At 69.7% G+C, this 56928-nt stretch carries 52 protein-coding genes and 1 tRNA gene (1 of these 53 only partly in view); 11 read left to right on the top strand and 42 right to left on the bottom strand.

From position 1 onward, the window contains the following. The 23 genes from nuoN to AWC30_RS10410 form a co-directional block, all read right to left on the bottom strand. Positions 1-566, bottom strand: the beginning of a protein-coding gene (gene nuoN, locus AWC30_RS10520; RefSeq protein ID WP_275993627.1) for an NADH-quinone oxidoreductase subunit NuoN. Its footprint begins 1015 nt before the window's first position; only the first 566 of its 1581 coding nucleotides appear in the window; its start codon is at positions 564-566; its stop codon lies beyond the left edge, outside the window. Then, complete coding sequence (locus AWC30_RS10515; protein WP_085110142.1) at positions 563-2107, bottom strand: NADH-quinone oxidoreductase subunit M; 1545 nt, start codon at positions 2105-2107, stop codon at positions 563-565. Before AWC30_RS10515 ends, nuoN begins: the two co-directional genes overlap by 4 nt. Further along, positions 2107-4029: an NADH-quinone oxidoreductase subunit L gene (nuoL, locus tag AWC30_RS10510; protein ID WP_085110141.1), complete on the bottom strand. Its 1923-nt coding sequence runs from the start codon at positions 4027-4029 to the stop codon at positions 2107-2109. The genes AWC30_RS10515 and nuoL overlap by 1 nt, the downstream gene beginning before the upstream one ends. Before the next feature lie 8 nt (positions 4030-4037). Continuing rightward, positions 4038-4337, bottom strand: a complete 300-nt coding sequence (gene nuoK, locus AWC30_RS10505; RefSeq protein ID WP_085110140.1) for an NADH-quinone oxidoreductase subunit NuoK — start codon at positions 4335-4337, stop codon at positions 4038-4040. Then, positions 4334-5143, bottom strand: coding sequence for an NADH-quinone oxidoreductase subunit J (locus AWC30_RS10500; protein WP_085110139.1), 810 nt, complete (start codon positions 5141-5143; stop codon positions 4334-4336). Before AWC30_RS10500 ends, nuoK begins: the two co-directional genes overlap by 4 nt. Beyond that, positions 5143-5712: an NADH-quinone oxidoreductase subunit NuoI gene (gene nuoI / locus AWC30_RS10495; RefSeq protein WP_085110138.1), complete on the bottom strand. Its 570-nt coding sequence runs from the start codon at positions 5710-5712 to the stop codon at positions 5143-5145. Before nuoI ends, AWC30_RS10500 begins: the two co-directional genes overlap by 1 nt. Then, positions 5705-6973: an NADH-quinone oxidoreductase subunit NuoH gene (gene nuoH, locus AWC30_RS10490; protein ID WP_085110137.1), complete on the bottom strand. Its 1269-nt coding sequence runs from the start codon at positions 6971-6973 to the stop codon at positions 5705-5707. Before nuoH ends, nuoI begins: the two co-directional genes overlap by 8 nt. Beyond that, positions 6970-9333, bottom strand: a complete 2364-nt coding sequence (locus AWC30_RS10485; protein WP_109562019.1) for an NADH-quinone oxidoreductase subunit G — start codon at positions 9331-9333, stop codon at positions 6970-6972. The genes nuoH and AWC30_RS10485 overlap by 4 nt, the downstream gene beginning before the upstream one ends. 41 nt (positions 9334-9374) lie before the next feature. Beyond that, positions 9375-10736 (bottom strand): NADH-quinone oxidoreductase subunit NuoF, encoded by a 1362-nt coding sequence (nuoF, locus tag AWC30_RS10480; protein WP_085110135.1) that lies wholly within the window; start codon positions 10734-10736, stop codon positions 9375-9377. After that, a complete protein-coding gene (gene nuoE / locus AWC30_RS10475; protein WP_109562018.1) occupies positions 10724-11512 on the bottom strand; it encodes an NADH-quinone oxidoreductase subunit NuoE in 789 nt (262 codons plus the stop codon). The genes nuoF and nuoE overlap by 13 nt, the downstream gene beginning before the upstream one ends. 47 nt (positions 11513-11559) lie before the next feature. Then, positions 11560-12879: an NADH dehydrogenase (quinone) subunit D gene (gene nuoD / locus AWC30_RS10470; RefSeq protein WP_085110133.1), complete on the bottom strand. Its 1320-nt coding sequence runs from the start codon at positions 12877-12879 to the stop codon at positions 11560-11562. Then, a complete protein-coding gene (locus AWC30_RS10465) occupies positions 12879-13586 on the bottom strand; it encodes an NADH-quinone oxidoreductase subunit C (RefSeq protein ID WP_085110132.1) in 708 nt (235 codons plus the stop codon). Before AWC30_RS10465 ends, nuoD begins: the two co-directional genes overlap by 1 nt. Next, positions 13583-14137, bottom strand: coding sequence for a NuoB/complex I 20 kDa subunit family protein (locus tag AWC30_RS10460; protein WP_066851898.1), 555 nt, complete (start codon positions 14135-14137; stop codon positions 13583-13585). Before AWC30_RS10460 ends, AWC30_RS10465 begins: the two co-directional genes overlap by 4 nt. An 11-nt stretch (positions 14138-14148) precedes the next feature. Next, on the bottom strand, positions 14149-14526 hold the full coding sequence (locus AWC30_RS10455) for an NADH-quinone oxidoreductase subunit A (protein WP_085110131.1): 378 nt from the start codon (positions 14524-14526) through the stop codon (positions 14149-14151). 160 nt (positions 14527-14686) lie between these two features. After that, on the bottom strand, positions 14687-15097 hold the full coding sequence (locus tag AWC30_RS10450) for an Rv3143 family two-component system response regulator (RefSeq protein ID WP_109562017.1): 411 nt from the start codon (positions 15095-15097) through the stop codon (positions 14687-14689). 62 nt (positions 15098-15159) lie between these two features. Next, positions 15160-15516 carry a DUF6285 domain-containing protein gene (locus tag AWC30_RS17820; RefSeq protein WP_085110129.1) on the bottom strand — a complete coding sequence of 119 codons (357 nt, stop codon included), beginning with the start codon at positions 15514-15516 and terminating at the stop codon, positions 15160-15162. Beyond that, complete coding sequence (locus tag AWC30_RS10440) at positions 15513-16496, bottom strand: phosphotransferase family protein (protein WP_085110128.1); 984 nt, start codon at positions 16494-16496, stop codon at positions 15513-15515. The genes AWC30_RS17820 and AWC30_RS10440 overlap by 4 nt, the downstream gene beginning before the upstream one ends. Further along, positions 16493-17749 (bottom strand): acyl-CoA dehydrogenase family protein, encoded by a 1257-nt coding sequence (locus AWC30_RS10435; protein ID WP_085110127.1) that lies wholly within the window; start codon positions 17747-17749, stop codon positions 16493-16495. The genes AWC30_RS10440 and AWC30_RS10435 overlap by 4 nt, the downstream gene beginning before the upstream one ends. Before the next feature lie 29 nt (positions 17750-17778). Beyond that, positions 17779-18390, bottom strand: a complete 612-nt coding sequence (locus AWC30_RS10430; protein WP_085110126.1) for a TetR/AcrR family transcriptional regulator — start codon at positions 18388-18390, stop codon at positions 17779-17781. Between the two features lie 5 nt (positions 18391-18395). Further along, the gene (locus tag AWC30_RS10425; RefSeq protein ID WP_085110125.1) at positions 18396-19301 is read right to left on the bottom strand and encodes a hydroxymethylglutaryl-CoA lyase; all 906 of its coding nucleotides are present in this window, start codon (positions 19299-19301) and stop codon (positions 18396-18398) included. Continuing rightward, positions 19298-20500 carry a CaiB/BaiF CoA transferase family protein gene (locus AWC30_RS10420; RefSeq protein ID WP_085110124.1) on the bottom strand — a complete coding sequence of 401 codons (1203 nt, stop codon included), beginning with the start codon at positions 20498-20500 and terminating at the stop codon, positions 19298-19300. Before AWC30_RS10420 ends, AWC30_RS10425 begins: the two co-directional genes overlap by 4 nt. Continuing rightward, positions 20497-21690 carry an alpha/beta hydrolase family protein gene (locus tag AWC30_RS10415; RefSeq protein WP_085110123.1) on the bottom strand — a complete coding sequence of 398 codons (1194 nt, stop codon included), beginning with the start codon at positions 21688-21690 and terminating at the stop codon, positions 20497-20499. Before AWC30_RS10415 ends, AWC30_RS10420 begins: the two co-directional genes overlap by 4 nt. Before the next feature lie 41 nt (positions 21691-21731). Then, complete coding sequence (locus AWC30_RS10410; protein WP_085110122.1) at positions 21732-22832, bottom strand: homogentisate 1,2-dioxygenase; 1101 nt, start codon at positions 22830-22832, stop codon at positions 21732-21734. A gap of 126 nt (positions 22833-22958) precedes the next feature. Here AWC30_RS10410 and AWC30_RS10405 point away from each other — a divergent pair, with 126 nt between their 5' ends. Then, positions 22959-23189, top strand: coding sequence for a type II toxin-antitoxin system Phd/YefM family antitoxin (locus AWC30_RS10405; RefSeq protein WP_085110121.1), 231 nt, complete (start codon positions 22959-22961; stop codon positions 23187-23189). Continuing rightward, positions 23186-23569 carry a type II toxin-antitoxin system VapC family toxin gene (locus AWC30_RS10400; protein WP_085110120.1) on the top strand — a complete coding sequence of 128 codons (384 nt, stop codon included), beginning with the start codon at positions 23186-23188 and terminating at the stop codon, positions 23567-23569. The genes AWC30_RS10405 and AWC30_RS10400 overlap by 4 nt, the downstream gene beginning before the upstream one ends. A 37-nt stretch (positions 23570-23606) precedes the next feature. Here AWC30_RS10400 and AWC30_RS10395 read toward each other — a convergent pair whose 3' ends face one another. The 3 genes from AWC30_RS10395 to hisN form a co-directional block, all read right to left on the bottom strand. Then, entirely contained in the window at positions 23607-24815 is a 1209-nt protein-coding gene (locus tag AWC30_RS10395) for an acyl-CoA dehydrogenase family protein (protein ID WP_085110119.1), read from the bottom strand. Between the two features lie 43 nt (positions 24816-24858). Next, positions 24859-26259 carry an acyl-CoA dehydrogenase family protein gene (locus AWC30_RS10390; protein ID WP_085110149.1) on the bottom strand — a complete coding sequence of 467 codons (1401 nt, stop codon included), beginning with the start codon at positions 26257-26259 and terminating at the stop codon, positions 24859-24861. A 135-nt stretch (positions 26260-26394) separates the two neighbouring features. Next, on the bottom strand, positions 26395-27183 hold the full coding sequence (gene hisN, locus AWC30_RS10385; RefSeq protein ID WP_085110118.1) for a histidinol-phosphatase: 789 nt from the start codon (positions 27181-27183) through the stop codon (positions 26395-26397). A 43-nt stretch (positions 27184-27226) separates the two neighbouring features. Here hisN and AWC30_RS10380 point away from each other — a divergent pair, with 43 nt between their 5' ends. Beyond that, entirely contained in the window at positions 27227-27553 is a 327-nt protein-coding gene (locus AWC30_RS10380) for a hypothetical protein (RefSeq protein WP_085110117.1), read from the top strand. 106 nt (positions 27554-27659) lie between these two features. Beyond that, entirely contained in the window at positions 27660-28694 is a 1035-nt protein-coding gene (locus AWC30_RS10375; protein ID WP_133053681.1) for a hypothetical protein, read from the top strand. A 31-nt stretch (positions 28695-28725) separates the two neighbouring features. Here the strand turns inward: AWC30_RS10375 and narI are convergent, their stop codons facing one another. Genes narI through AWC30_RS10355 form a run of 4 tightly spaced genes read right to left on the bottom strand, consistent with a single transcriptional unit; the run spans position 28726 to position 35459 of the window. Beyond that, on the bottom strand, positions 28726-29475 hold the full coding sequence (narI, locus tag AWC30_RS10370) for a respiratory nitrate reductase subunit gamma (protein ID WP_234808034.1): 750 nt from the start codon (positions 29473-29475) through the stop codon (positions 28726-28728). After that, on the bottom strand, positions 29463-30113 hold the full coding sequence (gene narJ, locus AWC30_RS10365) for a nitrate reductase molybdenum cofactor assembly chaperone (protein ID WP_085110115.1): 651 nt from the start codon (positions 30111-30113) through the stop codon (positions 29463-29465). Before narJ ends, narI begins: the two co-directional genes overlap by 13 nt. A 13-nt stretch (positions 30114-30126) precedes the next feature. Next, positions 30127-31749, bottom strand: coding sequence for a nitrate reductase subunit beta (gene narH, locus AWC30_RS10360; protein WP_085110114.1), 1623 nt, complete (start codon positions 31747-31749; stop codon positions 30127-30129). Beyond that, a complete protein-coding gene (locus AWC30_RS10355; RefSeq protein ID WP_207568428.1) occupies positions 31746-35459 on the bottom strand; it encodes a nitrate reductase subunit alpha in 3714 nt (1237 codons plus the stop codon). The genes narH and AWC30_RS10355 overlap by 4 nt, the downstream gene beginning before the upstream one ends. 183 nt (positions 35460-35642) lie before the next feature. Between AWC30_RS10355 and AWC30_RS10350 the strand changes: the two genes are divergently transcribed. After that, complete coding sequence (locus AWC30_RS10350) at positions 35643-36290, top strand: DJ-1/PfpI family protein (RefSeq protein WP_109562016.1); 648 nt, start codon at positions 35643-35645, stop codon at positions 36288-36290. Here AWC30_RS10350 and AWC30_RS10345 read toward each other — a convergent pair. The 4 genes from AWC30_RS10345 to AWC30_RS10330 form a co-directional block, all read right to left on the bottom strand. Further along, positions 36287-36742 (bottom strand): carboxymuconolactone decarboxylase family protein, encoded by a 456-nt coding sequence (locus AWC30_RS10345; RefSeq protein WP_085110112.1) that lies wholly within the window; start codon positions 36740-36742, stop codon positions 36287-36289. The genes AWC30_RS10350 and AWC30_RS10345 overlap by 4 nt on opposite strands. Before the next feature lie 51 nt (positions 36743-36793). Continuing rightward, the gene (gene selB, locus AWC30_RS10340) at positions 36794-38593 is read right to left on the bottom strand and encodes a selenocysteine-specific translation elongation factor (RefSeq protein WP_272937750.1); all 1800 of its coding nucleotides are present in this window, start codon (positions 38591-38593) and stop codon (positions 36794-36796) included. Further along, the gene (gene selA / locus AWC30_RS10335; protein ID WP_085110111.1) at positions 38590-39909 is read right to left on the bottom strand and encodes an L-seryl-tRNA(Sec) selenium transferase; all 1320 of its coding nucleotides are present in this window, start codon (positions 39907-39909) and stop codon (positions 38590-38592) included. The genes selB and selA overlap by 4 nt, the downstream gene beginning before the upstream one ends. Positions 39910-39930: 21 nt before the next feature. After that, positions 39931-40026, bottom strand: a tRNA-Sec gene (locus AWC30_RS10330). 106 nt (positions 40027-40132) lie between these two features. On the opposite strand from AWC30_RS10330, the gene AWC30_RS10325 reads away from it, so the two are divergent. Genes AWC30_RS10325 through AWC30_RS10315 form a run of 3 tightly spaced genes read left to right on the top strand, consistent with a single transcriptional unit; the run spans position 40133 to position 41582 of the window. Beyond that, positions 40133-40381: a hexameric tyrosine-coordinated heme protein gene (locus AWC30_RS10325; protein ID WP_207568427.1), complete on the top strand. Its 249-nt coding sequence runs from the start codon at positions 40133-40135 to the stop codon at positions 40379-40381. Next, the gene (gene selD, locus AWC30_RS10320) at positions 40378-41373 is read left to right on the top strand and encodes a selenide, water dikinase SelD (RefSeq protein ID WP_109562015.1); all 996 of its coding nucleotides are present in this window, start codon (positions 40378-40380) and stop codon (positions 41371-41373) included. The genes AWC30_RS10325 and selD overlap by 4 nt, the downstream gene beginning before the upstream one ends. Further along, positions 41370-41582, top strand: coding sequence for a hypervirulence associated TUDOR domain-containing protein (locus AWC30_RS10315; RefSeq protein ID WP_085110110.1), 213 nt, complete (start codon positions 41370-41372; stop codon positions 41580-41582). Before selD ends, AWC30_RS10315 begins: the two co-directional genes overlap by 4 nt. Before the next feature lie 18 nt (positions 41583-41600). On the opposite strand, the gene AWC30_RS10310 is transcribed toward AWC30_RS10315, so the two are convergent. Continuing rightward, positions 41601-42947 carry an oxygenase MpaB family protein gene (locus AWC30_RS10310; protein WP_085110109.1) on the bottom strand — a complete coding sequence of 449 codons (1347 nt, stop codon included), beginning with the start codon at positions 42945-42947 and terminating at the stop codon, positions 41601-41603. Then, positions 42944-44023: an oxygenase MpaB family protein gene (locus AWC30_RS10305; RefSeq protein WP_085110108.1), complete on the bottom strand. Its 1080-nt coding sequence runs from the start codon at positions 44021-44023 to the stop codon at positions 42944-42946. The genes AWC30_RS10310 and AWC30_RS10305 overlap by 4 nt, the downstream gene beginning before the upstream one ends. Before the next feature lie 119 nt (positions 44024-44142). Between AWC30_RS10305 and AWC30_RS10300 the strand changes: the two genes are divergently transcribed. Further along, positions 44143-44778 (top strand): TetR/AcrR family transcriptional regulator, encoded by a 636-nt coding sequence (locus AWC30_RS10300; protein WP_085110107.1) that lies wholly within the window; start codon positions 44143-44145, stop codon positions 44776-44778. An 11-nt stretch (positions 44779-44789) separates the two neighbouring features. Here AWC30_RS10300 and nrfD read toward each other — a convergent pair whose 3' ends face one another. The 6 genes from nrfD to AWC30_RS10265 form a co-directional block, all read right to left on the bottom strand. Next, positions 44790-45839, bottom strand: a complete 1050-nt coding sequence (gene nrfD / locus AWC30_RS10295) for an NrfD/PsrC family molybdoenzyme membrane anchor subunit (RefSeq protein ID WP_085110144.1) — start codon at positions 45837-45839, stop codon at positions 44790-44792. Further along, positions 45836-46810: a 4Fe-4S dicluster domain-containing protein gene (locus tag AWC30_RS10290; protein ID WP_085110106.1), complete on the bottom strand. Its 975-nt coding sequence runs from the start codon at positions 46808-46810 to the stop codon at positions 45836-45838. Before AWC30_RS10290 ends, nrfD begins: the two co-directional genes overlap by 4 nt. Continuing rightward, positions 46810-49995, bottom strand: coding sequence for a formate dehydrogenase-N subunit alpha (gene fdnG, locus AWC30_RS10285; RefSeq protein WP_234808032.1), 3186 nt, complete (start codon positions 49993-49995; stop codon positions 46810-46812). The genes AWC30_RS10290 and fdnG overlap by 1 nt, the downstream gene beginning before the upstream one ends. Before the next feature lie 113 nt (positions 49996-50108). Then, the gene (locus AWC30_RS10275) at positions 50109-50441 is read right to left on the bottom strand and encodes a carboxymuconolactone decarboxylase family protein (protein ID WP_085110103.1); all 333 of its coding nucleotides are present in this window, start codon (positions 50439-50441) and stop codon (positions 50109-50111) included. Positions 50442-50475: 34 nt separating this feature from the next. Beyond that, positions 50476-53271, bottom strand: coding sequence for an aconitate hydratase AcnA (gene acnA / locus AWC30_RS10270; protein ID WP_085110102.1), 2796 nt, complete (start codon positions 53269-53271; stop codon positions 50476-50478). A gap of 129 nt (positions 53272-53400) precedes the next feature. After that, positions 53401-54756, bottom strand: coding sequence for an FAD-dependent oxidoreductase (locus AWC30_RS10265; protein ID WP_085110101.1), 1356 nt, complete (start codon positions 54754-54756; stop codon positions 53401-53403). Positions 54757-54893: 137 nt separating this feature from the next. Here AWC30_RS10265 and prfB point away from each other — a divergent pair, with 137 nt between their 5' ends. Continuing rightward, positions 54894-56009, top strand: a complete 1116-nt coding sequence (prfB, locus tag AWC30_RS10260) for a peptide chain release factor 2 (RefSeq protein ID WP_085110100.1) — start codon at positions 54894-54896, stop codon at positions 56007-56009. Positions 56010-56018: 9 nt separating this feature from the next. Beyond that, positions 56019-56928 (top strand): mechanosensitive ion channel family protein (locus tag AWC30_RS10255; RefSeq protein WP_109562014.1); only part of this gene is annotated, 910 nt, incomplete at its 3' end.

The following is a 56928-nucleotide window of genomic DNA, read 5'->3' as shown; positions in this document are numbered from 1 at the left end:
CCGCAGAGCAGATACAGCGGCAACGACAGCACTTCCAGGCCGATGAACATCGTCAACAGGTCGTTGGCGGCGGGGAACACCAGCATGCCGCCGACCGAGAACAGGGTCAGCGGGAAGACCTCGGTCTGCATCACGCCGGCCTGCGTCGCCACCCGTTCCCCGGGGCTGCCGGGGAACGCCGCCCCCTGCGGGGTGAACGAGTCCAGCCCCCGCGCGGACGCGCCGGCGCCGACAGCGACACGTGCATCCGCCGTCGCCGCGGTGCGCTCCGCGACGAGGACCACGGCCATGATCGCCACCACCAGCACCGTGCCCTGGATCAGCAACACCGGTCGGTCGACGGCCACCGAGCCCAGCAGCGCTGTGCGCCCGAAGGTTTCGATCCCGCCGGCGATCACGATCAGCGCAACCAGTGCGGCGACGAGCCCGCCCAGCGACAGCGCCACCTGGGCCGGGTAGCGGTAGCGTCGCGGCGCCAGCGCCTCCACCAGCAGGCCCGCCACCGCCGCGCCGAACACGATCAGCAGCGGCAGCAGCAGGGAGTACTCGATGCTCGGTGTGCTCATCGCGATCCCTCGGCGGTCAGTGGCTGCGGGTCATGGTGGCCGGTGGTGGTCATGGTGTGCGCGACGGCCGGGTTGATCAGGTCGAGCACGGGCTTGGGGTAGAACCCGAGGAACAGCAGCAGCGCGATGAGCGGAGCGACGACCACCAGCTCACGGGGCACGAGGTCGGTCAGCCGCTCGGTGCCGCGCGCCACCGGTCCGGTCATCAGCCGCTGGTAGAGCCACAGCATGTAGATGGAGGACAGCACCAGCGCCGTCGTGCCGAACACCGCCGCCAGCCAGTACCGGTTGAACGTGCCGATCAACACCAGGAATTCACTGATGAACGGCGCCAGGCCGGGTAGCGACAGCGTCGCCATCGCCGCCACCAGGAAGGTGCCCGCCAACACCGGGGCGCGTTTCTGCACGCCGCCGTAGTCGGCGATGGACCGCGACCCGCCGTGGCGGGCGATCAGGAAACCGGCGATCAGGAACACCGCGGCGGTGGAGATGCCGTGGTTGAACATGTACAGCGTGGAACCGGATTGGCCCTGCGAGGTCATCACGAAGATGCCGAGGATGATGAACCCGAAGTGGGAGATCGAGGTGTAGGCGATCAGCCGCATGATGTCGGTCTGCCCGATCGCCACCAGCGCCCCGTAGACCACCCCGATCACCGCGAGCGTGATGATCGCCGGCCGGAAATAGGTGGACGCCTCCGGGAACAGTTGCAGGCAGTAGCGCAGCATGCCGAAGGTGCCGACCTTGTCCATCACCGCCATCATCAGCACCGCCGACGCCGGAGTGGCCTCGACCGCCGCGTCGGGCAGCCAGCGGTGGAACGGCCACAGCGGCGCCTTGATCGCGAACGCGAACATGAACCCGAGGAACAGGGCCTTGAGCACTCCGGGGTCCACCGCCGTCGAGCCGGGCTCGAACGCGGCCACCGCGGTGCGGAAGTCGAAGGTGCCGGTGCCGTGCTGGGCGGTGACCACGTAGATCCCTATCACCGCGGCCAGCATGATCAACCCACCGAACAGGTTGTACAGCAGGAACTTCAGCGCGGCCTGCGAGCGTCCGGCGCCGGTGCCGAACCCGCCGATGAGGAAGTACATCGGGATGAGCATCGCCTCGAAGAACACGTAGAACAGCAAAATGTCCAACGAGACCAGGGAGATCAGCACCATCGATTCCACGGTCAGCGTCAGCGCGACGTAGGCGTGCACGCCGCGACGACGCTGCCCGCCGTCATGCCAGCCGGCCAGCAGCAGCAGTGGCACCAGCACCGTGGTCAGCAGCACCAGCACCACCGCGATACCGTCCACGCCGAGGGTGTAGCCGGCACCGAACGACGGTATCCAGGGATGGGATTCGACGAACTGGTAGGTCTGGCCCCCGGTGTCGAAACCGGCGGTGACCACCAGTGACACGGCCAGGGCCACCAGGCTCACACCCAGCCCGACGTACTTGGCCAGGCCGGCCCGGCCGGCAGGCAACACCATCACCAGCGCCGCCCCGGCGATCGGGGCGAGCCACAACAGGGAGAGCCACGGGGCGGTCATCACAGCTGCACCGCCAAAATCACGGCGGTCAGCAGGACCGCGCCGGCCAGCATCGTCAACGCGTAGCTGCGCGCGTAGCCGGTCTGCAGGCCGCGTAGCCACGACGACATCCGTCGCACCAGCGCGGCCAGCGCGTTGACCGACCCGTCCACCGCGACGTCGTCGGCGGTGGCCAGCCCACGCGCGATGCCGTCACCGGGGCGCATGAGCAGGGCCTCGTTGACCGCGTCGCCGTAGAGGTCACGACGGGCGGCGGTGGTCAGCACCGACACGTCGGCGGGTGCGGTCGCCGGGACCGGGCGGGCGCCGTACATCCGGTAGGCCACCGCGGCCCCGGCCAGCACCACCGCGAAGGTGACCGCTCCGCTGACCCAGGCCGGCACGACGTGGTGGACCTCCACCGGCCCCAGCGGCGAAACCACCGGCTCCAGCCAGCGGGACAGGGTGTCGCCGCCGGCGAGCAACAACCCGGAGAACGCCGCCCCGATCGCCAGCACGATCATCGGCCAGGTCATCACCCGCGGCGCCTCGTGCGGATGCTGCAGGGCCTTCTCGTCGGTCACCTCGTCCGGCTCTGCGGCCCAGCGGCGCTCCCCGTGGAAGGTCATCAGCATCACCCGGGTCATGTAGAAGGCGGTGATGGCCGCACCCAGCACGGCGACTCCGCCGAGCACCGCACCGCGCACCCCGCCGGCGGCCAGCGCGGTCTCGATGATGGCGTCCTTGGACCAGAACCCGGCGAACGGCGGCACCCCGATGATCGCGAGGTAGCAGATCCCGAACGTGACGTAGGTGACCGGCAGGAAGGTGCGCAGCCCGCCGTAGCGGCGCATGTCCTGTTCGTCGTTCATCCCGTGCATCACCGCACCGGAACCCAGGAACAGGCCGGCTTTGAAAAAGCCGTGGGTGAGCAGGTGCAGAATCGCGAACGCGTAGCCGGCCGCTCCCAGCCCGGCCGCCAGCACCATGTAGCCGATCTGACTGATCGTCGAGGCCGCCAGGGCGCGTTTGATGTCGTCCTTGGCGCAGCCGATGATCGCGCCGAACAGCAGCGTGGCCGCCCCGACCACGACGACGGCGAGGCGGGCGTCGCCGGACAGGTCGAAGATCGGCCCGGACCGCACGATCAGGTACACCCCGGCGGTGACCATGGTCGCGGCGTGGATCAGCGCCGACACCGGCGTCGGACCCTCCATCGCGTCGAACAGCCAGGCCTGCACCGGGATCTGGGCGGATTTGGCGCACGCGCCGAGTAACAGCAGCAGCCCGATCGCTGCGAGCATGCCGCGCGAGGCGCCCGGTGCGGCGGTGAACACCTCGTCGTAAGACAAAGTGCCGAACGCGGCGAACATCGCGAACATCGCCAGAGCGAGGCCGAAGTCGCCGACCCGGTTGGAGACGAACGCCTTCTTGCCCGCCGTCGCCGCGGTGGGACGGACGTACCAGAACCCGATCAGGAGGTAGGAGGCCAGCCCCACCCCTTCCCAACCCAGGTAGAGCACCAGGTAGTTGTCGGCGACCACCAGCAGCAGCATCGCGGCGACGAACAGGTTGAGGTAGGCGAAGAAGCGCCGCCGGTCGGTGTCGGCGGCCATGTACCCGATCGAGTAGAGGTGGATCAGCGCACCGACCCCGGTGATCAGCAGCACGAAACAGATCGACAGCGGGTCGATCAGCAACCCGAAGTCCACCTGCAGCTCGGCGACCGGGACCCAACTGAACAGGGTGCTGTGCAGCGCCCGGTCGGCGGAGTCGCGGCCCAGCAACTCCGCCAGCAGAACCAGGCCGATCCCGAAGGAGCCGAGGACGGTGGCGCAACCCAGCAGGTGTCCCCACCGGTCGCTGCGCCGGCCGGCGAGCAACAGCAACAGCGCCCCGGCCGAGGGCAGCGCCACCAGAAGCGCACTGAGCGTGGATGTCATCGGCGCCCTCAGCCCTTGAGCAGGTTCACGTCGTCGACCGAAGCCGATCTGCGGGCACGGAAGATGGTCATGATGATCGCCAGGCCCACCACCACCTCGCAGGCGGCGACCACCATGGTGAAGAACGCCACGACCTGGCCGTCGAGTTGGCCGTGGTGGCGGGCGAAGGTGACGAACGCCAGGTTGGCCGCGTTGAGCATCAACTCGATGCACATGAACATGACCAGCGCGTTGCGCCGCAACAACACTCCGGCGGCGCCGATGGTGAACAACAGCGCCGACAGGTAGAGGTAGTTATCCGGGTTCAACGGGGTTCCTCCTCGCCGGTGGACGTCGAACCGGTGGCCGGCCTGGCGTTGCCCGAGCGGGCCACGGTGCGCTGGGCGAGCACCGAGGGCACCGACAGGTCGGAGAACGAGCCGTCGGGCAGCAGAGCCGCCACATCGACGGCGTTGTGGCGGGCGTAGACCCCCGGTGTCGGCATCGGGGTGGGGTGCCCGCCGGCCCGGAACCGCCGGATCGACAGTTCGCGCTGGGTGGGCCGCGGGACCAGCCGCTCCCGGTGTGCCAGCACCATCGCCGCGAGCACCGCGGTGATCAGCAGCGCACCGGTGAGTTCGAACGCCCACAGGTAGCGGCTGAAGATCAGCTCGGCCAGCCCCTCGACGTTGTTTTGCCCGGCGGTCGGGCTCGCGGCGACGGGGGCGGTCAGATGCGTGGCCGCCGCCCCGATCCCGGCGATCAGCAGCACCCCGAACCCGAGGCCGGCGGCGATCGAGGCGACCCGCTGCCCGCGCAGCGTCTCCACCAGCGATTCCGCGGAGTCCACGCCGATGAGCATCATGACGAACAGGAACAGCATCATCACCGCGCCGGTGTAGACGACGATCTGCACCACCCCGAGGAACATCGCGTCCTGCAGGAAGTAGAACACCGCCAGAATCAGCATCGTCATCGCCAGGAACAGTGCGGAGTACACCGCCTTGGCCGCGGCGACCACCCCGACCGCGCCGACCACCGCGAGCACGCCGAGCAACCAGAACGTCACGGCCTCACCGGTGCTGGTGCGGGTGATCGGTTCGGCGGCCTGCGCCATCGCGGTGGCGATCGTCATCAGGCCCGGCCCTGTCGAACCCGGTCGAGCATCGCGAACAAGTCGGGGTTGTCCTGCAATCCGTCGGCGGTGACGTTGCCCAGGTAGTAGTCCTTGTCGGTGGCGCCGGGGGGCATCGGGTGCGGCGGCGCGGTCATCCCGGTCTCCAGCGGTGCGAGCAGTTGCTCACGTTCCCAGATCATGTCGGCCCGGTTGTCCGCGGCGATCTCATAGTCGTTGGTCATCGTCAGCGCGCGGGTGGGGCAGGCCTCGACGCAGTAGCCGCAGCCGATACAGCGCAGGTAGTTGATCTGGTACACCCGCCCGTAGCGTTCGCCGGGGGAGTAGCGCTCCTCGTCGGTGTTGTCGGCGGCCTCCACGTAGATGGCGTCGGCGGGGCAGGCCCAGGCGCACAACTCGCAGCCGATGCACTTCTCCAGCCCGTCCGGGTGCCGGTTGAGGCGGTGCCTGCCGTGGAAGCGTTTGGCGGTGGGCTTCTTCTGCTCCGGGTAGCCGTCGTTGATCGGCTTCTTGAACATCGTCGACAGCGTCACGCCGAACCCGGCGAGGGCGTCGGTGAACTTAGCCATGGATCTCCTCCTTGCTCACCACGGCGTCGCGCCGAGGGGCCGGCGCGGCGGGCAGCGGCGGCACCGGGAACCCGTCGCCGGGTGCCGGTGAGCCGGAAATCGTTGTGTCGCTGCGGTCCCGGCGCGGCTCGTCGCCGCGCACCGCGCTGAACCGCCGATGCAGGAACGCGACCAAACCCAGCGCGGTGACGGCGCTGAGCGCGGCCAGCACCGGTGTCCAGTGCGGGTAGCCGTCGTTGCGCAGGCTGCGGATCACCGCGGCGGCCATCACCCACAGCAGGGCGGTGGGGATGAGGATCTTCCAGCCCAGCGCCATGAACTGGTCGTAGCGCAACCGGGGCAGGGTGGCGCGCAGCCAGATGTAGACGAACAGCAGGCCCCACACCTTCGCGGTGAACCACAGCACCGGCCACCAACCCGTGTTGGCGCCGTCGATCATGTTGACCGGCCAGGGCGCGTGCCAGCCGCCCAGGAAGATGGTGACGGCCACCGCCGAGACGGTGGTCATGTTGATGTACTCGCCGAGGAAGAACATCGCGAACTTCAACGAGGAGTACTCGGTGTGGAACCCGCCGACCAGTTCGCCCTCCGCCTCCGGCAGGTCGAACGGGGCGCGGTTGGTCTCCCCGACCATCGCGGTCAGATAGACCAGGAACGACGGCAGCAGCAGGAAGACGAACCACACCCGGTCCTGGGCCGCGACGATGCCCGAGGTGGACATGGTGCCGGCGTAGAGGAAGACCGCCGCGAACGCCAGGCCCATCGCGACTTCGTAGGAGATCACCTGCGCGGTGGAGCGGATCCCGCCCAGCAGCGGATAGGTGGAGCCCGACGACCAGCCGGCCAGGATGATCCCGTACACCCCGACCGAGGACATCGCCAGCACGAACAGCACCGCCACCGGCAGGTCGGTGACCTGCAGCGCGGTGCGGTGGCCGAACACGCTGACCTCCGGGCCGAACGGGATCACCGCGAACGCGGTGATCGCCGGGATCACCGAGATGACCGGCGCCAGGGTGTAGATCACCCGGTCGGCATCGGTGGGCATGATGCCCTCCTTGAGGGCGAGCTTGATCCCGTCGGCCAGGCTCTGCAGCCACCCGCGCGGGCCGACGCGGTTGGGGCCGGGCCGCATCTGCATGTGGCCCAGCACTTTCCGTTCGATGACGATCGCGAACAGCACGGTCAGCAACAGGTAGACGAAGACGGCCAGCGCCTTGGCGACGATCAGCCACCACACGTCGTTGCCGAATCCGGTCACCGGGCCCGCTCCTCTCCGGTGTGGATCTGCACCGTCGCACCGGCGGTCACGCCCAGCCCGCGGTGCACCGCCGAGCCGGGTGAGTTCATCGGCAGCCACACCACCCGTTCGGGCATGACGGTGACGACCAGAGGCAGGGTGATCGCACCGGCGTCGGTGGCGACCGTCACCGGGTCACCGTCGGCGGCGCCGATCTCATCGGCGGTCGCGGCGCCCAGCCGCACCACCGGGGTGCGCGCGGTGCCGGCCAGGTTGGGCTCCCCGTCCTGCATCCGGCCGGCGTCGAGCAGCATCCGCCAGCTGGCCAGCACCGCCTCCCCGCGGCCGGGGGCCGGGGCGGCGCCGGCGGCCACGGTGGGCGAGGCCGCTCGGGGGCCGGCCCAGCCGCCCAGCGCTTGCAGTTCCGCGTGGGCGTCGGCGGCGCCGCCCAGCCCGAGCGGGGTGCCCATCTCCTCGGCGATCGTGTCGAGCACCCGAAGGTCCGGCAGCGCGCCGGTGTCGGCCAGGGCGGCGCCGAAGCGCCGAGACCGGCCCTCCCAGTTGACGAACGTGCCGGCCTTCTCCACCGCAGGCGCCACCGGGAACACCACGTCGGCACGGTCGGTGACCTCGCTGTGGCGCAGTTCCAGGCTGACCAGGAACCCGACGGCGTCGAGCGCGGCCAAGGCTGCGGCCGGGTCGGCCAGATCGGCCGGCTCGACACCGCCGACCAGCAGCGCACCCAGCTCACCGGCGGCGGCTGCCGCCAGGATCGCGGTGGTGTCGCGCCCGGAGGGTGCCGGGAGTTCGCCCCAGACCGCGGCCAGCTGGGAGCGCGCGTCGGGATCGGTCATCGGCCGGCCGCCGGGCAGCAGCCCGGCCAGGGCACCGGCCTCCAGCGCCCCGCGCTCCCCGGCGCGACGCGGCACCCAGCCCAGCCGTGCCCCGGTGGCCTCGGCCAGCCGCACCGCCGCCGACAGGCCGCCGGGGCTGACCGCGAGCCGTTCCCCGGCCAGCAGGACCGCGCCGGGTCGGCGCAGCAGCGCGCCGAGTTCACCGTCATGCAGGCCGTCGAGGGCGGCGGCCTCCGCGCCCGGCGCGGTCGGGATCAGGGTGCCGAACATCTTCTCCAGGCCCCGGTCGGCGAACGGCGCGATCGAGAAGACCCGGGTCTCGTTCTTGCGGGCGGCTTTACGCAACCGCAGGAAGACGATCGGGGACTCCTCCTCGGGTTCGAAACCGACCAGCACGACCACCGGTGCGCTCTCCAACGCCTGGTAGTCCAGGTCGACGCCGGTTCCGGCGATGCGGGCGCTGAGGAACGCCGTCTCCTCCGCCGAGTGCGGCCGGGCCCGGAAGTCGATGTCGTCGCTGCCGGCCGCCACCCGGGCGAACTTGGCGTAACCGTAGGCGTCCTCGACGGTCGAGCGCCCGCCGACCAGCACACCGGTGCGGCCGCGGGCGGCGGCCAGGCCCCGGGCCGCCAGCGCCAGCGCGTTCGGCCAGGAGGTCGGCGTCAGCACCCCGGTGTCGTCGCGGGCCAGTGGGGTGGTGATGCGGTCGCGTTGCCGAGTGTAGGTGAACGCCCAGCGGCCCTTGTCGCAGTTCCACTCCTCGTTGACTTCCGGGTCGTCTCCGGCCATCCGGCGCATCACCTTGCCGCGCCGGTGGTCGGTGCGCTGTGAGCAGCCGGAGGCGCAGTGCTCGCAGACGCCGGGGGTGGAGACCAGGTCGAACGGTCGCGCCCGGAACCGGTAGGACGAGCCGGTGAGCGCGCCGACCGGGCAGATCTGCACGGTGTTGCCGGAGAAGTAGGAGTCGAACGGCTCGTCCTCGTAGATGCCGACCTGTTGCAGCGCACCGCGGTTCATCATCTCGATGAACACGTCACCGGCGATCTCGTTGGCGAACCGGGTGCAGCGTGCGCACAGGATGCAGCGGTCGCGGTCCAGTAGCACCTGCGAGGAGATGTTGATCGGCTTGGGGTAGACCCGCTTGGCCTCCTCGAAGCGGGTCTCGGTGCGGCCGTGGCTCATCGCCTGGTTCTGCAGTGGACATTCCCCGCCCTTGTCGCAGGTCGGGCAGTCCAGCGGGTGGTTGATCAGCAGCAGTTCCATCACCAGATGCTGGGCCCGGTCGGCCTCTTCGGACGTGTGCTGGGTGCGCACCACCATGCCGTCGGCACCGGCCACCGCGCAGGACGGCTGCGGTTTGCGCTGGCCCTCAACCTCGACCAGGCACTGTCGGCACCAGGCCACCGGGTCCAGCAGTGGGTGGTCGCAGAACCGGGGGATCTCGATGCCGATCTGCTCGGCCGCCCGGATGATCAGCGTGCCCTTGGGCACGGTGACCTTCTGGTCGTCGATGGTGAACGTCACCATCTCCGGGCGGCGACCGTCGGCCGAGGGCTGATCCGCTGCGGTCACGGGGTTCCTCCCTCGGGGTGGGAGCCGGTGTCGGGACGGGAGCCGGTCTGGGGGACGAACATGCTCGCCTTCGGGTCGAACGGACAGCCACCCTGCTCGACGTGGGCGATGTACTCGTCGCGGAAATACTGGATCGAGGACTGCACCGGCATCGCGGCACCGTCACCCAACGCGCAGAACGACTTCCCGAACAGCACATCGGCGATGTCGAGCAGGGTGTCGAGGTCCTCGCGGGTGCCGCGCCCGGTCTCCAGCCGCTCGTAGATCGGCACCAGCCAGTAGGTGCCCTCCCGGCACGGGGTGCACTTGCCGCAGGACTCGTGTTTGTAGAACTCCGACCAGCGACGTGCGGCCCGCACCACACAGGTGGTCTCGTCGAAGATCTGCAGCGCCTTGGTGCCGAGCATCGACCCGGCCGAGGCCATGCCCTCGTAGTCCAGCGGAACGTCGAGGTGTTCCTCGGTCAGCAACGGTGTCGACGACCCGCCGGGGGTCCAGAACTTCAGCTTGTGGCCGTTGCGGACACCACCGGCGTACTCCAGCAACTCGCGCAGGGTGATGCCCAGCGGCGCCTCGTACTGGCCGGGCCGGTTGACGTGCCCGGACAGCGAATACAGGGTGAAACCGGGGGATTTCTCGCTGCCCATCAACCGGAACCAGTCCACCCCGTGGGCCAGGATCGACGGCACGCTCGCGATGGACTCGACGTTGTTGACCACCGTCGGGCAGCCGTAGAGACCGGAGACGGCCGGGAACGGCGGGCGCAGCCGCGGCTGCCCGCGGTTGCCTTCCAGCGAGTCGATGAGGGCGGTCTCCTCACCGCAGATGTAGGCGCCGGCGCCGGCGTGCACCACCACGTCCAGGTCGAAGCCGGACCCGCCGATGTCGCGGCCCAGATAGCCGGCCGCGTAGGCCTCCTCCACCGCGCCGCGCAGCCGCCGAAGGATCGGCAGCACCTCGCCGCGCACGTAGATGAAGGCTCGGTTGGCCCGGATCGCGTAGCAGCAGATGACGATGCCCTCGATCAGGGTGTGCGGGCTGGCCAGCAGCAGCGGCATGTCCTTGCAGGTGCCCGGCTCCGATTCGTCGGCGTTGACCAGCAGGTAGTGCGGTTTGGCCGCCGCTCCCTCGTTGCCCTGCGGCACGAACGACCACTTGGTGCCGGTGGAGAATCCGGCGCCGCCGCGGCCTCGCAGGCCGGAGCGTTTCACGATGTCGATGACGGTGTCGGGGTCGGTGTCCAGCGCGGCGCGCAGACCGCGGTAGCCGTCGTGACGCAGGTAGGTCTCCAGCGTCCACGATTCGGGTTCGTCCCAGTGGCCGCTGAGCACCGGGGTCAGCGGGGTCAGGTATGCCATCGGCGGTCCTCGGTGGCGGTCGCCGACGGCGGCGGCGCCGCCATCAGCCGGTTGCGGGCCTCGTGCAGGCCGGCCAGGGTGGCCGCGCCCGGCCCGCCCTGCCCCTCGTCGGGCCGCTCGTCGGGGAAGCCGGCCAGAAACCGCGAGGTCTGCCGGAACCCGCAGACCGGCTGGCCGCGGGTGGGCACGACGGTCTCCTCGGAGCGCAGCGCGTCGACCAGTTGCCGGGCGGACTCCGGGGTCTGCTGGTCGAAGAATTCCCAGTTGACCATCATCACCGGTGCGTAGTCGCACGCGGCGTTGCACTCCACGTGCTGCAGGGTGATCGCGCCGTCGGCGGTGGTGCCCTCGTCGTCGACGCCGAGGTGGTCCTTGAGGGCGTCGAGGATGGCGTCGCCGCCCATCACCGCGCACAGCGTGTTGGTGCAGACCCCGACCAGGTACTCCCCGGTGGGGGCGCGCCGGTACATCGAGTAGAACGACGCGACCGCGGCGACCTGCGCGTTGGTCAGGTCGAGCTGCTCGGCGCAGAAGGCCAGCCCGGCGGGGGTGAGGTAGCTGTCCTCGGCCTGCACCAGGTGCAGCAGCGACAGGATGGCCGATTTCGGGTGCGGATAGCGGGCGATGATCTGTTCGGCGTCGGCGGCCAGCCGGGCCCGGACCTCCTCGGGGTAGGACGTGGGCGCACCCGGGTGGTTGAACTGGTTGGGCTCCTCGGGCGGCGGGCCGAGTTGCAGGAAGACCCGCTCGCCGCCGGTGCCCGCGGTCGGCGGCATGAGCCGGCCGCGGCCGGTCTTGTTCGGCGGGGTCTGGGCGGCGTCGCTCATCGGTCCACCCCGCCCATGACCGGGTCGATGCTGGCGACCGCAGCGATCACGTCGGCGACCAGTCCGCCTTCGCACATCGCCGCCACCGCCTGCAGGTTGGTGAACGACGGATCGCGGTAGTGCACCCGGTAAGGCCGGGTGCCGCCCGCACTGACCATGTGTACCCCCAACTCGCCGCGCGGTGACTCCACCGAGACGAACACCTGCCCCGGCGGGACCCACAGGTCCTCGGTGACGCGTTTGAAGTGGTGGATCAGCCCCTCCATGGAGTGGCCCATGATCCAGCCGATGTGCTCTGGGGAGTTGCCCAGCCCGTCGGGGCCGACGGTGAGGTCGGCGGGCCAGGCGATCTTGCGGTCCTCGACCATGACCGGCCCGGGTCGCAACCGGTCCAGGCACTGTTCGACGATCTTCAGCGACTGCTTCATCTCCTCGATGCGGATCAGGTAGCGGCCGTAGGCGTCGCAGCCGTCGTCGGTGATCACGTCGAACTCGTAATCCTCGTAGCCGCAGTAGGGTTCGGTGCGGCGCAGGTCGTAGGGCAGGCCGGTGGAGCGCAACACCGGACCGGTGATGCCCAGCGCCATGCACCCGGTCAGGTCCAGATAGCCCACGCCCTTGGTGCGGGCCTTCCAGATGTAGTTCTCGGTGAGCAGCCCCTCGATGTCGGCGAGCCGTTTGGGCATCAGGTCCAGGAAGTCCCGGATCTGCGGGACCGCCTCGTCGGGCAGGTCGGCGACGACGCCGCCGGGACGCACGTACTGGTGGTTCATCCGCAGGCCGGTGATCGTCTCGAAGATGTCGAGCACCAATTCGCGTTCCCGGAAGCCGTAGAGCATGGCCGACAGTGCGCCGAGCTCCATGCCGCCGGTGGCGATCGCGACCAGGTGCGAGGAAATCCGGTTGAGTTCCATCAGCAGTACCCGGATGACGGTGGCGCGTTCGGGGATGTCGCCGGTGATGTCGAGCAGTTTCTCCACGCCCAGGCAGAACGCGACCTCGTTGAAGAACGGAGAGAGGTAATCCATCCGGGTCACGAACGTGACCCCCTGCGACCAGTAGCGGTACTCCAGGTTCTTCTCGATCCCGGTGTGCAGGTAGCCGATACCGCACCGAGCCTCCGTGACGGTCTCGCCCTCGAGCTCCAGGATCAGCCGCAGCACCCCGTGCGTCGACGGGTGCTGCGGGCCCATGTTGACCACGATGCGCTCGCCGGGGTCGGCGGCGTGGGCGGCGTCGACGATGTCGTTCCAGTCCTGTCCGCCGAGGTTGAGGACGGTCTCCCGGCGGCCGTCCGGTGTGGTGGAGGCGGTCATCAGGTGTAGGCCCTCCGCTCGTCGGGAGGCGGGATGGTGGCGCCTTTGTACTCCACCGGGATGCCGCCGAGCGGGTAGTCCTTGCGCTGCGGGTGGCCGTGCCAGTCGTCGGGCATCGCGATGCGGGTCAGGGCCGGGTGGCCGTCGAAGACGATGCCGAAGAAGTCGTAGGTCTCCCGCTCGTGCCAGTCGGTGGTCGGGTAGATGGAGAACAGTGACGGGATATGCGGATCGGCATCCGGCGCAGCGACTTCCAGGCGGATTCTGCGGTTGTGGGTGATCGAGCGCAGCGGGTACACCGCGTGCAGCTCCCGGCCGGTGTCCTCGGGGTAGTGCACGCCGCTGACCCCCAGGCTCAACTCGAAACGCAGATCCGGGTCGTCGCGCAGCAGCCGGGCCACCGTGGGCAACCGGTCGCGCATGATGTAGAGGGTCAGCTCGTCGTGGTGGACGACGACGTTCTCCACGGCGTCGTCGACGTGGATGTCCTCGCGCTGCAGGGCCTCGGTGAGGGAATCGACCACGGCGTCGAAGTAGCCGCCGTAGGGCCGCTGGCTGCGGCCGGGGAAGGCGATCTCGCGCACCAGACCGCCGTAGCCGGAGGTGTCCGGGCTGCCGGCGGCGCCGAACATGCCGCGGCGCACCCCGATCACCTCGCCGGCCTCGGGGCTGTATCCGGTGGTCGGGTTCTCGTCGTGGTCGCTCACCGCAGCAGCCCCTTCATCTGCCAGGTGGACGGCGCGGCGAGCGCGGCGGCTTCGGTTTCGCTGATCGCCCGTTCGCGGTTGACCCCGAGCGGCATCTCCTGAATCTTCTCGTGCAGCTTGAGGATCGCGTACATCAGCATCTCCGGACGGGGCGGGCAGCCGGGCAGGTAGATGTCGACGGGGACGACGTGGTCGACGCCCTGCACGATCGCGTAGTTGTTGAACATGCCTCCGGAGGAGGCGCACACCCCCATCGACAGCACCCATTTGGGTTCGACCATCTGGTCGTAGATCTGGCGCAGCACCGGCGCCATCTTCTGGCTGACCCGGCCCGCCACGATCATCAGGTCGGCCTGGCGCGGTGATGCGCGGAAGACCTCCATCCCGAACCGGGAGAGGTCGTAATCGGGTGCCATCGTTGACATCATCTCGATCGCGCAGCACGCCAGCCCGAACGTCGCCGGCCACAGTGAGCCCTTGCGGAAGTACCCGGCCAGGGACTCCACGGTGGACAGCAGCAGACCGCTGGGCAGTTGCTCTTCGATGCCCATGTGCGACCTCCTTAATCCCAGCTCAGACCGCCCCTGCGCCAGACGTAGGCGTAGGCGACGAGGACGACCGTGACGAACAGCCCCATCTCGGCGAGGGCGAACACCCCCAGGCGGTCATAGGCGACCGCCCACGGGTAGAGGAAGACGATCTCGATGTCGAAGACGATGAACAGCATCGCGGTCAGGTAGTACTTGATCGGGAACCGCTGCCCGGCGGCGGCGTGCGGGCCGCTCACCGGCTGGTCGGTCGGTTCGATGCCGCATTCGTAGGCTTCGAGTTTCGCGCGGTTGTAGCGGGAGGGCCCCACCACTCTGGCCGCGACCACCGATACCACCGCGAAAGCGGCCGCCAGGGCACCGAGAGCCAGAATGGGGGTGTAGAGGGTCATGCCGCAGCAGCACCTCCTCACGGCGTCCGTGTGTGGGCTTTCCCCGAGCCTAGGGTGGTGTGGGCTGCCCCATGCTCGGATCCAACTGTGAACTAGGCCACAGCCTAGCCACGTCGTCGGGTGGCCACGATTGTTTCCGGGCAGACGGCGCGCCGCGGACTCAGCCGGTCGGGCTCGACTCGGTGCGCAGCATCGACAGCACGGTGCGGCCCAGCAGGATCGGGTCGATCGGGTGTGGCAGCGCCACTTCGGCGCGCGACCATTTGGCCAGCCAGGCATCGTCGGGCCTGCCGGTGAGCAACAGCACCGGCGGGCACGGGTCGACCTCGTCCTTGAGTTGCTTGGCGACGCCCATCCCGCCCGCCGGGGTGGCCTCGCCGTCGAGGATGACCAGGTCGATCCCGCCCGCGTCGACCTCGCGGACGACGACCGGTGCGGTCGCGACCTCCAGATAGCTCAGCGGCGGCAGATCCGGGTGCAGCCGGTCGCCCAGCGCGGACAGCACCTGCGCGCGGGTGGCGGCGTCGTCGCTGTACACCAGGATCCGCAGCGGATCGGAGGGGGACACGATGCCGATGCTACTGCGCGGCGGGGCAGGATTCGGCGCAATCGGCGGCCGGGACGGTGCGAGCGCTACGGCGAGGTCCGGTCGTAGCCGGGGTGGGCGACCGCCAGCCGTTCGGTGACCAGCGCGCGCAGGCAGGCGGCGACCTCGCCGTCGCGGCCGTCGAGATCACCGGCCCGGATCGCGGCGGCCAGCGTGGCCTCGTCGGGGTAGCCGAGGGCGGCAAGCGCGGCGTGGGCACGGGCGGCGCCGGCCTCACCGTGGTCGAGTTCGCGCTGCACGATCCGCAGTGCGTTGGCGGCCACCCGGGCCTGGAAGCGCGTCGCGCCGCCGGTCTCCTCGGACGTCACCAGGGTGTCGAGGAATTCGGCGGTGGCGGCTACCAGTTCGGCCGCGGTGGGCCGGCCGTAGAGTTCGGCGCTCATCGTTGATCCTCCCCGTCGAGCAGGTCGAGCAGGTCCCATTCGGTCTCGGCGACCCGGCGTCCCACCGCGGCCAACTCCACCGACCGGGCGATCCCGGTCAGGTGACGGTGGGCCTGGTAGCGGCAGATCACCCCCCAGCGCAGCGTCGCCAGCACCAGCCACCAGCGGAACCGGGACCGCTCGACGCTGACCCCGGCGGCAGTCTCGTAGGCGCGTAGGAAGTCCTCGATGTCGCCCAGCCCGCCGGCGGCGGCCGGGGCGCCGAACCGCCACGCCCGGATGCAGAACCAGGCCAGGTCCTCGGTGGGGTCACCCAGGTGGGTCAGCTCCCAGTCCAGCACGGCGGCCAGACCGGTGTCGTCGACGATCAGGTTGCCCATTCGGAAGTCGCCGTGCACCAGCACCGGCGGCACGTCGGCGGGACGGCGGGCGGCCAGCCGCCGAAATGCCCACTCGAAGGTGGCGGTGGTGTCGCCCATCGCGTCGAGTTGGTCGCGCCACAACGCCAACTGATCCTGTTGCTCACCGCCCGCAGCCGCGGGGTCGGCGCGGTGGATGGCGGCCAGCGCCTCGGCGCACTGGGTGAGCAGGGCCGACCGGTCGGCGGCCGTGTCGGGAGCGTCGAGGCGGCGGAAGATCCGCCGCACGATGGTCTCCCCGGCGATGGCGTCGCAGACCAGGAACGGGTTGCCCAGCGCGGCGGTGGAGTTGTCGGCGACCAGGACCGTGGGCACCGGGGCGCCGGCCGCCGCCGCGGCCGATTGGGCGCGGGCCTCGGCGGCCATGCTGGCGTGGTGTTCCTCGGCCGGCCCGATGCGCAGGATCAGCGCGCGGCGGCCGGCGCCGGTCACCGCGTCGAACGACCAGGTGGTGCGGCTGGCGCCGCCGGACAGCAACCGGAGGTCCTCGATCCGGGCTGCGCCCAGCGTCGGCTCGAGCACTTCGGGCAGCGCGGCCGCCAGCCGGTCGCCTGCGCTCATCGGCGGGACCGGCCGAAGCCGAACAGGCGCTGCGCCACCCGCCGGATCTGGATCTCCTCGGCGCCCTCGGTGATCCGGTAGCGGCGGTGGTGGCGGTAGATGTGCTCGAAGGGCTCGTGGCGGCTGTAGCCCAGCCCGCCGAAGGTCTGCATGGCCTGGTCGGCGGCGTTGCAGACCAGGCGGTTGGCGCGGTAGTTGGCCATCGACACCTTGTCGGAGACCTCGAGGTGGTGGTCGTGGTCCAGGTGCCAGGCGGCGTAGTAGACCAGCAGTCGCACCATCTGCGCTTCGGTGTGCAGTTCGGCAAGAGGCCACTGGACCGCCTGGTTGACCGCCAGTGGCTTGCCGAACACGACCCGTTCGCGGGCGTAGTCGGCGGCCCGGTCGATGCAGTACTGGGCCGCGCCCAGGCTGGATGCGGCCTGCCGGATCCGGTTCTCGTGCAGGAAGGTCTGGGCGACCTCCAGGCCGTGGTCGACCTCGCCGAGCACCGCGTCGGCGCCGACGGTGACGTCGCGCAGTTCGACCTCGCCGTGGTCGCTGGGCATGTTGAACGTCCACCAGTAGAACGGCACGCTGAATCCGGGTGTGTCGGTGGGAACCAGGAACGCGGTGATGCCGGTGGCCGAGCCCGGCTCACCGGAGGTGCGGGCGAAGATCAGGTCGTGGCTGGCGCGGTGCACGCCGGTGTTCCACCGCTTGGTGCCGTTGATCACCCAGCCCGCGTCGTCGCCCGAACCGGTGCGCTCGGCGCGGGTCTCCAGCCAGGTGGCGTCCGAGCCGTGGCCGGGTTCGGAGAGCCCGAACGCCATCGACCGCTCCCCGGTGATCAGCGCCTCGGAGAACTCGCGGCGCTGCGCGTCGGTGCCGAACCGCTCCATCATGATCACCTGCGGGAAGTTGCCGACGATGGAGGATTCGTCCTGCAGATCGTTGTGCAGCCCCAAGCCCTTGTGCGCCAGGTGTTCCCGGATGACCGCCATGTCCAGGTTGCTGCCGTCGCGCCCCCCGACCGAGGCGGGCAGCGAGTAGCGCAGCCAGCCGGCCGCGTCGGCGCGGCGACGCATCTCATCGAGCAGGTCTTCCCACTCCCGCGCCGGGATCCCTCCGTTGTCGACGTCGGTGCGGGCGAACTCGCGGCGCTCGTCGAAGTACTGCATGTTCTCGGCCTGCAGTGGGGCGATCTCGGCCTCGATGAAGGCGTCCATTTCGGCGAGCAGCCCGGGCAGGTGGTCGGGCAGGGTGAAGTCCACGGCGGGATTCCTTTCGTCGACTGCGCCGGCTAGAAGCCGTACAGGGTCCTCTTCCAGATGGTGGCCAAGGTGGTGACCGCCTCGGTGTCGGTGATCTCCAAACCCAGTCCGGAGTCGCCGACGAACACGGTGGTGAAGTTCTCGAAGAGCAGCGCGATGGCTGCGGCGACGTGTTCGGGTACCAGGCCCGCGGCGTAGCCCTGCTGCTGGGCGTGGCGCACCGAGGCGGCGACGATGTCCATGCCGAAGTGGCGGAACTCGTTCTGCACCTGCGCGAAACGCTGCTGGGTGGCGGCCAGTTGCGACACCGCGATCATGATCCCGATGTTCTGTTTGAACATGTTCCAGTAGGCGGCGACCACCGAGGTGAAGAACTCGGTGTCCTGGGGTGATTCCGGCAGTCGCAGGTTCAGCCCGGAGGGGGCCACCACGTCGTGCAGAAAGGAGTGGGCCAGGGCGGCGAGCAGGTCTTCCTTGTCGGTGAAGTACCGGTAGAACACGGCCGGGGAGCGGCCGGCTGCCGCGGTGATGTCGGCCAGGGTGGTGCCGTGGAATCCGCTCTCGGCGAAAAGCTTCCGGGCGGCCTGTTCGATAGCGGTTCGGGTTTGACGGCCCTTGGTGCTCAGTTCGCCGGGCGGCACGGCGGCTACTTCCGGATCCGGTCGCCGGCGCGCAGCAGGGCGCTGGGCAGGTCGTGGCCGACCGCCTGCTGGGCGACGCGTGCCGCCTCGATGGCGGCCGCCAACGAGATGCCGGTGTCGATTCCGCTGTCGCCGAGCAGGTACACCAGGTCCTCGGTGGCGATGTTGCCGGTGGCGCCCGGGGCGAACGGGCACCCGCCCAGTCCGCCGGCGGAGGAGTCCAGCCGGGTGACCCCGGCGCTGACCGCCGCGTAGGCGCTGGCCAGCCCGACACCACGGGTGTTGTGGAAGTGCGCGCCCAGCGGCAGCGGACCCAGGGCCGGGCGGACCCGCTCGATCAGGTCGGTCACCCGGCGCGGGGTGGCGGTGCCGATGGTGTCGGCGATCGCGATCCGGTCGACGCCGGAATGCCGTGCCGCCTCGACGATCTCGACGACCCGGTCGGCGGAGGTGGGCCCGGCGAACGGGCAGTCCCAAGCGGTGGCGATGATCACCTCGACGGTGACGTCGGCGTCGTGGGCGATCGCGACGATCTCGGCGATCTGTCCGGTCGCCTCGGCGCTGCTGCGCCCGACGTTGGCCTTGCTGAACTCGTCGGTGGCGGCGACCACGAACTGCACGGTCTGCAGACCGGCGGCCACCGCGCGACGCGCGCCGTTGGGGCTGGCCACCAGCGCGGAGAACGTGATGCCGGGGAAGTGGCGTAACTCGGCGGCCAGGTCGGCGGCGTCGGCCATCGCAGGCACCTTGGTGGGGGAGACGAACGCGGTGGCCTCGATCTCGGTCACCCCGGTGGCGACGATGGCCGACAGCACCTCCAGCTTGGCGGCCAGCGGGATGGGTGCCTCGTTCTGCAGGCCGTCGCGGAGCGCGACCTCGCGGATCGTGACCCGTTCGGGCAGTGGGTTCACAGCGCCCCCTCTCGACGCAGGTCGTCGAGCTGGTCGGCGCTGCGGCCGAGCAGTTCGCCGAACACCTCGTTGTTGTGCTGGCCGGGCCGGGTGGACCCGGCATGCCGGATCGCTCCGGGTGACTCGGAGAGCACCGGCACGATGCCCGGCCCCTTGACATTACGGCCGATCCGCTCGTCGTAGTGGTCGGCGATCATGCCGCGGGCCAGCAGTTGCGGGTCGGCGACGACCTCGGCGACGGTGTTGATCGGCCCGGCGATGACCCCGGCGTCGCTGAGGGTGGCGATGATCTCGGCCGGCTGCCGCGCGGCCGCCCACTCCCCGATGATGCGGTCCAGCTCGTCCTGGTTGCGGCCGCGCGCACCGTGGTCGACGAACCGCGGATCGGTGGCCAACTCCGGGCGACCCATCACCTGGCAGAGCCGGGCGAACACACTGTCCTGGTTCGCGGCGATCACCACCCAGGAGCCGTCGGCGGAGCGGTAGATGTTCGACGGTGCGATGCCCTCCAACCGGGTGCCCGACGGGCCGCGCACCACCCCGCCGACGTCGTAGTCGGGGATGGTGGATTCCTGGATGGCCAGACAGGATTCGGTCAACGCGACGTCGACGACCTGGCCTTCGCCGGTGACAGTGCGCCGGTAGAGGGCGGCCAGTGCCCCCTGGGCGGCGAACATGCCGGCCAGGCTGTCGCCGAGGGACAGCGCCAGCCGTGGCGGCGGTCCGCCGGGGAAGCCGTTCATGTGCCGCAGGCCGCTGGCGGCCTCGGCGACCGAGGCGTAGCCGGCCTTGGTGGCGTCGGGCCCGGTCTGGCCGTACCCGGAGACCCGGACCAGGATGATGCCCGGGTTGTGTTCGCGCAGCACCTCGTAGCCGAGGTCCCATTTCTCCAGCGTGCCGGGCCGGAAGTTCTCCACGATCACATCGGATCTGCCGACCAGTTCCAAGAACAGCTCCCGGCCCCGCGGGTTGCGCAGGTCGAGGGTGGCGGCCTTCTTGTTGCGGGCGTGGACGGTCCAGAAGAAGTGCTCGCCGTCGAGTTCGGCCTGCCCCCAGGTGCGCAGCGGGTCGGGTTTGCCGGGCAGCTCGATCTTGATCACCTCGGCGCCCATGTCGCCGAGCAGCCGCCCGGCGAACGGACCGGAGATCAGGGTGCCCAGTTCGAGGACGCGCACCCCGTCGAGGGCGCCTGCACTCATGCCGACCCGCTCCCGGTGAAGCCGTGGCGCTGCAGCCAGTCGCTGACCACGGCGACGGCCTGGCGCAGGGTGTCGCGCTGGTCGGGCCCGGCGTAGTAGTGGTTGGCGCCGGGGATCTCGTGCATCTCCTTGTCCGGGTGGGTGATCGCGTCGAACATCCGCCGGGTGTGGCTGGGGGTGCAGGCGTCGTCGGCGAGGTTGCCGATGACCAGGGCGGGCACGGCGAGGTCGCGGCCGCACTCCAAGCTGTCGCCGTTGGCGTCGTCGTAGCTCCACTGGGACAGCCAGCTGCGCAGCGAGCAGAACCGCGCCAACCCGATCGGGCTCATGTTCACCACCCGAGGATCCCCCAGATAGCACATTCCCGGGGTGCGTTCGTTGGGGTCGACGGTCGGGTCCAGCCAGCGCGGGTCGGCCATGGTGCCGTGGACCACGAAGCCGAACTCCTCGTCGCCGCGTCCGGCGGCTTTCAGTTCGGCGAGTTTGTCCTTGACCCACGCGGTGATCCTGCGGTTGCGGGCGATCTGCGCGGCCCGGTAACGCTCCAGGAATTCCGGTGTGTAGGGCGGCTGGTTGGGGTTGTCGGGGTTGTAGAGGTCGAGTTCCGGGTCGCGTTTGGTCGGGTCGGTCTCGTCGAGGATGGCGGCGTCGAGCCATTCGGTCAGGGTGCCGTGCCGGCTGATGTGGGCGGCCAACAACATGATCCCGTCGGCCGGGATGAGGCCGAGCTTGGTCAGGTCGGGGCCGTCGCCGGAGGGGCTGGCGGTCACGGTCGGGTTCTGGGCCTGCTGTTGGTAGAACATCGACAGCGAGCCGCCGCCGCTCCAGCCGGCCAGCACCACCTTGGTGTAGCCGAGCCGGTTCTTGGCGTCCTTGATCGCCTCGCCGAGGTCCTGGACCACCTTCTCCATCAGCAGTGCGGAGTCGGTGCCGCGGAACCGGCTGTTGCAGTAGATGACGTGGTGGCCGGCGCGGGCCAGGCCGTTCATCATCGGCAGATAGGCGCCGCCACCGATCGGGTGCATGAACATCAGCACCGTGTCGGACGGTTTGTCTTTGGGTTTGAGCAGATAGCTCTCCAGCACCACCAGTTCGGCGACGCCGCCGTAGACGTCACGGACATCCGAATCGTTCTGGTAGGCCACCAGATACGGGATACGTTCGTAGTCGTGTTTGACGGCGGTGGTCATACGCCTGGCCTCCTGGTTGCTGGGTGGGTTGCTGGATGCGGTCAGGCGTGCTGACCGAGATCGGCGGCGAGGACCTCCGGAGACGGGGTCAGTCGACGGCGGGTGTCGACGGCGATGACCTGCCAGTCGACCCGGTTGAAGTCGTCGAACTTGCGCCTGGCGCGTTCGCGGGCCTTTTCCGGGGCGCCGTGGTGCACTCCCTGCGGGGCGTGGGACAGCAGCCCGGGCGGCATCGGGATGCCGTAGAGGGTGCCGCCGTGGAAGAAGGCGATCTCGTCGTAGTCGACGTTGCGGTGGTACCAGGGGGTCCGTTCGGTGCCGGGCACCCCCTCGGCGGGCTTGGGCAGGAAGTTCATCACGACAACGCCGGTGGCCTGCATGAACAGGTGCACGGTGGGCGGTAGGTGCACCGAATCGGAGGTGATCACGTGGTAGTCGGCGATGTTGAAGGTGAACGGGAAGTTGTCGCCGCGCCAGCCCTCGACGTCGAGCGGGTGGTGACCGTAGTGCAGGGTGGTCGGCCCGCCCTCGTGGATCAGCCGGACCTGGTGCTCACCGGTGTCGTCGGCGTCGTCGCCGCGCGGGGTCGGTTCGGGGATGGTCACCACGCCCGGGTCGAACGGGAAGTGCCTGCCGAGCGGCCCCGCCGGCGGCACCCGGAACTCGTCGGTGGCCTGCACCATCAGCAGGGTGGTCTGTTCGTCGGGCACCTGCCGCCAGGTGGTGGCCTTGGGCAGGTACACCCAGTCGCCGGGGCGGTAGGTCAGCGGACCGAACTCGGTTTCCAGGGTGCCGGTGCCGGCGTGGACGAAGCAGAGCAGATCCCCGTCGACGTAGCGGATGAAGAACGGCATCGGCGCGGTGCGCCGGGACAGCGAGATCCGGCAGTCCGGGTTGGCGAACAGCAGCAGTGGGTCACCGGCCGGGTCCTCGGCGTCGGTGGGGGAGAGCTGGTCGCTGAGCACGTCGATCGGGCGCAGCGGTCCCTCGGCGCGGTAGGCGGTGGGGTCGTTGCGCCGGAACAGGCTCGCGGTCCGGCCGGTGAATCCGCCGCGGCCGAGTTCGTCGTCCTTCAGCCCGTCGAGGTCGGCGTGCACCCGCCGTGGGGTGCGGCCTTTACGCAGGTGGACGAACGATTCCATAGCTGCCTCCCGGGAGCACGCGACACGAAACTAAAAGTGACATTACTTTTTGTTTTGGGTCGGCGCAAGGGGTGATGCAATCGAATTGGCTTAGCTCAACTAGACTAAGTCCGCTACGCTAGCGGTATGTCGACGGTCAACATCCACGACGCCAAGACTCGGCTCTCGCAGCTGTTGGCCCGGGTGGAGCAGGGCGAGACGATCACGATCGCGCGGGCCGGCAAGCCGGTCGCCGACTTGGTCCCGCACGCGCGGACCGACGTCGTTTTCGGTGGTCTGGCGGGTCGAATCGGCTACGACGCCGACCATTTCGACGACCTCGACAGCGCCGTCAATGAGTTGTTCGGCATCCGGTGAGCGGTCTGCTGCTTGATACGCACGTGGTGCTGTGGTTGCTCGATGACAGTTCTCGCCTGGGGGCTGCTGCCCGGGAACGGATCTCAGCCAGCACAGCGGTGTACGTCTCCGCGGCGAGCACCTGGGAACTCGCGACCAAAGCGGCGACCGGCAAGCTCGCGCTACCCGATGACTTCAGCGACGCAATCGAGCGATCCGGCCTGCGTGAACTGCCGGTGACCCACCGCCACACGTTCGCCTGCGACCTCGCCGCGTTGCCGCACCGGGACCCCTTCGACGCCCTGCTGGTCGCCCAGGCCGCGGTGGAGCGGCTCGCGCTGCTCACCGCCGACGCCAAGTTGCTGTCGGCGTTGCCCGACGCGATCGACGCTCGGCAGTGAGTTCAACGCCGGCAGCGGGCTTCTGGGGAGGGCGAAGCTATTTCAGCTCCGCCGAAGACAGCTCCAGCAGCCGGCGGGCCACCACCAGCTGCTGAATCTGCTGGGTGCCCTCGAAGATGTCGAGGATCTTGGAGTCGCGTGCCCACTTCTCCAACAGCAGCTGCTCGGAGTAGCCGGTGGTCCCAGCCATCTCCACCGACTTCAGCGTGATGTCGGTGCCGACCCGGGCCGCCTTGGCCTTGGCCATCGACGCCTCTTTGGAGTTCGGGATGTTGTTGTCGGCCTGCCACGCCGAGCGCAGGGTGAGCAGGTAGCCGGACTCCCAATCGGCTTCCATCCGCAGGAATTCCGCGGCGGCGGCGCTCTGGGCGTGGGAGGGCTTGTCGTAGCTGATCTCCACCCCGGCGTCGGTCAACAGCTTGCGCAGCTCCTCCAGGGCGGCCCGGCCGACCCCGACCGCCATCGCGGCCACGATCGGGCGGGTGCTGTCGAAGGTCTCCATCACCCCGGAGAAACTCTTCTCGGTGTTGATCTCCGGGCTGCCGAGCAGGTTGTCCTTGGGGATGCGGGCGTTGTCGAACCGGATCACCGCGGTGTCGGAAGCCTTGATGCCCAGCTTCTTCTCCAGCCGCTCCACGGTCACGCCGGGATGCTCGCGGGGAACGATGAACGACTTGATCGCGGCGCGGCCCTTGGAGCGGTCCAGGCTCGCCCAGACCACGATGTGGCTGGCCCGCGACCCGGCCGTGACGAAGATCTTCTCGCCGTTGATGACGTATTCGTCGCCGTCGAGGGTGGCGGTGGTGGTGACCGCCGCGGAGTCGGAACCGAAGCTGGGTTCGGTGATCGCCATCGCGGCCCACACCTTGCCCAGGCGCTCCAGCTGCTCGTCGGTGGCCACCCCGGAGATCGCCGCGTTACCCAGCCCCTGATAGGGCACGCTCAGCAGCAGACCGACGTCGCCCCAACTGATTTCGAGTGCGTTGACCAACGCGGACATGTTGGCGCCGTTGCGGTTCTGGCCGGTGTCCTCGGCGTCCCGGAACGCTTCGGCGCCGGCCATCGCGAACGCGCCGGCCTCCGAGACGCCCTCGAACAGGTCGGCCAGGGTGTCCAGCTCGACGGGGTAGGCATGCTCGGCGAGGTCGTACTTGCGCGAGATCGGCCGCAGCATCTCCGCGGCGCCCTGGTGCGCCTTCTCGATGACACTCTGCAGCTTGCGGGGGAGTTCCAGATTGATTGCCATGGGAGTTCTTTCCGTTCGAAAGGAAGGTCGGGGAGGGGCGGGGTCAGATCAGCACGACGCCTTCGGCGACGCCGATCGCCCGCAGGTCGCGGTACCAGCGCTCGACCGGGTGTTCCTTGATGTAGCCGTGCCCGCCGAGCAGCTGCACGCCGTCCAACCCGATCTGCATGCTCTTGTCGGTGCCCAGCCGCTTGGCCAGGGCCGCCTCCCGGCCGAACGACAGGCCCTGGTCGGCGCGCGAGGCCCCGCGCCAGGTGATCATCCGCAGCCCGTCGAGTTCGATGGCGATGTTGGCGCACATGAACGCCACCGCCTGCCGGTTGGCGATCGGCTCGCCGAACGCCTCCCGCTCCTTGACGTAGGGGATCACGTAGTCGAGCACCGCATGGCTGGTGCCGACGGCCAGGGCGGCCCAGCCCAGCCGGGACAACGCCAGCGCCTCGGAGTAGTCCTCGTCGGTGGCCTCGTCCTCACCGAGGCGGGCCGACAGCGGCACCCGCACCCCGTCGAGCTCCACCTGACCCAGAGCGGCGGCCCGCAGGCCCATCGACGGGTCGGCCTTGACACTGAGTCCTTCGCTGGAGGATTCGACGAGGAACAGCGCCGGCTTGCCGTTGAACTGGGCGGCGATGATGAACAGTTCGGCGTCGGCGGCCGCGGGGACCAGCGATTTGACCCCGTCGAGCCGGTAGCCGCTGGGGGTGCGCACCGCGGTGGTCTTGAGCATGGTCGGGTCGAACAGCGGCTGCGGTTCGGCGATCGCGACGCACGCCTGCGGGACGTTCTCGCCGGCGAATTCCTTGAGGTAGGTGGCCTGCTGGCCGGCCGAGCCCCAGTGGGTCAGTGCGGCCGCCACCCCGCCGGGGGCCAGGATCGGCAGGGCCAGGCCCATGTCGCCGTAGCCGAGTGCCTCGGCCACCAGGACGTTGGTGACGCTGGAGCGGTGTTCGGCGATGCCGTCGAAGTCCTCGGGGATGTTGACCGCGGTGATGCCGAGTTCGGCGGCCTTGCCGATCAGCTCCGGCGGGTAGCCGGCCGCCTCGTCGGCGTCGAGCGCGGCCGGGCGGATCACCTCGGCGGCGAACTCCTTGACCGTGTCGAGGATCATCTGCTGGTCCTCGTCGGGGGTCAGGTCGAAGTAACCCTTGTCGCCGGCGGACTTGAGCCGGGTCGGGCCGCCGGTGAGGCCCTGTACCCGCTTGAACTGGCGGCTGGTGGCGCCGGCGACCGAGAACGTCTGCTTGATGCCGTAGCGCAGCGCCCGGTTCAGCGGGTCACGCAGGTTGTACTTGTCCAGGAACCCCTGGCCGACGATCGGGGTGATGACGGCCAACCCGACGTCGGTGAGGGTGCGCTTGTGTCGGCCCAGGCCGACGGCGCTCTGGTGGCCGTTCTTGCGGCGGCGCCGCCGGGTGCCGGTGGTCTGCGGTGCGGTGTTGGTCATCGACAGCCTCACGTCATGAAGGTGGAAGGGCGGACAGGACGAAGTCCGCTAAACCGTATCTTACTCCGGAGTAAGATACGGTGCGCGTGTAACGCAACTCACACGACGGAGGCCCGGTGGCCGACCCGTGATCGGCTATCTGAGCTGGTCGAGGACTCGCGTGTGCAGCGGCCCGTTGGTCGCCACCGCGCTGCCACCGTGCGGTCCGGCGGACCCGGCCAGGTCGGTGAACGTTCCGCCGGCCTCGCGCACCAGCACGTCGAGGGCGGCCAGATCCCACAGCGACACCTCCGGTTCGGCGGCGATGTCCACCGCGCCCTCGGCCAGCAGGCAGTACGACCAGAAGTCGCCGTAACCGCGGACCCGCCACACGGCGTCGGTCAACGCCAGGAAGTGGTCGCGGATGCCGCGGTCGGCCCAGCCGGACAGGCTGGAGAACGCCAGGCTGGCCGCGGACAACTCGGTGACCGCCGACACCGCGATGCGCCGCGGTGCACCCGTGCCGACCGCGGTGTGCGCGCCGGAGCCGGTGGCGGCCCACCAGCGCCGGCCCAGGGCGGGCGCGCTGACCACACCGACCGTCGGCACCCCGTCGCCCAGGAGCGCGATCAGCGTGGCCCACACCGGCACGCCGCGAACGAAGTTCTTGGTGCCGTCGATCGGGTCGATCACCCACTGGCGTCCGGCGAATTCGGCGGTGCCACCGAACTCCTCGCCGAGGACCGCGTCGTCGGGCCGCTCGCGGGCCAGCTCGTCGCGCACCGCCTCCTCCACGGCGCGGTCGGCGTCGGTGACCGGGGTGAGATCCGGTTTGGTGTCCACGCGCAGGTCCTGGGCGCCGAAGCGCGCCAGTGTCAGCTTGTCGGCGTGGTCGGCCAGGCGCAGCGCCAGGGTCAGGTCCGGGTTCAGCGCGTCGTCGGTCATTCGGTGTGGCTCCTCGGGATCGCCGCGGTCCTACCATGGCGGGATGTGGGACTTCTGGGTGCTCTTGTTGATTATCGCGACGATCGCAGTGGTGGCCGCACCCTGGCTGATCAAACGCCGGCCGAGCGCCGACGCGGTGGAGGGGACACTGCTGATCACCGGGGTCAGCCCGCGACCCGATGTCCCCGGTGAGCAGTACGTCACCGTCACCGGCGTGATCAACGGCCCGACGCTCAACGAGCACGTCGTGTATCAGCGGATGGCCGTCGACGTCGAGGACTGGCCGAAGATGGGGGAGTTGCGGCCGGTGTTGTACTCGCCGCGCAATCCGGACAAGTGGCACTTCGTCGTCGCGGGGACGGACGATTAGCGAGTCCCCGCGGTCCGTGCCGTCGCGGCCGGATCCGGCTACCGGGCTTCCGCGTCCGCCGCATGCGCCGAGTCACTATGCGCCTGCGATCGAGTCGCGTCGGCCGTTGGGCAAGATCCTTCGTCCGTTGCCTCCGGAGGCGGTGTGGGGCCCGCCGTTGGAATGGGATGTGGGATCGGCCAGGGATGGTCGTGGGGAGGCGGCCTGGGTCGCGGTCATTTTCGGGGCCTTCCTCGCGATCGGCATGATCCGATGGGACGGTCCGACCCGCGATGCCGTCATTTTCGCGTTGGTTGCCATCCCGTTCATCGCGTTGGTGTGTTGGTTTTTCTATGTCTCGGGTTCGCGTCGTTGGCTGGTTGCGGGGGCGCGATGGCTGCAAAAAGACAATGCGTGGGTGAGTCTGTATGAGCTGACAGACGTCACGATCAGCGCCGGCGGGGGCGGCCAGGTTTTCACGTTGGTCGACGGTTCCGGGCGCACGCTGTCGAGCCTGAATGTGCGGCAACTGCAGCGGCACCAGCTGATGTGGGATCTGGTGTACAACGGGATGCTGTACAGCGCGGTGTACGGCCAGTTGCGGCCGGCCGCGAGTGTGCAGCGGTTCTTTTCGCTGCCGACGGGACCGGTGGCGCCGATGCGGTCGATCGAGGATTTCGCCCGGATCGGCGACGGCGGCCGTCCAGTCGGGGCGGAGCAGGTCGCCGACGGCGACGAGGTGAACGTCAAGCGGCGCGGGGCAAATCTCCAATTCGCCCTTCTGGGCGGGATGGCGATGTTTTTCGGGCTGGTCGGACTGGTGTTGATCCCCGAGCCGGAGCTTCGACCGGGCAGTTTGTTCCTGATCCCACTGTCGCTGGTCCTGACGATCTGGACGGCAATGGGTTACTACGTGCGCTATGACCGGGGGCCGCTGTCGAGGAACAAGAAGGGCGAGTTGCGCCGGGTTCCGCAGACGCCGGTGATCATCGTCTCCGGCCTCTTATTGATGCTCGGCGGGGCGTTCGTCCTCGCCGACAACGCGTTTGTGGGGCTGGCGATTTTCGGCGGCGGGTTGGCGGCTGCGATCGGGCAGATGAGGCGTGCGCTGGCCGCCCGGCGTGAAAGGCGCGCACCGGCCGGGCGCCACGCCGCGGAGTGACCGAAGACGCGGCGAGGATCCAGCCGAGAATCTAGTACCGCACCCCGATCTTGCGCCACCGCCGCCCGCCGGTACCGGGCTCCTGCGGCAGCCGGGGAGCGCTGTGCCGCATCACGATGTAGGGCCGCCACAGGTACCACAGCGGGTAGCTCCAGGCGTGCACCAGCCGGCTGAACGGCCAGACGATGAAGATCGCCCACGCGGCGATGGCGTGCACCCGATACATCAACGGCGCGTCCACGATCACCCCCACGTTGGGGTGCAGATGGAACAAGCTGCGAAACCACACCCCGACGGTGTCGCGGTACTCGTAGTGCGAGGTGTCCTGGATGCCCAACGTCAGGTAGATGCCCAGCAACACGATGATCCCCAGCAGGATCAACGCCAGATAGTCGACGGCACTGGTGGTGGCCCGCACCCGCGGTACCGAGGTGCGCCGGTAGGTCAGCAGGCCCCCACCGACGAGCACCCCGATCGCCGCGGCCGATCCGGCGATCGCCGAGACGTCCTGGTAGAAGGTTTCGGGGATACCGATGCGGTCGGTGAACGATTTGGGGATCAAGATGCCCATCACGTGCCCGGCGATCGCCGCCAGCGCCGAGTAATGGAACAGCGGCGCACCCCATTTCAGCAGCCGCTGCTCCTGCAGTTGGGTGGAACGGCTGGTCCAGCCGAACTGGTCGTAGCGCCACCGCCAGATGTGTCCCACGATGAACACGGCGATGGCGACGTAGGGCAGGATCACCCACCACCACAGCTCCCAGGTGCTTATATGCGGCATTGATCGGCTCCCAGCTCGGAGGTCGGTGCGGCGCCGTATCCGGCGAGGTAGTCCGGGGGCGCGAACGGCTCCAGTCCGACGTCCTCGGCGGGCGGCCCGGACTCCCACGCGCTGCGCACCTGGGACAGCTCGTAGCGGCCCAGCCTGGGCAGCCCGGCGGTGACCGCGGCGACCACGTCGGCGTAGGGCGACTCGGCCTTGCACAGCCCGCGGTGCAGCAACTCCAGGTCGGTGCGGTGACTGGTCAGCAGGCGCACGCCGCGCGGGCAGAGCGCCGCGAAATCCAGCACCATCGGCAGATAGTCGGGCAGTTCGTCCTCGTCGGGAACGAATCCGGCGTCACGGTAGGCGGCCTTGACGACCACCATCGCCATGCCCCGCTTGCGGGTGTCGCCGTAGCGGTAGTAGGTCAGATACAACGCACAGCGGCGGCGCAGGTCGAACGTCTCGACATAATGCTTGGCGACCTCCTCCGGCTCGGTGGTGCGCAACCAGCCCAGGAACCGCGCGAAGGCCTGCCGCGCGCTCTTGGGTCCGGCGCCCGCGGCGAACGCGTCGAGCTCGTCCAGCCCGTCGAAGAGTGCGGCGGTCGGGTACTGCAGCAGCACCGATGCCAGCTTGGCGGTGGCGGTGTTCATCGCGGTGAGGTCCTCACGCCGGGCCGGGCTCGGGGAACATGCCCGGCGCCGCGCTGCGGCCGTCCCAGTTGAGCAGGTTGAAACCCGCTGTGGAGCGCTCGCTTTCGGGCTTCATGTGGTCGGGGCGGTAGGAGCCGATCCCGTGCGGGCCGGTCGGTCCGGTGCCGCCCATCCCGGGCCCGCCCTCGGTGTCGAGGCTGCAGAACAGCTGTTCGTGCTGCCCCATCAGCCGCCCGGCCTCCTCCTGGTGGGCCGGCGGGATGACATAGCGCTCCTCGTATTTCGCGATCGCCAGCAGCCGGTAAAGGTCGTCGAGGTCCTCGGTTGTCGAGCCCACCGAGGCAGGCAGGCTCTCGTCGATCTCCAGCCCCAGCTGGGCGGCCCGCTGCATGGAGCGCACCACGGTGAGTTTGCGCAACACCGTGCGGATCAGATCCGAGTCGCCGGCGGTGAACAGGTTGGCCAGGTACTCGATCGGGATCCGCAGCGCGTCGATCGTGGCGAACACGTTGTCGGGGGTGGCGGCGTCGTACCCGGCGGCGTTGACCACGTCGGCGACCGGGGACAGCGGCGGGATGTACCAGACCATCGGCAGGGTGCGGTATTCCGGGTGCAGGGGCAGCGCGACCTTGTGGCGCACCGCAAGCTCGTAGCAGGGCGAGCGCTGCGCCGCCTCCACCCAGTCGTGCGGGATGCCGGCCCGGGCGGCCTCGGCCTGCACCTCCGGATCGTGCGGGTCGAGGAACACGTCCAACTGCGCCTGGTAGAGATCCTGCACATCGGGGGTGGCGGCCGCGTCCAGCACCTTGTCCGCGTCGTAGAGGAATAGCCCCAGGTAACGCAGCCGCCCGACGCAGGTCTCGCTGCAGATCGTCGGCAGGCCCTGCTCGATACGCGGGAAGCAGAACGTGCACTTCTCCGCCTTGCCGGTGCGGTGGTTGAAATACACCTTCTTGTAGGGACATCCGGACACGCAGAACCGCCAACCGCGGCACTTGTCCTGGTCGACCAGCACGATGCCGTCCTCGGCGCGTTTGTACATCGCACCCGAGGGGCAGGACGCCACGCACGACGGGTTGAGGCAGTGCTCGCAGATCCGCGGCAGGTAGAACATGAAGACCTCTTCGAACTCCATCTTCACCTTCTCCTCGAGCCCGGCGAGGTTGGGATCGTGGATGGCGTGTTCGGGGGCGCCGGCGAGGTCGTCGTCGAAGTTGGAGCCCCACGAGACGTTCATGTCCTTGCCGGTCAACGCCGAGATGGAGTGCGCGGTCGGGTTCGGCGTGCCCAGCGGCGCGTCGATCACGCTCTGGTAGTCGTAGGTCCACGGGTCGCCGTAGTCATCGATGCTGGGCAGATCCGGGTTGTAGAAGATGTTGAGCAGCTTGCGCAGCCGCCCACCGGCTTTCAGCTTCAGCCGGCCCTTTTTGTCCAGCGTCCAACCGCCGTGCCAGTAGTCCTGGTCCTCGTAGCGCTTCGGGTAGCCGACGCCGGGCTTGGTTTCCACGTTGTTGAAGTAGACGTACTCGGTGCCGGGCCGGTTGGTCCACACCTGCTTACAGGTGACGGTGCAGGTGTGGCAGCCGATGCACTTGTCCAGGTTCATCACCATGGCGACGTTGGCCATCACCCTCATCGGTATCTCACCTCCTGGGAACGACGCCGGATCACGGTGATCTCGTCGCGCTGACTTCCGGTGGGCCCGTAGTAGTTGAACCCGAACGACAGCTGGGCGTAGCCGCCGATCAGGTGGGTGGGTTTGATCACCAGGCGGGTCAGGGCGTTGTCACCGCCGCCGTGCAGTTTGGAGACCTCGGTGATCGGGGTCATCAGGTGCCGGTCCATGGTGTGGTACATGAACACCGTGCCCTTGGGCATCCGGTGGGTGACCACCGCCCGGCACCCCACCACCCCGTTGCGGTTGTAGGCCTCGATCCAGTCGTTGTCGGCGACCCCGATCGTCGCCGCGTCGGCCGGACTCATCCAGATCACCGGGCCGCCGCGGAACAGCCGCAGCATGTGCAGGTTGTCCTGGTACTCGGAGTGGATCGACCATTTGGAGTGCGGCGTCAGGTAGCGCACCGTGATCTCCGGCCGCCGCTCCTCGGGCAGTCCCTGCTCACCGAAGTGGCTGATGTAGTTCAGCGGCGGGCGGTAGCAGGGCAGCCACTCGCCGTACTCGGCGATCCAGTCGTGGTCGAGGAAGAAGTGCATCCGACCGGTGAGGGTGTGCCACGGTTTGAGGCGCTCGACGTTCACCACGAACGGCGAATAGCGACGCCCGCCGGTCTCGCTGCCCGACCACTCCGCCGACGTGATGACCGCGCGCGGCTGGACCTGGGTGTCGGCGAAGGTGATCTGGTCGCCGGCGCGCTCCTCGGCCAGGTCGGCCAGCCGCACACCGGTGCGCTCCTCGAGCGCTTCCCAGCCCTGCAGGGCCACTTCGCCGTTGGTGGTGCCCGACATCGCCAGGATCGCCTCGGCCATGTGGATGTCGCGGGCCAGTGACGGCCGGCCGTCACCGGCGCCGCCGCGTACCACGCCGTTGGTGCGGCGCAGGTAGTCCACCGCGTTCGTCGGCTTCCACTGGATGCCCTTGACCCCGGTCCCGACGGTCTCCACCAGCGGGCCCAGAGCGGCCATCTTCTCGGCGACCGCGCCGAAGTCCCGTTCGACGGTCACCAGTTTCGGCATGGTCACGCCGGGGATCGGGTCGCATTCGCCGTAGCGCCAGTCGCGGACCACTCCGCCGGGCTGGGCCAACTCGTCGGCGGAGTCGTGCAGCAGCGGCACGGCCAGCACGTCGGTGCGGGTGCCCAGGTGCTGGGCGGCCAGGCGGGAGAAGTGCTGGGCGATGGTGGCGAAGGCGTCGAAGTCGGTGCGCGACTCCCACGGCGGTGCGATCGCCGGGTTGAACGAATGCACGAACGGATGCATGTCGGTGGTGGACAGGTCGTGCTTCTCGTACCAGGTCGCGGCGGGCAGCACGATGTCGGAATAGCTGCAGGTGGAGGTCATCCGGAAGTCGATGGTGGTGACCAGGTCGAGCTTGCCGCGCGGCGCGGTGTCGTGCCAGGCCACTTCGGTGGGCCGCACCTCCGGTGGGGACTCCTCGGCGCGCACCGCGTCGTCGCTGCCCAGTAGGTGCCGCATGAAGTACTCCATGCCCTTGCCGGAGGACCCCAGCAGGTTGGCCCGCCACACCGTCAGCACCCGCGGGAAGTTCACCGGGTTGTCCGGGTCCTCGCCGGCGAAGTTGAGCCGGCCGGCCTTGAGCTCGTCGACCACGTAGTCGCCGACCAGTTTGCCTGCCGCCGCCGCGGCGTCGGCGATCTCCAGCGGGTTGCGGTCGAACGCGGGATGCGACGGCGTCCAGCCCAGCCGGCTGGCCTGGGCGATGGTGTCGGCCATCGACTTACCGGTGAACAGGCCGCGACCCAGCGGGCTGGACAACTCCTCGGCGCCGAACTTCTCATAGCGCCACTGATCGGTGTGTAGGTAGAAGAACGAGGTGCCGGTCATGTGCCGGGTGGGGCGTTGCCAGTCGAAGGCGAACGCCACCTGCTGCCAGCCGGTCAGCGGGCGCACCTTCTCCTGGCCGACGTAGTGCGCCCAGCCGCCGCCGTTGACGCCCTGACAGCCGCACAGCATGGTCAGGGTGAAGAACGTGCGATAGATCTGGTCGGAGTGGTACCAGTGGTTGGTGCCTGCGCCCATCGCAATCATCGATCGCCCGCTGGAAAGCTCTGCGGTTCGGGCGAATTCGCGGGCCACCCGGGCCGCTGCGAGCGCCGGGACGGCGGTGATCTGTTCCTGCCAGGCCGGGGTGTGCGGACAGTCGGCGTCGTCGTAGCCGGTCGGCCATTCGCCGGGCAGCCCGTCGCGGCCTACCGCGTAGTGCGCCATCAGCAAGTCGAAGACGGTGCACACCAACCGGTCTCCGAGCCGGCGCACCGGCACGCCGCGGCGCACGGTGGCCCCGCCTTCGGTGGCGCCGATGTCGAATCGGGGCAGGTCGACGGCGACGGCGTCGGTGTCGGGCCCGTAGACGCTGAGCAGCGGATCGCGCCCACCCAGGTCCAGGTTCCATTTGCCCTTGCCGGATTCGGAGAAGTGGTCGGCCAAGGTGCCGTTGGGGAAGAACGGCTCACCGGTGGCGGTGTCGAGCAGCACAGTGCGGTGCGCGGCGCCCTCGGTCGTCTCGCCGAGGTCGGCGGCGGTCAGGAACCGGTCGGGCACATAGCCGCTCGTGTCGCCGTCGCGGGCGCGCAGTGTCACCAGGAACGGCAGGTCGGTGTAGGTCTTGACGTAGGTCTGGAAGTACGGCACCTGCCGGTCACGGAAGAACTCGGTAAGCACGACGTGGCCCATCGCCATCGCCAGCGCACCGTCGGTGCCGGGGTTGGCGGCCAGCCAGTCGTCGGCGAACTTGGTGTGGTCGGAGTAGTCCGGGCTGACCACCACCACCTTCTGGCCCCGGTAGCGGGCCTCGGTCATGAAGTGGGCGTCGGGCGTTCGGGTGATCGGCAGGTTGGTGCCCCAGATGATCAGGTAGGCGGCGTTCCACCAGTCGCCGGATTCCGGCACGTCGGTCTGGTCGCCGTACACCTGCGGCGACGACGGCGGGAGGTCGGCGTACCAGTCGTAGAACGACAGGATGGTGCCGCCGATCATCGACAGGAACCGGGTGCCCGCGGCGTACGACACCTGCGACATCGCCGGGATCGGGGAGAAGCCGACCACCCGGTCGGGGCCGAACTCCTTGATGGTGTGGACGTGGGCGGCGGCGATCAGTTCGCTGACCTCCGCCCAGCTGGAGCGCAGGAAACCGCCCTTGCCGCGGTTGTCCTTGTACCGCGCGGTGCGCTCCGGGTCGGCGACGATGTCGGCCCACGCGCTCACCGGGTCGCCGAGCCGTGCCCGGGCCTCGCGCCAGACCTCCAGCAGCGGTTGCCGCACATAGGGATAGCGCAGCCGCGACGGCGAGTAGGTGTACCAGGAGAACGAGGCGCCGCGCGGGCATCCCCGCGGTTCGTATTCGGGCATGTCCGGCCCGACGGAGGGGTAGTCGGTCTGCTGGGTCTCCCAGGTGATGATGCCTTCTTTGACGTAGACCTTCCACGAGCAAGACCCGGTGCAGTTGACCCCGTGGGTGGAGCGCACCACCTTGCCGTGCCGCCAACGCTCGCGGTAGAACTCCTCGGCGTGCCTGCCGTCGCGGCGGTGCAACTCTCGGTAGTCGGGGCTGGGGGTGCCGGGGGAGAAGAATTGAGCCTTGCGCAATAACGCCTCGACGGGTTCACCGCCGGGCAGCAGCGGAGCCAGCGTCCGGCCACTCTCGGTCACGTGACGACCTCAGTTCTCGACGGCTCGAAGTCGTTGCTCGGGCCGACGAACGGTTGGGTTCTAGGCTGTACATCTCTTGGTACCACCGGTGCCGTCGGAATGGGCGCGAATCGGCTGGACAGGTACCTGTGAGAACGGTGGATGATTGCTGTAAGCACCGAAGCAAGGGCGAGGGGAGCGGACATGGTCGAGGGATTCCGGTTGGGGATCTACGTTTTCAGCGATGCGGAGGTCGTCGACTTCGCCGCGCCCTACGGGGTTTTCTCGGTGGCGCGCCGCTTCGACCCGGCCCTGGAGGCGTTCCTGGTGGCCGAGGCGCTGCGCCCGGTCCAGACTCAGGCGGGCTTCACCGTGTTGCCCAACTACGGCTTCACCGACCGGCCCGCCATGGACGCGTTGCTCATCCCCGGCGGTTCGGGAACCCGCACCCAGACCTACAACCGCCGGCTCCACGAGTTCATCGCCGAGCAGCCCGAGACCACCCTGCTGACCAGTGTGTGCACCGGTTCGTGGATCTACGCGCGGATGGGCCTGCTCGACGATGTTGCGGCGACCAGCCGTAAGGAACCCGACCGCGCCGAGGCCGGACCGAACGGTCTGGTGCCGATCGACCGGCTGGCCGCGCTGGCCCCGGCCTGCCGGGTCAGTCGCGCCCGGGTGGTCGACGCCGGCCGCATCGTGACCGCCGGGGGCATCAGCTCGGGCATGGAGATGGGTTTCCACCTGCTGCGCCGGGCCGGCTACGACGAGGAATTCGTCGCCGAGGTGGCCCGGGTGATGGAGTACAGCACCGCCTACGAGGCCTACCGTGACGACCGCGAGGAACCCTAGCCGGTCGTGTCGGGCAGTCGCTGGCGGGTGGCCACCGCCATCCGGTTCCAGACGTTGATCACCGACACCGCCATCAGTAGGTGCACCACGGTCTGCTCGTCGAAGTGCCTGGCCAGCTCGTCCCAGACCGCGTCGGGGACACCGGCCTCACCGATTCGGGTGACCGCCTCGGTGAACGCCAGTGCGGCGCACTCGGCCTCGGTGAACAGCCCGGCCGCTTCCCGCCACCCGGCGAGCACGTCGAGCCGGCGCTGGTCCTCGCCGCCGGAGCGGGCCTCCCGGTTGTGCATGTCGAGGCAGTACGCGCAGCCGTTGAGTTGCGAGGCGCGGATCTTGATCAGCTCGTAGAGCGCGGGATCCAGACCGCTGGACCGCACGTATTTCTCCAGGCCGAGTACGGCCTGCGTCGCCTTCGGGTCGACGCTGTAGATATCGAGTCGTTGCTCTCCCATGGCTCCCATCGTAGGTGCCGTCACCGGCGCGCGGCAGGGCTGAAATCGCCCTCAGCGCACCACTTCGCGGTGTGCCGGGTCGGTGCGCCGGGTCCACCCCCGGGCGTCGAGGTGCTCGAGCAGCGGGATGGCGACCCGCCGGGAGGTCTCCAGTGCACGTCGTGCGGTACTGGTGGTGAACGGTTGCGGCAGCGCCGCCAGCCGACGCATCGCCAAGGCGGGTGCGGTCGGCAACAGCACCACGCCGTCACCGACCCGTAACAGTCGGCCGGCGCCCTCGGCGGCGGCCAGTTCGCGGACACCCAGCCGTAGCTCGGCCAGGTCATGCGCCTCGGGCGCCTGGAACGGCGTGGTGGCCAGCCGGGCCTCCAGGGCCGCGATGGCCGGCTCGGCCGGACCAAGATCACCGTGCCCCGGTGCGCGGATGTGCCCGCCGCTGTGCTGCAGGCCGGTGCCCGCGAGGACCGTGTCGAGCAGAGTGGCGTCGGGCAGGCCGAGCAGGTCGCGGGCGGCTCCGCGGGACAGGCCCGGCGCCAACGGGTTTCGTTGACGGTTCTCCTCGACCGCCTCGACGAGTCGCCGTCGCCACCCTCGGCGGCTCGCGATGTCCACCCACCAGCCGTCCACCTCCGCCACCTGCGGACCGGGCTCGCCGGTCAACCCGAGCCGGCGGAGATGCGCGGCGCGCACCGCGCCGCGGCGGGCGACCTCGCCGGCCACGTCGCCGTCCGGCGGCAGCGCCGCCAACACGGCCGCGCGCCGAGCCCCGGCGCCGCGGCGAGCGAAAGCCGGCGGTTCGGCGTCGAGCACCCGGGCGCCGCCGATCAGGCGCGGTGCGCCCGGCGCCCGCAGCACCACCCGGTCCCCGAAGACCAGCGGCAGTGCCCGGTCGAGGGTGAGCCGGGCGTGGTCGGGGCCCAGCGGGCGCAGCCGGGCAGGCACCGCGGCGGTGCCTGCGTACACGGTGATGCCGGCCGGCGCGTCGGTGAGCGCGCCACCGCCACATCGCCGCACGTCGACGACGCGGGTGAGCGGCCACGCGTCGGGGGTGAGCAGCGCGTGGCCGCGGTGGATGCCGTCGGCGGGCCGGCCGCGCAGGTTCACCGCCACCCGTGCGGTCGGCGCGACCACCGAGTGCGAGCGGCCGCAGCGCTGCAGTCCGCGCACCTCCACCGGGTGGTCGCCGTCGGGGCCGCACAGGTGGAGGCGGTCACCGCGTCGCAGGGTGCCTGCCGCCAACGTGCCGGTCACCACGGTGCCCGCGCCGGTGATGGTGAACGAGCGGTCGATCCACAGCCGCAGCCGGCCCTCGGCGGCCGGGGCGGGCAGGTCGGCCAGCAGCCGGTCCAGGGTGCTGCGTAGGTCGTCCAGGCCCGCGCCGGTCACCGCGGAGACCACCACCGCGGGCGCGTCGGCCAGTCCGGTCTCGGCCAGCTCGGCGCGGGCCTGCGTCAGCACCTCACCGGCCCGGTCGGGGGCCCGGTCGGCGTGGCTGATCACCAGCAGGCCGTGCTCGATGCCCAGCGCGGCGATCGCGTCGCGGTGATCGCCGGATTGCGCGCACCAGCCCTCGTCGGCGGCGACCACGAAGCTCACCACCGGCGCGGGTCCCAGCCCGGCCAGCGTGTTGGCCAGAAACCGTTGGTGGCCCGGCACGTCGACGAACGCCACCTCGCGTCCCGACGGCAACCGAGTCCAGGCGAAGCCGAGGTCGAGGGTGAGACCGCGACGGCGCTCCTCGGCCCACCGGTCGGGCTGCATCCCGGTCAGGGCCGCCACCAGGGTGGTCTTGCCGTGGTCGACATGACCCGCGGTGGCGACGACGTGACCGCCCTCGACGTATCCGCTCACCCGGGTTCACCCGCCGGGCCGGCCACCGCCGCGCGCACCGCCGCCGTCAGCCGCTCGTCGTCGGATTCGGGAACGCAGCGCAGGTCGAGCAGGCACCGGTCGCCGCTGACCCGGGGCAGCACCGCCGGCTCACCGGTGCGCAACCGCGCCGCCGCCGCCACCGGCAGGGCGACCGCCCAGCCGGGCAGCGGCACACCGGGCGCGCCGCCCCCGCCGACCCGGCCGTCGTGGGCCACCACCTCGGCGCCGACCGCGGCGGCCAGCGCGTCGGTGCGCTGCCGCAGTCGGGCCGGGTCGGCGTGCAGCGCGGCGGTGACCGGCGGTGCAGGCCCGGACACGGTGGCCTCCAGCGCCGCCAGGGTGAGTTTGTCGGCGCGCACCGCCCGGGCCAGCGGATGGCGAGCCAGCGCGGCCACCGTGTCGGCGGAGCCGAGGATCAGCCCGGCCTGCGGACCACCGAGCAGCTTGTCCCCGCTGGCGGTGACCACGTCGGCGCCGGCGTTCAGCGCGGCCGCGGCGTCCGGCTCGTCGGGCAACACCGGATCGGCGGCCAGCAACCCACTGCCCAGGTCCACCACCAGCGGCACGCCGTGGCGGCCGGCCAGTTGGGCCAGCTCACCGACGTCGACCGCGGCGGTGAACCCCTGTACCCGGTAGTTGCTGGTGTGCACCTTGAGCACGCAGCCGGTCTGCGGGCCGAGCGCGCCGGTGTAGTCGTCGAGGTGGGTGCGGTTGGTGGTGCCGACCTCGCGCAGCCGGGCGCCGGTGGCGGCGATCAGGTCCGGCAGCCGGAACCCGGCCCCGATCTCGATGAGCTCCCCGCGGCTGACCACCACTTCTTTGCCGGCGGCCAGCGCGGTGGTGGCCAACACCAGCGCCGCGGCCCCGTTGTTGACCACCAGCGCGTCGCCGGCCGCCGGGCAGGCGGCCAGCAGCGCGGCCCGCGCGGCGAGCCCCCGGCGCGACCGCGACCCGGTGGCCAGGTCGAGCTCGACGTCGACGTAGCCGCTGGCGGCGACCAACGCCTCGACCGCGGCCGTCGACAGCGGGGCGCGCCCCAGGTTGGTGTGCACCACCACGCCGGTCGCGTTGAGCACCGGCCGCAACGTCGTAGCGGACCGCTCCGCCAGCTGCGCGGCCACCTCGTCGGCCACCGCCTCCGGCTCCAGTTCGCCGCGCCGCGCCCGCTGCTGGGCGGTACGGATCACCGCGGCCACCACGTGTTCGCCGAGCCGGGCCCGGGCCCGTTCGGCGGCCGCCGAGGCGAGCAACTGATCGGTGCGCGGGATGCGTCGCCGCGGATCGGTCTGGGTCACATCGCTCCCACTCGGTTGGGCTGGCGGAGGCGGACGGGAATCGAACCCGCCAGACCGAGGTGCTCGGCCTCACCGGTTTTGAAGACCGGGGGGACCACCAGGAACCCAAACGCCTCCGCGCCCAACCTAGTCAACGCCGCATCCGGCGGCGCGCGGAGCACCACCCCGGCGGTGCGATGCCCGCGGCTACAGTGCACAGCAGACCCCGATGGAAAGGAACACGATGAGCACCGACGAGGCTCCGCCGTTGGTTCCGGGCGGAACGTTGATCACCGCCACCCCCGAGGAGGGCCGCGCGCTGGCGTTCCAGATCGCCCGCCGCTCGATCAAGAACATCCAGCCCGACGTCGCTGTGCTCAAGGGTGCCCGACCGGCCTATGCCGACGACGCGGACAGCCTGATCGCGGCGGCGCACGTGGTCGCGGTGGAGTTCCAGACCATCGCGTCGGCGAACGACTACTGGCGCAGTTGAGCGGCCGGGAGGGGCCGCTGCGACTCACCGGCTACGCCCACGGTGGCGGCTGCGCCTGCAAGATCCCGCCGGGGGAGTTGGAGGACGCGGTCCGCGGGTTGACCGGCCAGGCCGGGGACGACATCCTGGTCGGCCTTGACGACGGCGACGACGCCGCCGCTGTGCGGGTGGGTCCCGACCTGGCGGTGCTGTCCACGGCCGACTTCTTCACCCCGGTCGTCGACGATCCCTTCGACTGGGGCCGCATCGCCGCCGCCAACGCGTTGTCGGACATCTACGCGATGGGTGGGCGGCCGGTGGTGGCGATCAACCTGGTCGGCTGGCCGCGCGAGGTGTTGCCCTTCGAGGTGCTGCGCGAGGTGCTGCGCGGTGGGCTGGCGGTGGCCGCCGAGGCCGGTTGCCCGGTGCTCGGCGGGCACACCGTCGATGACCCCGAACCCAAGTACGGGATGGCGGTGACCGGGGTCGCCGACCCGGACCGGCTGTTGCGCAACGACGCCGGTGCTCCCGGGCTGCCGTTGACGCTCACCAAACCGATCGGGGTGGGCGTGCTCAACAATCGGCACAAACAGACCGGGGAGGTGTTCGCCGAGGCGGTGGCGAGCATGGTCACCCTCAACCGGGAGGCGGCGGGCGCCGCGCTGGCAGCGGGGATCGGCGCGGCCACCGACGTCACCGGCTTCGGGTTGCTCGGTCATCTGCACAAGCTGTGCCGGGCCTCGGGCGTCGGCGCGGTGCTGCAGGCGTCCGCGGTGCCGGTGCTCGACGGGGTGCGCGAATCGCTGCGCGAAGGGTTCGTCTCCGGCGGCACCCGCCGTAACCTGGATTGGGTGCGCCCGCGGCTGCGGACCGGCCCCGGGGTCACCGAGGACGATCTGCTGTTGCTGGCGGACGCGCAGACCTCCGGCGGCCTGCTGGTCGCCGGAGAACTCCCCGGCCATCCGGTCATCGGAGAGTTGGTGGCCGGCAACGGGATCGAGGTGCGAGCATGAGCGACTTCAAGGTCGGCGACCACGTCGCGTGGAACTCCGAGGCGGGGCACGTCAGCGGCACCATCATCAAGGTGCACACCGACGACGTGGAGTACAAGGGGCACATGCGGCGCTGCAGCCCGGACGATCCGCAGTACGAGATCAAAAGCGACAAGACCGATCACGTCGCGATGCACAAGGGCTCCGCGTTGCACAAGACCGGGAAGTGAGCACCGCTCGGCGACCGGTCAGTGCATCGGACAGCCGCTCGCGGCACCCGCGGTGGTGTCGTGGTGGCGGTAACGGGTGTCGGCCACCCCGCCGCGGCGGGCCAGCAACTCCGCGATCCGGACGTTCACCGTCCACCACGGGTCGCCGTGGCGGGCGCGCAGCAAGCGCCGTACCGATGCGCCCGGAACCGCGTCGAGCACCCTCCGGGATGTGACGTTGACGTGTACGGCCAGGCCGGCCAGCGCCGTCCACGGCTGCAGCGGCACATCGCGGTACGGGGTCGCCGCGACTAGGGCACGCGCCAACGGTTCCCCGCTGTAGTAGGCCACCGCGCCGAGCACCGGCGCCACCGCCGCGCGCGCGAGGAGCCCGGGCACGCCGGAGGCCGCCGCGAGATTGTCCGCCGCGGCCCGGGTCATCATCTCGGTGCCGGACGTCGGACCGCCGGCGTGGGTCACCATGTGGTCGGCCAGCATGATGCCGTCCTCACCGGTGGTCGGGATGATGTCGGGCGCCACGCCGAAGATGTAGGCGATGTAGGCCCAGTAGCGCATGACGTCGTCGATGTCGCGGCGCGATGCGCGGCGGCCGTGGTTGTGGTCGGTCAGCATCGGCAACAGCGCGAAAGTCACCGCGGCGCCCATGGTGGTGCTCGTCGAGATCGGGTTGCCGTTGGCGGCGAAATGCTCGTCGCCCCACGCCCGGCGCAGTCCCATCCGGACCTGCGAGTGCATGAGCCGCACCCGCACGGTGTCCTTGAACTCGACGCTGTGCCGGTCGAGGAACGCGGGCTTGGTAGCGGCGTGGAACCACCTGGCGGTCTCCAGGTTTCGCAGCAGCGGTGCGTTGACGAAGCGTTTGGTCGCTGCGGTCGCCGAGGACACCTCGGCACCGACGAAGGTGCCGATCGCGTCCTGGATGCCCATCCCGAGCTTGCCGGCCAGCGAGCAGTCGATCCAGAGCCGACGCCCGCGCTCCCAACGCTCGGGGTCGTGCCACTCGGGTATCCGGTCCAGACTGGCGAACAGCGCCACCAGTTCTGCCGGCGGATCGGGCACGGCGTCGATGCCGTCATCGAGCGCCTGCTCGAGCAACTGTCGCCCGCGCTTCATCCCGATCACGCGGAAACATTCGACGACCGCGTCCATCAGCTGATCGCCCTGCCAGTAGTGGTCGATGAACAGCGCGAGCAGATCTCGTTGCCGTGCGGTGGGGTTGCGCGGCCGAAACGCTTCGAAGACCCGAAGATCCGACCATGCGGGGTCGGGTTGCAGTCGCGGCGGTGGCGGCCGTAGCGGCATCCCGGGGCGGTGGCAGTAATCGTAGGGGTGGGCCGCTGCCGGTGCGGTGAGGATCCCGGTCATGAGGCGGCCCTGTCGGTGACGGCGCGTAGCCGCGGTGCCACGGCGACCCGACGTCGCGCAGCCTCCACCTCCCGGATCTCCCCGAGCAGGCGCGGCGTGTTCAGCAGTGCCCGCACGGTGTGCCGGTATGCCAGGCGCACCAGCGGATTGGGTTGGCGGAAGCCGACTGCGGCCTGTACCGGTTCGGGCATCATGTCCATGATCACCCAGTAGGCCAGGTCGTAGACCGGGCGCAGCGGGGTGATGCCCGGCGGGTTCAGCAATTGCAGGTATTTGATGTTGTCGGCGTTGAGGCCGACCTCTCTGGCCGACGGGGATTCGGTGAGCACGCGACGGCACTCCGCGCGGCTCTGCGGCAGGTCGGTGCCGCCGAGCGCTTCGCCGATCCGAGCGTACTCCCGGTAGAACCGGTCCAGATCCCTGCCGCGCAAGGGTTTCGGGTGGTAGCGCCGGTGCGCGCCGGCCAACCCGTCGACCACGCTGGCGTAGGTCCAGCGGAAGAACTCCGGTTCGTCGGCGTCGTAGGGTTTGCCGTCGGGTCGGGTTCCCTTGACCCGGTGGTGCATGGCTTTAACCGTCTGGCTCAGGGATTCGGCCGTCTCGGTGGAGCCGTAGATCACGCCGGTGAAGAACGAGAACGTATGGCCGGCACGCACCATCAGGCCGTCTTTGGAGAAGGTGCCGGAACGCACCGTGCCGTCGGGGCGCCGGCCGACCAGCTTGGAGTGGTCATAGACCGCGTACTGAATGTCCTGATGCAGGATGTCGATGATCGCGGTGTTGATCATGCCGACCACCACCGACGGAGTGTGGGTGTGGACGTACCAGGCGGCGCTGTCGGGGCCGAACCAACCCGGGTCGCCGAGCGGGCCGTCGAAGCGGGCCTTTTTGAAGTATTCCGGCCGCTGGATCTCGAAGAACAGGTCCATCGGGTTGAGCAGTGCGGTGGGCCGCCGGCGAAGCTCCGCCCAGATCGGCGAGAGGTCCACCGCTGACCCGTCGTCGAGGGGCAGTACCAGTCGGATGACCTCGTCGAGGGGGTTGAGAGAGGGGAGTAGACCATCGAACGGGGCCATCGTCGTGCCTTTCTGTCGGGCAACTGCTGTGCGCTGCCTCACAATCAAGGCTAAAGTCGAAACCTACTCGACTTCTACTCACTTTTGATGCTCGGATTTCAGCACGAGGGGAGAGGTAAATGACCAGGTCAACTCGTAATACCCCCCGGCAGATACGAGCGCAACGCACAATTGAGGAAATCCTTGACGGTGCGGCTCGGCTTTTGGATCGCGACGGGTACCGAGGGTTGTCGACCAATCGGATCGCCGCGGAGGCCCATCTGAGCATCGGCACCGTGTACCGCTACTTCACCGACAAGGATGCGATCGTTCTCGCGCTGCGCGGCCGCGCCGAAGAGGACATCATGCGCAGGCTGGTGGCCGCACTCGCCGAGGCGCTGACCATGGAGGTCACCGGCGGTGCCCGTCACGTGCTCGCGGTGCTGGTCGAGGCGCTCGAGGACCATCGTGGGGTGATGGGCGCGGTCATCAACGACCTGCCGATGGGCAGCCAGAGCAACGTGCTGCCCCACATCGAAGAACACCTCCACCACTTGGCCAGGTTGACGCTGCTGCAGCACTATCCGCAGCTCGGCTCAGCCGACGCCGACGAGATCATCTACCTGGGCATGGGCACGGTCCTCCAGCTGGCCCTGCGCATCGCGATCGACCGGCCACCCGCGATGAGCAAGGAATCGCTGCTGGACCGGGCGGCCGCGCTCCTGGTGGGGGCGAACCAGATTCTGGCGGCGCAGACCGCGGCCGAGGGCGGCTGACCGAACCTCGGCTACCCGACTGTGGTGATGCCGTCGTCGACGACGCCCGCGGCCCGGCGGGCCGCCAGCCGACGCTTCTGCGGCTCGACGGTGTAGCGCGGGTCCTTCGCCGAGGCGATCCCGGCCTCGAAGATGCCCAGCCGGGTCAGCGCCGAGCCGGCGAGCAGCGCCAGGCCCGACAGCGCCGCCACCGGCCGATACCGCCCGCCCAGCGCGGTGCCGACCCCACCGGCCAGCACCAGGCGTTGCGCCCACCGCAACTGCCGCCCGGGCCGGCCCTGGTGCAGTGGTTCGACCGTGACGGGGTCCATCCGCTGCTCCATCACCCGGGTCGCCACCAGGTCGGCGACCACACCGAGAAGTGCGAACCGCCGGGCCGGTGCGGCCTCCCCGATCGGGGTGGTGATCATGGCCAGGCCACCGGCCGCCAGGCTCGCCGAGCCGGCGAACACGAACGGCAGGTCGCGGTGGGCGTCGTTCCAGGTCGGAACCGCGGTGTCGCCCAGCAGGACCGCGGTGTAGACGGCCAGCGGCGGGGCCAGCAGCGCGGCTTCCAGGCCCGCCGCAGGTGCTGTCGCGTGCAGCACCGGGCGCAGCCGCCCCAGCGGCAGTCGGCCGCCGCTGAGCCGATCCACCTCGGCGGCCGCGGCCACCCCCGCGCCCGCCCCGAACGCCGACAGCAGCCACGAGCCCAGGTTCATCGGTGAGGTCGGCTTCACGATGCGCAGCATGTTCACGAAACGCTCCGGGCGGCCCAGGTCGGCGATGAGCGCGACGGCTCCCAGTCCGGTCGCGGTCAGTGCGGCCAGCCGGGAATTGCGCCGCAGGACGGGCCGGCCGGTCAGTTGCGCACCGGCGGCCAACACCGCCGAGCCGCCGGCCACGCCGCCGAAGAACAGGTAGGCGGCGATCTTCTCGTCCCACGGCGGTGGCTTGACCACCGGGCGGCCGTAGTAGGAACTGAACTCCACATCGGGCACCATCGGGGCCTCACGCCGGCCCCCTCGGCGGCGGCGCTTGCCGCCGGCACGGCCGGCGGGCACGGGCGGTGGTGCGCTCATCGTCGCCCCCGCCAGAACGCCACCGCGGCGGCGCCGGCCATCCCGGCCGCCGCCCACAGCGATCGGGTGAACATCGCCGGCAGATCGGCGGTGGGCACCCGTGGATCCGGCGGCAGCCCGTAGACCTCCGGCTCGTCGAGCAGCAGGAAGATCGACCCGGTTCCGCCGACGCCGTCGTGGTCGTTGGCGCCGTAGAGCCGGGCCTCGGTCAGGCCCTGGGTGTGCAACTCGGCTACCCGGGCGCGGGCGCGGGCCAGCATATCGTCGCGGTCACCGAACCGGATCGACTCGGTGGGGCAGGTCTGGGCGCAGGCCGGCTGCTCGCCGTCCACCAGCCGGTCATAGCACATCGTGCACTTCTGGGCGATGCCTGATTCCCGATGTTGCGGTCCCCGTTCGGTTTTCGGCGCCGCGAGGCCGTCGGCGCGCCGTTCGATCACCCCGAACGGGCAGGCCGCCACGCAGTTGCCGCACCCGTTGCAGATGTCGTCCTGGACCACCACGGTGCCGAACTCGGTGCGGAACAGCGACCCGGTGGGGCAGACGTCCAGGCAACCGGCGTGGGTGCAGTGCTTGCACACGTCGGAGGCCATCAGCCAGCGGAACTCCGGGGTGTCCGGTGGGCCGGTGTCCTCGACGTCACCGGGTTCGGGCGGGGCGCCGATGCGCGGCATCCCCAGGTCGGTCAGGGCACGCCCGGCCTCGCGGGCCTCGGCGATCCGGTCCTCGGTCTGCTCGACGAACGCCACGTGCCGCCAGGTGTTGGCGCCCAGTTCCCCGGTGTTGTCGTAGGAGGAGCCGCGCAGCGTCAAGTCGCCGTCGCCGGGCAGTCGGTTCCATTCCTTGCAGGCCACCTCGCAAGCCTTGCAGCCGATGCAGATCGAGGTGTCGGTGAAAAACCCCTTCCGCGGCGGTGCGTCGGGCCATCGTGCGTCGCGGCTGGGATCGGTCGGCCCGGTGAGCTGCCCCATCAACCCTCCTGTTCCGGCTCGGTGACGCGTCGGTTGCCGGTCTCGATCGTCGCACCCGCCCGGTTGCGGTACTCCTCGACCAGGTCCAGCAGCGCCGGGCCACGCGGGCGGCGGCCGGCGCGGATGTCACAGGACCCGGCCTTCGACGACTGGATCTGCACGTTGGGATCCAGGGTGAGGCCCAGCAGGTCGTTGGCGGCGTCGCCGCTGACCACCGCGTCGCCGCCGACCCCCCAGTGGTAGGGCAGGCCGATCTGGTGGACGGTGTGCCCGGCGATGACCAGCGGGGTCATCCGCTCGGTGACCAGCACCCGTGCCTCGATCGCCGCGCGCGGGGAGACGATCGTCGCCCAGCCGTACGGTTCCAGTCCGCGTTCGGCGGCCAGTTCGGGGGAGACCTCGCAGAACATCTCCGGCTGCAGCTCGGACAGGTACGGCAGCCAGCGGCTCATCCCGCCGGCCGTGTGGTGCTCGGTGAGCCGGTAGGTGGTGAACACATACGGGTAGACCTCGGCGCCCGGGCTGCCCGCGCTGGGGGCGGCGAGGTTGTCCGCGCGCGGCAGCATCACCCGTGCGGGGCTCTGCTGTTGCGGGTAGAGCGGGTTGGCCACCGGTGACTCCGGCGGCTCGTAGTGGGTGGGCAGCGGGCCGTCGACCACGCCGCTGGGCGCGAAGAGCCAGCCCTTGCCGTCCGCCTGCATGACGAACGGGTCGTCGCCGGCCAGCGCATCCGGCCCGCCCAGCGACGGGCCGGGGCGGGCGCCGGGGGCGCGGTCGGCGGGGAAGTCGGGCACGTCGTCGCCGACCCAGCGCTGCTGCTGCTCGTCCCACCACAGGTAGCGCTTGCGTTCGCTCCACGGCCGGCCCTGCGGGTCCGCGGAGGCGCGGTTGTACAGGATCCGCCGGTCGGCCGGCCACGCCCAGCCCCACTCCGACTGGCTGGGGCCGTCGCCGCCGTGGGGCACCCGTCGCGCCGCCCGGTTGATGCCGCCGGCGTACACCCCGGTGTAGATCCAGCAGCCCGCGGCGGTGGACCCGTCGGCGCGCAGCTCGGTGAACGACGACAGCGGGACGCCCGCGTCGGGGCCGTCGAGGCGGGTGCCGTTGATCTCGGCCAGCACCGCCTCGGGGTCCGGCTCACCGTGCTCGTCGACCGGGTAATCCCAGGTCAGATCCAGTAGTGGGCGGTCCCGCGGGTCGGTGGAGCCGGCCAGTCGGGCCCGGATCCGGTTGCCCAGCTCGACGAAGAACTGCAGTTCGCTCTGGCAGGCGCCGGGCGGTGTCACCGCCTGGTGCCGCCACTGCAGCAGCCGCTGGGTCTGGGTGAAGGTGCCGGCCTTCTCGACGTGGTTGGCCGCGGGCAGGAAGAACACCTCGGTGTCGATGTCGGCGGCTCGCAGTTCACCCGAGGCGATCTCGGGACCGTCCTTCCACCAGGTGGCCGACTCGATGAGGTTGAAGTCGCGTACCACCAGCCATTTCAGGTGCGCCATGCCCAGCCGCTGCATCCGGCCGTTGGCCGAGCCGACCGCCGGATTCTGGCCGAGTAGGAAATAGCCCTCCACCTCGTCGGCGAGCATCCCGGTCACCGTCTGGTAGGTGCCGTGCGCGCCGTTGATCCGGGGCAGATAGTCATACGCCCAGTCGTTGTCCGGGCGCGCCGCCTCGCCCCACCAGGCTTTGAGCAGGCTCGTCAGATAGGCGTCGGTGTTGGCCCAGAAACCCTTGCGGCTGTGCGGCCCGACGGCGTCGACGTAGTCGGTGAGGCTGTCGTGCACCCCGGCGCGCGGCATCGGCAGATAGCCCGGCAACAGGTCGTAGAGGGTCGGGATGTCGGTGGAGCCCTGGATGCTGGCGTGCCCACGCAGCGCCATGATCCCCCCGCCGGGGCGGCCGATGTTGCCCAGGAGTAACTGCAGAATCGTTGCGGTGCGGATGTATTGGGCGCCGAAGCTGTGCTGCGTCCAGCCCACGGCGTAGGCGAAGCAGGTGGTGCGATCGCGTCCGGAGTTGGCGGTCACGGCCTTGGCGAGGTAGTCGAAGTCGGCGACGCTGATGCCGCACACGTCGGCCACCATCTGCGGGGTGTAGCGGGCGTAGTGACGTTTGAGGATCTGGAAGACACTCTGCGGATGGGTGAGGGTCTCATCGCGGACGATGATGCCGTCGCGGCGCTGGTAGGCCCAGGTTGAGCGGTCATAGGTGCCGGTATCGGCGTCGAACCCGGAGAACAGCCCGCCGAGATCCTCGGTGTCCCGGTAGTTTTCGTCGATCAGCGTGGCGGCGTTGGTGTACGCGCGTACGTACTCGTCGAACCACAGGTCGTAGCTGAGCACGTGGTTGATCAGCGCGCCGAGCAACACGACATCCGACCCGGCCCGGATCGGCAGATGCTTGTCGCAGACCGCCGAGGTGCGGGTGAACCGCGGGTCGACGTGGATGACGGTGGCGCCGCGGGCGCGGGCCTCAGCCACCCACTGGAAACCCACCGGGTGGCACTCGGCCATGTTGGAGCCCTGGATGACGATGCAGTCGGCGTTGGCCATGTCCTGCAGGCTCTGGGTGGCGCCGCCTCGCCCGAACGAGGTTCCCAGACCGGGAACCGTGGCGGAGTGTCAAATACGGGCCTGGTTCTCGATCTGGATGGCGCCCGCTGCGGTGAACAACTTTTTGATCAGGTAGTTCTCTTCGTTGTCCAGGGTGGCGCCGCCGAGCGCGGCGATGCCCATCGTGCGGTACAGCGGGCGGCCGCGGTCGTCGACGTCCTGCCAGGTGCGCCTGCGGGACTCGACGAACCGGTCGGCGATCATGTCGATCGCGGTGTGCAGGTCCAGCGGCTGCCAGTCGGTGGCGCGCGGTGCACGGTAGAGCACGGTGGTCTGCCGGCCCGGCGAAGTCACCAGTTGGGTGCTGGCCGCGCCCTTCGGGCACAGCCGGCCGCGGGAGATCGGCGAGTCCGGGTCACCCTCGATGCCGACGACCTTCTCGTCTTTGACGAAGACCCGCTGACCGCAGCCGACCGCGCAGTACGGGCAGACGCTCTGCACCACGCGGTCGGCGGTGGCGGTGCGCGGCTCGGTGGCGCGGGTGGCGGCCGACGTCGCCGCCGGGCCGCGGCCCAGCAGGTCGCCGGTGCGCAGCTGACGCAGCACCGGCCAGTCCAGGAAAAACTTGCGGGCAGCCATGCCCTTGAGGTTAGCCCGTCACCGCCCGCCCGCCAGCGCGATCCTGTGTTCACGTTCGGCCTCGAGCGTGAACCTGTGCGCACGCTCGAGAGGGCGAGCGCCGATGGTCGAGCTCAGTGCAGCTTGTTCAACTCGGTGAGCGCCAAGGTGGAGTGCGCGTAGGCGCCGCCGGCGCGCATCTCGGCGGCCACCCAGATCGCCTCCATGATCTGCTCATCGGAGGCGCCCTTGCGGTGGGCGAGTTTGGTGTGGCCCTGGATGCAGTACGGGCACTGGGTGACGTGTGCGACCGCGACCGCGATCAGCTGTTTGGTCTTCTCGTCCAGGGCGCCCTCGGCGAAGACCGCCTTGGAGAACGCCTCGAACGCCTCGTTCGCCTTCGGGGTCAGTTCCTTGCGGCGGTTGTAGATGTCGGCGGTGGCGGCAGGGTAGATCTCATCGGCCATGGATGTCTCCGTTCCTGATCGGGTGCTCGGCGACTCAGTCGAGCAGTTGGCGCAGTACGTACTGCATGATCCCGCCGTGGCGGTAGTAGTCCGCCTCGCCGGGGGTGTCGATGCGCACCACGGCGTCGAACTCGGTGTCCCCGGCCTTGACGCGCACCGTGTCCGGGATGTCGTCGGCCAGCGCCGTCACACCGGTGATGTCGAAGGTCTCCTCGCCGGTCAGGCCGAGGGATTCGGCGTTCTCGCCGTCGGGGAACTGCAGCGGAAGCACCCCCATGCCGATCAGGTTCGACCGGTGGATGCGCTCGTAGGACTCGGCGATCACCGCCTGCACCCCGAGCAGGATGGTGCCTTTGGCCGCCCAGTCCCGGGACGAACCGCTGCCGTACTCCTTGCCGGCCAGAATCACCAGCGGGGTGCCCGCTTCCAGGTAGTTCACCGAGGCGTCGTAAATGGTGGTGACCGGAGCGTCATCCCGGGTGAAGTCGCGGGTGAAACCGCCCTCGGTGTCCGGCGCCAACTGGTTGCGCAACCGGATGTTGGCGAACGTGCCCCGGATCATCACCTCGTGGTTGCCGCGCCGGGACCCGTAGGAGTTGAAGTCCTTGCGCTCGATGCCGTGCCCGGACAGGTACTTACCCGCGGGGGAGTCCGCGCGGATGGAGCCGGCCGGGCTGATGTGGTCGGTGGTCACCGAGTCGCCCAGCTTCGCCAACACCCGCGCGCCGGTGATGTCGCTCAACGGCTGCGGCTCGCGGGTCATCCCGTCGAAATACGGCGGCTGACGCACATAGGTGGAGTCCGGGTCCCACTGGAAGGTGGCGCTGTCGGGCACATCGAGGCTGCGCCAGTGGTCGTCGCCGGTGAACACGTCGCCGTAGCTCTTGGTGAACATCTCGGCCTGCAGGTTGTCGTCGATGATCTCGGCGACGTCGGCCTCCGACGGCCAGATGTCGCGCAGATAGACCGGCTCACCGTCGCTGCCGGTGCCCAACGGGTCGTTGAGCAGGTCGACGTGCAGGCTGCCGGCCAGCGCGTAGGCGACCACCAGGGGCGGGGAGGCCAGGAAGTTCATCTTGGTCTCCGGGTGGATGCGGCCCTCGAAGTTGCGGTTACCCGACAGCATCGAGCACACCGTCAGGTCGTTGTCGTCGACGGCCTTGCTCACCTCGGGGATCAGCGGACCGGAGTTACCGATGCAGGTGGTGCAACCGTAGCCCACCAGGTTGAACCCCAGCTTGTCCAGATATGCGGTGAGCCCGGCCTTTTCGTAGTAATCGGTGACCACCCGCGACCCGGGCGCCAGCGTGGTCTTCACCCACGGCTTGCGGCTCAGACCCTTCTCGACCGCGTTCTTGGCCAGCAGCGCCGCGCCCACCATCACCGACGGGTTCGACGTGTTGGTGCAGGAGGTGATCGCGGCGATCACCACGTCACCGTTGTCGAGTTCGAAATCGGTCCCGTCGGACAGTTTCACCTTGGTCGGCTCGGACGGCCACTCGTGCTCCTTGCCGTCGAACCGCACGACGCGCGGCCGGCCCGCCGCCTGACTGACCTCACCGAAGGCGATCGGGTCGCTGGCCGGGAAGGAGTCCGCGGAGGCCTCGTCGAGTTCGGAGAGCGCCTGCGCGGTGGTCTCCGCGCCGGCCAGCAGCGCGCCGACCGCCTGCGGGGCCGCGCGCAGCGGGATGCGGTCCTGGGGGCGTTTGGGTCCGGCGATCGAGGGCTCCACCGTCGCGAGATCCAACTCGATGACCTGGGAGTAGTCCGGCTCGTGGTCGGGGTCGTGCCACATGCCCTGTTCTTTGGTGTAGGCCTCGACCAGCTTGATCTGGTGTTCGGAGCGTCCGGTCAGCCGCAGATAGTCCAACGTGACCTGGTCGACCGGGAAGATGGCACACGTCGCCCCGTACTCGGGACTCATGTTGCCGATCGTGGCGCGGTTGGCCAGCGGCACGTTGGCCACGCCGGGGCCGAACAGTTCGACGAACTTGCCGACCACCCCGGTGCTGCGCAGCAGTTCGGCGACGGTGAGCACCAGGTCGGTGGCGGTCGTGCCGGGCTGCATCTCACCGGTGAGCTTGAGGCCCACCACCGGCGGGATCAGCATCGACAGCGGCTGGCCGAGCATGGCCGCCTCGGCCTCGATGCCGCCGACGCCCCAACCGAGGACCCCGAGGCCGTTGACCATCGGGGTGTGGCTGTCGGTGCCGACCAGGGTGTCGGGGTAGGCCTGCTTGCCGTTGTCGCCGACGCGGGTGAACACCACCCGCGCCAGGTACTCCAGGTTCACCTGGTGGCAGATACCGGTGCCCGGCGGCACCACCGAGAAGTCCCGGAAGGCCTGCTGGCCCCAGCGCAGCAGCTGGTAGCGCTCGGAGTTGCGCTGGTATTCCAGGTCGACGTTGACCTTGAACGCGTCGGCCCGGCCGAACACATCGGCGATCACCGAGTGGTCGATCACCAACTCCGTGGGGCACAGCGGGTTGATGGCCTCGGTGTCACCGCCGAGTTCGGCGATGGCATCCCGCATCGCGACCAGGTCCACCACACACGGCACCCCGGTGAAGTCCTGCATCAGCACCCGCGCCGGGGTGAACGCCACCTCGCGGCCGTGGGCGGCCGACGGGTCCCAGTTGGCCAGCGCCCGTACCTGCTCGTCGGTGACCATCCGGCCGTCCTCGTTGCGAAGCAGGTTCTCCAGCAGCACCTTGAGGCTGTAGGGCAGCCGCTTGGAACCCTCGACGCGGTCCAGTCGATAGATCTCGTAGGTGGTGTCGTCGACGGTGAGCTGGTCGCGCGCGCCGAAACTGTCATTGGAGCTGGCCATGACTGGACCCCCTCAACGGTCGGTGGAGCTGGTCTTACCCTCCAACCTAGTCATAAACCCCGGCCCGGGGCAGGGGCTTTCGGAACCCGGTGTGAGCCCGGCGGATTCGCTTCCGCACCACCCACCCCGCTACCCGTGGGCGATCTTCAGCATCTCGGCGACGTCGACCAACTTGACCCGCGGGCGGCCGTGCGGCTCACCGGTGGAGCGCTCGTGGGCGTCGATCGCACGCCAGTGGTCGTTGGTCACCAGCTTCGGCTGCCGCGACACCAGCCATTCCATCAACTCCGTGCTGCGCTCCGCGCCGCTGGTGTCGATGCCGGCGGCGGCCAGATCGGCCGCCAGGGTCGCCACGGTCGCCGCCGAGTCGCTCTTGTTGGAGCCGATGACCCCCGACGGGCCGCGTTTGATCCAGCCGACGACGTACTGGTTACGGGTGCCCTCGATGCGCCCGTCGGTGTGCGGGATGGTGCCGGAGCGCTCGTCGAACGGCAGCCCCGGGGTGGGCACACCGCGGTAGCCCACCGAGCGGACCACCAGTTCCGCGGGCATCACCTCGCGTTCGCCGGTGTCCGCGGCCACCACCCTGCCGTCTTCGCCGGTGACCAGTTCGTTGCGGCCCAGCACGATCTCCTGCACCTGCCCGTCACCACGGATCTCGATCGGGGAGGTGCGGAACCGGAACACGATCCGCCGGTTGCCGGGGGTCAGCTCGGCGCCGACGTAACTGCGCAGCACTTTGACGTTCTGCTTGGGATGCTTGCCCGCCGCGTCGATGTCGGCGTCGGTGATGCCGTCGAACTCCGCGGCGTCGATGACCACGTCGACGTTGGCCAGTCCCTTGAGCGTGCCCAGTTCCCGCAACTCCGGGCTGGTGAAGGTGGCCTGCAGCGGCCCGCGGCGGCCGATGATCACCACTTCCTGGATGTCGCACGGGTTGAGTAGATCCAGTGCGTGATCGGCGATGTCGGTGGTGCGCAACTCGGTCGGGTCGGTGACCAGGATCCGGGCCACGTCCAGCGCGACGTTGCCGTTGCCGACGACGACCGCGCGGTGGCAGGACAGGTCCGGGGTCTTGTCGTGGAAGTGCGGATGGGCGTTGTACCAGCCGACGAAGTCGACCGCGGCCACACTGCCCGGTAGGTCCTCGCCCGGGATCCCGAGGTGCCGGTCGGATTGCGCCCCGATCGCGTAGATGACCGCGTCGTAGCGCTCGGCCAGTTCGTCGGGGTGCACGTGTTCACCGATGCGCAGGTTGCCGAAGAACCGGAACCGCGGGTCCTCGGCGATCTTGTCGAACTGGGCGCTGATCGACTTGATCTTCGGGTGGTCGGGGGCGACCCCGGAACGCACCAGCCCCCACGGGGTGGGCAGCATCTCCAGCATGTCGACGCGCACGTCGGTGTCGTCGAGTTTCAGCAGCGAAGCCGCCGCGAAGAACCCGGACGGACCGGAACCGACGATGGCCACATGATAGGGGCGCATTCTCCAGCTTTCTGTCGTCGCCGGCCACGGCACGCGGGGCTGCCGCGTCGTAGCCGTGTGATGCATCTGACCGCTGCCTTCGATGCTAGCCCCGACCGGGCGGGCGGTGGCCGGTTACGCCGGTAACCTGGTGACTCGTGGAAACCGACCGGCAAGCCGACATCGCCGCCCTCGACGTCACCCTGACCACCGTGGAGCGGGTGCTCGACGTCGAGGCGCTGCGTGCGCGGATCACCCAACTCGAGCAGGAGGCCTCCGACCCCAACCTGTGGGACGACCAGGCCAACGCCCAACGCGTGACCAGCCAACTGTCCCAGTCCCAAGGCGAGTTGCGCCGCGTGGAGGAGCTGCGGGGCCGGCTGGATGATCTGCCGGTGCTCTACGAACTGGCGGCCGAGGAGACCGGCGCCGCCGGCGAGGACGCCCACGCCGAAGCCGACGCCGAACTGCGCGCGCTGCGCGCCGACATCGAGGCGATGGAGGTGCGCACCCTGCTCTCCGGTGAGTACGACGAGCGTGAGGCGCTGGTCAACATCCGCTCCGGCGCCGGCGGGGTCGACGCCGCCGACTGGGCCGAGATGCTGATGCGGATGTACATCCGGTGGGCCGAGAAACACAACTACCCGGTCGAGGTGTTCGACACCTCCTACGCCGAAGAAGCCGGCATCAAAAGCGCCACGTTCGCGGTGCACGCCCCGTTCGCCTACGGAACGCTGTCAGTGGAGCAGGGCACCCACCGGCTGGTGCGGATCAGCCCGTTCGACAACCAGAGCCGCAGGCAGACCTCGTTCGCGGAGGTGGAGGTGCTGCCGGTGGTGGAGACTACCGACCACATCGAGATCCCGGAGAGCGACGTGCGCGTGGACGTGTATCGCTCCAGCGGCCCGGGTGGGCAGTCGGTCAACACCACCGACTCGGCGGTGCGGCTGACCCACGTGCCCACCGGGATCGTCGTCACCTGCCAGAACGAGAAGTCGCAGCTGCAGAACAAGGTTGCCGCGATGCGCGTCCTGCAGGCGAAACTGTTGGAGCGCAAGCGATCCGAGGAGCGTGCCGAACTCGATGCGCTCAAGGGCGACGGCGGCAGCTCGTGGGGCAACCAGATGCGCTCCTATGTGCTGCACCCCTATCAGATGGTCAAGGACCTGCGCACCGAACACGAGGTCGGCAACCCCAGCGCGGTGCTCGACGGCGACATCGACGGCTTCCTGGAATCCGGGATCCGTTGGCGCAACCGTCCCGAGGAGGACTGAGCGGCGAGCATGACCGGCACCGACTACGCGGCCCTGCCGCTGGAGCACACCTGGCAGCGGTTCTGGCACGGCGACATCGGGGTCTGGATCCTCGACAAGGGATTGCGGATCACGCTGCTGGTTCTCGGCGCGGTGCTGGCGGCGCGGTTCATCAACTGGGCGGCCCGCCGGATCGCGCGGCGTTTCGAGGAGGAGTTCCAAAGCGGCGACGCGTTGGTGCGCTCCGAGGAGTCCAAGCACCGCCAGGCGCTGGCCGCGGTGATCTCCTGGGGCTCGATCGTGCTGTTGTTCGTGGTGGTCGCGGTCAAGATCACCGACATCGTCGACGTGCCGATCGGTTCGCTGGCCGCCCCGGCCGCGGTGCTCGGCGGTGCGCTGGGTTTCGGCGCCCAGAAACTGGTGCAGGACCTGCTCAGCGGCTTCTTCCTGATCCTGGAGCGCCAGTACGGCTTCGGTGACCTGGTGCGCCTGGAGTTGACCTCCACCGCGATCGCCGAAGGCACCGTCGAGGACGTCACCTTGCGGGTGACCAAGCTGCGCACCGCCGACGGTGAGGTGTACACCGTGCCCAACGGGCAGATCGTCGAATCGCTGAACATGTCCAAGGACTGGGCCCGTGCGGTGGTCGACATCCCGGTGCCCACCAGCGCGGATCTCAGCGTGGTCAACGAGGTGCTGCACGGGGTGTGCGAACGCGCCGTGGAGAAGGACACCCCGCTGCACGACCTGTTGTCGGGAAAGCCGACGCTGATGGGGGTGGAGAGCATCCAACTCGACACCGTCAACCTGCGGATGGTCGCCCGCACTCTGCCCGGTAAGCAGTTCGAAGTCGGCCGGCGGCTGCGTGCGCAGGTGCTGCGCGCGCTGGCCGATGCCGGTGTGGTCACCACCGGCGGTGGCGGGGGAGCCCGGGTGGGTG

The sequence above is a fragment of the Mycolicibacillus trivialis genome, from assembly GCF_002102395.1.
GTDB lineage: Bacteria > Actinomycetota > Actinomycetes > Mycobacteriales > Mycobacteriaceae > Mycobacterium > Mycobacterium triviale.
Note: the sequence above shows the minus strand (reverse complement) of the source record. Positions and strands in the feature narration are given on the sequence as shown.

What these genes read in the sequence shown, in the direction of transcription:
- AWC30_RS10515 (WP_085110142.1), bottom strand. Translation starts at nt 2,107, where the DNA reads ATGACCGCCCCGTGGCTCTCCCTGTTGTGGCTCGCCCCGATCGCCGGG.
- nuoL (WP_085110141.1), bottom strand. Translation starts at nt 4,029, where the DNA reads ATGACATCCACGCTCAGTGCGCTTCTGGTGGCGCTGCCCTCGGCCGGG.
- AWC30_RS10500 (WP_085110139.1), bottom strand. Translation starts at nt 5,143, where the DNA reads ATGACGATCGCCACCGCGATGGCGCAGGCCGCCGAACCGATCACCCGC.
- nuoI (WP_085110138.1), bottom strand. Translation starts at nt 5,712, where the DNA reads ATGGCTAAGTTCACCGACGCCCTCGCCGGGTTCGGCGTGACGCTGTCG.
- AWC30_RS10485 (WP_109562019.1), bottom strand. Translation starts at nt 9,333, where the DNA reads ATGGTGACGTTCACCATCGACGACCAGAAGGTCACCGTGCCCAAGGGC.
- nuoF (WP_085110135.1), bottom strand. Translation starts at nt 10,736, where the DNA reads ATGGCATACCTGACCCCGCTGACCCCGGTGCTCAGCGGCCACTGGGAC.
- nuoE (WP_109562018.1), bottom strand. Translation starts at nt 11,512, where the DNA reads ATGCCGCCGACCGCGGGCACCGGCGGCGAGCGGGTCTTCCTGCAACTC.
- nuoD (WP_085110133.1), bottom strand. Translation starts at nt 12,879, where the DNA reads ATGACCGCCTCCACCACACCGGACGGCCGCCGGGAGACCGTCCTCAAC.
- AWC30_RS10460 (WP_066851898.1), bottom strand. Translation starts at nt 14,137, where the DNA reads ATGGGCATCGAAGAGCAACTGCCCAGCGGTCTGCTGCTGTCCACCGTG.
- AWC30_RS10455 (WP_085110131.1), bottom strand. Translation starts at nt 14,526, where the DNA reads ATGACCCTCTACACCCCCATTCTGGCTCTCGGTGCCCTGGCGGCCGCT.
- AWC30_RS17820 (WP_085110129.1), bottom strand. Translation starts at nt 15,516, where the DNA reads ATGAGCGCCGAACTCTACGGCCGGCCCACCGCGGCCGAACTGGTAGCC.
- AWC30_RS10440 (WP_085110128.1), bottom strand. Translation starts at nt 16,496, where the DNA reads ATGAGCGCAGGCGACCGGCTGGCGGCCGCGCTGCCCGAAGTGCTCGAG.
- AWC30_RS10420 (WP_085110124.1), bottom strand. Translation starts at nt 20,500, where the DNA reads ATGAGTGCAGGCGCCCTCGACGGGGTGCGCGTCCTCGAACTGGGCACC.
- AWC30_RS10415 (WP_085110123.1), bottom strand. Translation starts at nt 21,690, where the DNA reads ATGACCACCGCCGTCAAACACGACTACGAACGTATCCCGTATCTGGTG.
- AWC30_RS10410 (WP_085110122.1), bottom strand. Translation starts at nt 22,832, where the DNA reads ATGGAATCGTTCGTCCACCTGCGTAAAGGCCGCACCCCACGGCGGGTG.
- AWC30_RS10405 (WP_085110121.1), top strand. Translation starts at nt 22,959, where the DNA reads ATGTCGACGGTCAACATCCACGACGCCAAGACTCGGCTCTCGCAGCTG.
- AWC30_RS10395 (WP_085110119.1), bottom strand. Translation starts at nt 24,815, where the DNA reads ATGGCAATCAATCTGGAACTCCCCCGCAAGCTGCAGAGTGTCATCGAG.
- AWC30_RS10390 (WP_085110149.1), bottom strand. Translation starts at nt 26,259, where the DNA reads ATGACCAACACCGCACCGCAGACCACCGGCACCCGGCGGCGCCGCCGC.
- hisN (WP_085110118.1), bottom strand. Translation starts at nt 27,183, where the DNA reads ATGACCGACGACGCGCTGAACCCGGACCTGACCCTGGCGCTGCGCCTG.
- AWC30_RS10380 (WP_085110117.1), top strand. Translation starts at nt 27,227, where the DNA reads ATGTGGGACTTCTGGGTGCTCTTGTTGATTATCGCGACGATCGCAGTG.
- narI (WP_234808034.1), bottom strand. Translation starts at nt 29,475, where the DNA reads ATGCCGCATATAAGCACCTGGGAGCTGTGGTGGTGGGTGATCCTGCCC.
- narJ (WP_085110115.1), bottom strand. Translation starts at nt 30,113, where the DNA reads ATGAACACCGCCACCGCCAAGCTGGCATCGGTGCTGCTGCAGTACCCG.
- narH (WP_085110114.1), bottom strand. Translation starts at nt 31,749, where the DNA reads ATGAGGGTGATGGCCAACGTCGCCATGGTGATGAACCTGGACAAGTGC.
- AWC30_RS10350 (WP_109562016.1), top strand. Translation starts at nt 35,643, where the DNA reads ATGGTCGAGGGATTCCGGTTGGGGATCTACGTTTTCAGCGATGCGGAG.
- AWC30_RS10345 (WP_085110112.1), bottom strand. Translation starts at nt 36,742, where the DNA reads ATGGGAGAGCAACGACTCGATATCTACAGCGTCGACCCGAAGGCGACG.
- AWC30_RS10325 (WP_207568427.1), top strand. Translation starts at nt 40,133, where the DNA reads ATGAGCACCGACGAGGCTCCGCCGTTGGTTCCGGGCGGAACGTTGATC.
- AWC30_RS10315 (WP_085110110.1), top strand. Translation starts at nt 41,370, where the DNA reads ATGAGCGACTTCAAGGTCGGCGACCACGTCGCGTGGAACTCCGAGGCG.
- AWC30_RS10310 (WP_085110109.1), bottom strand. Translation starts at nt 42,947, where the DNA reads ATGACCGGGATCCTCACCGCACCGGCAGCGGCCCACCCCTACGATTAC.
- AWC30_RS10305 (WP_085110108.1), bottom strand. Translation starts at nt 44,023, where the DNA reads ATGGCCCCGTTCGATGGTCTACTCCCCTCTCTCAACCCCCTCGACGAG.
- AWC30_RS10300 (WP_085110107.1), top strand. Translation starts at nt 44,143, where the DNA reads ATGACCAGGTCAACTCGTAATACCCCCCGGCAGATACGAGCGCAACGC.
- nrfD (WP_085110144.1), bottom strand. Translation starts at nt 45,839, where the DNA reads ATGAGCGCACCACCGCCCGTGCCCGCCGGCCGTGCCGGCGGCAAGCGC.
- AWC30_RS10290 (WP_085110106.1), bottom strand. Translation starts at nt 46,810, where the DNA reads ATGGGGCAGCTCACCGGGCCGACCGATCCCAGCCGCGACGCACGATGG.
- AWC30_RS10275 (WP_085110103.1), bottom strand. Translation starts at nt 50,441, where the DNA reads ATGGCCGATGAGATCTACCCTGCCGCCACCGCCGACATCTACAACCGC.
- acnA (WP_085110102.1), bottom strand. Translation starts at nt 53,271, where the DNA reads ATGGCCAGCTCCAATGACAGTTTCGGCGCGCGCGACCAGCTCACCGTC.
- AWC30_RS10265 (WP_085110101.1), bottom strand. Translation starts at nt 54,756, where the DNA reads ATGCGCCCCTATCATGTGGCCATCGTCGGTTCCGGTCCGTCCGGGTTC.